This is a genomic window from Flavobacterium frigoris PS1 (genome assembly GCF_000252125.1).
GTDB classification, from domain to species: Bacteria; Bacteroidota; Bacteroidia; order Flavobacteriales; family Flavobacteriaceae; genus Flavobacterium; species Flavobacterium frigoris_A.
Genome location: NZ_AHKF01000018.1, coordinates 115344 through 173014, shown reverse-complemented (window position 1 = coordinate 173014; position 57671 = coordinate 115344). Strand labels below are relative to the sequence as shown.

The following is a 57671-nucleotide window of genomic DNA, read 5'->3' as shown; positions in this document are numbered from 1 at the left end:
TTCTTTCAGTTTTTGCATATGCAGCAGAATAGGAAAGTCATGCTGCCATTGCCAAATAATATTGGGAAGAAAAATTAAAAAAGAGAGGAGTCCTGCAACGTAAAACCACTTATTCTTGAATAACCTTCCATTCTCATAAAACAGTAAACCAATAAAAACTCCTAATCCCCAAACTAAAATCGTGTACTTATTCATTAAACCAATTCCGAAAGTAATCCCAACAAACAACAGGTATCGCACTTCTTTAGTATTAAAATATTTAACTAAAAAGTAAAAACCTAAAGTCCAGAAAAACTGATCAAATGCGACAGCTTGAAATAATAAATGGTTTCTGTAGAAAGGAATAAAAGCCAAAACTGCCACTCCTGCCAAGAAAACTGCATATCGCTTCCCTCCTAGTTCTTTAGTAATCAAAGAACAAGTTATAAGGATTCCAATTCCAGCTAAGGTTGAAAAAAGACGAATTCCTGATAATGAATATCCAAAAATAAAATGCACAATTTTGCCTACAAAGGCAATAAAAGGAGGGAATTCAAAATACCCCCAAGCCAAGTGCTCACTTGCGGAAAGATGCAACAGCTCATCTCTATGAAAACCATAGTTTTGGTTTCCAACAAGATGAATTGATAGTTTTACAAGTGAAAGCATTATTATGATAGGAAGGTACTTTTTCATTTAACCGTTTTGTAATTAAAGTAATATAGCATCAATCTATTCCCATTTATTGTCTTTATCTTTATCCATAAATTCTTGCATTTTCTTTTCTTCCCAATTAGATCCAAAAAATATGTTACTTCCAAAAACAGATAGACCGTGCGCCAATAATCCAATTCCCCAGAAAAAAACGGTATTCCAGGTTTGCCATTGCCAAAAAACTTCATCACCAATCATACTGCTATTAAAAATTGAGATCAATATAAAAGCATTTACCAGCACATAAACCAATAAGTGAACATAGAAGCCTTTAATCCTTTTTACTCTTTTGTACGCCATATCATATCGCGCATCAGAACTGTCAATTTCTGAAGCACCATTCTCGAAAATTCTTCTTCTTAATCGTCCCATTTTACTTGAATAAAATTATTTCCAATTCCCTTTTTGTTCCTTCTCTTTTTCTTTCTCCATAAACTCATTTATTTTTTGCTCTTCCCAGTCTTTTCCCAGAAATGGCATATAATTAAAGACTTTCATACCGTGAAAAAACACCCCGATTCCCCATCCTAACAAGGGCCAAAAAAACCATAAATAGCTAGGAGATGTAGCTAAATTAATTGCTAAGAGTCCGACATTAACAACTATATACGCGATCAAATTACCGTAAAATCCTTTGATTTGTTCGACTTGCTTTTTAGCTTTAAAGTAGCGGTCTTCGTTTTGATATTTATTCTCCATGACTATTTCCATATTTGTTTATTATCTTTTTTATTTAAAATCTTTTGAATTTTTCTTTCTTCCCAGTAATCGTTAAATACATAAATTTTAAATGCATGTATTAATAAAGGAATTCCTCCACCAACTACTGAATACCAAAACCATTGTAATTCAGGAGTGAATTTCAAGTTAATGAAAATTATAGTACCAGTTACGCTAAAATATATCAGCAAATGCAAATAAAATGCTTTGATTTTATTGAATCTTTTTTTTGCTTTAAAATAGCGATCTTCCTCTTGATATTTACTCTCCATGATTATTTCCATGTTTGTTTATTGTCTTCTTTATTTAAAATCTCCTGAATTTTTCTTTCTTCCCAGTTCGAGCTGTATCCAAAAACCTTAAGAGCATGCATTATTAGCCCAAAACCCCAACCACCAGCAGTGAACCAGAACCATTGATATTGTGGCGAATACCTGAGATTTATAAAAATCAAAAAAGAAATTACAAAACAATACGAAATCAGGTTTCCATAAAAGCCTTTCAGTTCTTCCACTCTCTTTTTTGCCCTATAATAGGCGTTATTTTCATTATAATCTGTCGTTGTTTCCATAACTGCTATTTGTTTAGTCAAAATCGGAATTTTGACCGTGAATGTTTTGTCATTTTGTCCAATCAATACTTTCCTATCAGTAATAATTCCGTATCGATTGATAATATTTTGCAATCCTACTCCTTTACGATCCTGCAATACTTCTTTCTTTTGAAAATCATTTTCTACGACCAAATAGCCCTTTTCAATAAAAATCCGAATATGCAATGGTCTTTTTTCACTTACCACATTGTGCTTTACCGTATTTTCAAGCAACAACTGTAAGGAAAGTGGAACCACCTTGGCTTCCAGATCAATAACTGATGTAGGCAACTCATAAAACAAACTGTTCTCAAAACGCATTTTAAGTAAATTCATGTAGGTTTTGGCGAAAGCCAATTCCTCATCGACCGAAACCAATTCTTTGTCTTTTTGTTCTAAGACATAGCGATAAATCTTAGACAATGAAGTGGTGAATCGTTGTGCGTTCTCCGGGTTTTCCTCAATCAAAGAACTCAATACATTCAAACTATTAAAGAGAAAATGAGGGTCAATTTGATTCTTTAAACTCTCAAATTTAGCCGATGCGGTTCCAGCAATGATTTTCTGCTCTTTTACCTTATTCTCGTTGTAAGCTTTGTAAAAGTATAGTGCATGAATTCCTAACAGAACTACGAAAGTTACTATTGAAGCCACAACGTAATTTGATGATTTTTCAGATTTTAAAAATGCGCTTAAAGTGTTCTCTTCAATTATCACATCTTCAAAAATCCTCAATAAGAATATTACAAATAATGAAAGAACAAACGAGGTCAAAAAACCAATAATCAACCTCTTAATAGCATATCTATTGTTTTTAAAAACGGAATCTAAAAACATAAACAGTATTGCATTCACATAATACAGTGACATTCCATAGAGCATAGTGTATAAAAAATTAACCTTTAAATGATTATCGAAGTTGACAACTCCTCCGTTTAAGACAGGGATTATTGTTAAAACAATGAATATCATCATCGAAATAAATAAAGCTCTTGGAAATTCTCTTATTAATTTATTCATTTAAGTTTATTATTAAAAATTTCAATACTGCCTCTCGACTTATTTACAATTTTTCTGCGCTATTAATGCTCGGTCCAATCCCCATTTTGGAGAGAAAGGAGTTTCAGGTTTAAAAGTAGCAAAAAGTTCGATGGCTTTGTCAATTTGAGCACACATCGGCTTGGTATCCTGCCCCCAAAACTTAGCTCCTCCAATTTCAAACTCCGCTTTAGAGAACACCGCTCTAGGGTTATTTGGATCAATGGTCAATGCTTTGTTATAAATTTCAATTGTAGGGCCAGATAATTTCTGTCCGTAAATCATAGGATCAAAAACGATCCAAGCAGTATTGATCATGGCCTGCAATACATACAACTCGGCATTGTTTTGATCTTTCATCATTTCTACATCCAAAACGTTTTGTGCTTTCGAAAGTAATGCATTTATTTTTTCTTTATCTTTTGTACCAAAAGCAGCGGTTGTATTTACCAAAGCTACATAATAATTGGGAAGCCAATTTGTTGTTTCTGCAGCAGCTATTCTTTCGAATAAATCTGAAGCTTCGGTATTTTTCCCTTCTCCCCAAAGTGCAAAGGCTTTTCCCATTCCTTGTTCAAACTTGCTTGCTTTTGTTTCACTAGTTGCTACTTGGCCTTGAGCCGACAATAATGTAATAACAAAAAAGGCAAATGCGGTGATTAATTTGGTCATGATTTCTAGTTTTTAAGATTGATTATTTTTGATGATTGAAACAAATTGTTAATTTATACTTCAAAAGTATCTCAGAAATACTGCTGTAAAAATTTATAATTACTGAACTGTTGAATTTCAAGGATGAATCGGGGAATTAGTCGAAGGTTTGGAAGTTAGTACTGTTTTAGCAAACTAACTATGTTACTTTATGACTTTCGACCTTAAGACTACTTTACAAATTCTTCAACTGATTGTCTTTTTTGTCTTTGCTAATAGTCCAAAAGAAGCCCACAAAGAAGAAACGATCTGCAGTAGGTGTAATTTCTTTTCTTTTATAAAAACCGCTTGAATCGGGAGAATTTGCATAGTCATATCCAAAGATATTTTGCGTTCCCAAAACATTCGAAACAGAGAAATACAGTATCTTTTGTTGTCTAATTAAATAGGCCCAATTGAAACTTAAACTATTGTAGGCTTTGGCTTTTCCGTTCATGAATTGCGTTTCATTTGGATTATTATACGGACGTCCTGAGCTAAAAGAGTTGGTAAAACCTATTTGTGATCTCCAATCTGTAATGAAATATTTAGTCACAACAGACAAAGAATGATCGGCTACAAAGCTTGGCGTGACTGTTGTTGGGTAGTTTTTATAATCTCTCTCAGTATCGATATAGGAATAGGAAATCCAATATTCTAGATTTTTGATGGATTTACCATCACGCCAAAACAAATCCATCCCTTTGACGTAAGCCGAACCTTGATTGTTGAATATCGAATTATAAGCAATCTCTTGCGTATCGTATTTAACTAGATTGCTGTAGTCTTTATAGTAGGCTTCTGCTCTAAAAGTCTGGTCGTCTTTTGCATATTGAAAATTCAAGATATAATGAGAAGCCTTCTCGCTTTCAAACTGATGGTATTTGGAATATTTGATGTAATCGGCATTTGGACTTTGCGTGAAATCACCATAAGCCAAGGAGAACTGACTGTTTTTAGCCACTTTGTACGCCATAGATATTCTTGGCGAAATAGTAGTTTCATCAAGTAAATCATTATTTGATGCTCTTAAACCAATTTTGGCAGCAAACTTTTTTGAAAATAAAATATCTCCTTCGGCATAGGCTGCTGCAATATTCGAATTATATCCATTTCTTTTTGCTGTCCCTAAATTTTCAGTAAAACTTTCATCGAATTTAGTACTGAAATAATCTCCTCCAAAAGACAATTTAAAGTAGTTTGAAATGTTTTTCTTCAATTTCAATTTTAGATGCGCCGCGTTTTCATCGTTAGCAATATTGTTTAAATCCAATCCAATTTTATTTTTGCTATAACCATAACTCATACCCGTTATGATTTGCCAATTGGTACCAAAGTTCCCTTTATACGAAGTATTAAAATAAAAGTTATCATTTTTCAAATTCACCCTCATCTTCTCAGCTGAATTTATATTTTCCTGGTTAATATCGAATTTAGAAGAATCAAAAGCAGCGTACAACTTTAGAATTCCGTTATTAAAGTTATAGCGATAAACGGTTTCTCCAGACAAAGACTGAAAAGGACTGTTCCAATCAACATTTTGTGGAACAGCTGCTTGGTATGGTACCAAATTGATATACGAAGCATTTACACTCAGCGAACTTTTTTTCCATTTTTGAGTGTTTCCAAGTCCTAAGCCAACAGTCATTAGTGAAATATCCGTTTTGTTTTGATCGGGATTGTCTTCGGTATTTAAAAGTAACACGCTAGACAAAGCTTCGCCGTATTCGGCGGAATACCCTCCTGTAGAAAAAGCGATTCCACTAAACAAAAATGGAGAAAACCGGCCACGTGTTGGTAAATTATTAGTAGTCGCACCATAAGGTTGCGCCACGCGAATACCGTCAACAAAAGTTTGTGTTTCATTTGCCTCTCCTCCGCGAACAAACAAACGACCGTCTTCGCCGACACTTTGTGTTCCTGGCAAGGTTTGTAAAGCGGCTATAATATTCCCTGCAGAACCTGCGGTGGTAACGATATCTAAAGGTTTTAAAACAGAAACTCGTGCTTTTTCTCCAGATTCCATTGTTCCTGCGGATATAACAACAGCATCCAATGCATTCATACTATCTTTTAGTTTGACTGTTTGTGCTTGAAAGTTAGCTACATCAATTTGAGTTTTTGAAGTTTCATAAATCAAAAAACTGACCACTAAAATCTGATTTCCTATTGCATCCGTTGTGAATGAAAAACTTCCCGATTCATTAGTTGTTGCTCCGTCATAACTTCCTTCGATAAAAACATTAGCACCAGAAATGGGCTTGCCTTTTTGATCAACTACTTTGCCCGAAATTGTTGATTGTGAAAATAGAAAAGTGGTGCAAAATAAAATGATAATTGTTGTGATTGCTTTCATGTGGTTTGATTTTGATATACCAAATGTATTTTGATTGTCACTTTTTAAAAACTTAAACTAACTGAACTGTCATATTAGAGGGATGAGTTGTAATGTTTTTAATTTTCTGTTACATTTACATCAAATCATAGTGGTTTACGAATGGGTTTACATGAGCGATGGCGGTGAAAATCCTACCATTTTTCATGGGAGATTGTAATGAACAGCGCAACCGGTACCCATCGATATTGGGGTTGCGGTGGGCATGCCCAAAAAAGAATTAGAAACGAAATGATCAATAGAGTATGAAAACGGAAAAAGAAAAAATGATCGCGGGAGAACACTACTTGGGTGGCGACCCCGATATAGTAAAGGATAGAAGGAGAGCAAAAAACTTAATGCATCGCTTAAATGTTACGGAATATAGAGTTACCAAAAAAGCACGTGAAATAATTAAGGAATTGATTCCAAATGCAGGAGCGAATTTATATATAGAACCGCCATTTTATTGTGATTATGGTTACAATATTAGTTGTGGTGATAATGTTTACTTCAATGTGAACTGTGTTGTTTTAGACTGTACCACAGTGACTATTGGATCCAATGTGTTTTTTGCGCCAAACGTTCAATTGTACACCGCTACTCACCCGCTGGAAGCCGAATTAAGAAAAACAGTTGAGAGTGCTTTACCTATAACTATTGGTGATGATTGCTGGATAGGTGGAAACTCAGTCATTTGTCCCGGAGTAACAATTGGTAAAGGCTGCGTAATTGGCGCTGGTTCTGTTGTAACAAAAAACATTCCTGACAATTCACTCGCAGTAGGAAACCCTGCAAAAGTGATTCGGAAATTAAATCAATAATAAAATGCTCCAACTTAACAAAGTACACCACATTGCCATTATTTGCTCTGATTACGAAAAGTCAAAACATTTTTACACTGAAATTTTAGGGCTCAAAGCAATACAAGAAATTTACCGAGAAGAACGGGATTCCTATAAACTCGATTTAGCCTTGAATGGCGAATATATTGTGGAGCTTTTTTCGTTCCCCAATCCGTCTGAAAGACCTTCCCGTCCTGAAGCTTGTGGATTACGTCATTTGGCTTTTGAAGTGAATGATATCGAGCAAACACGTAATTTTTTAATTAAAAACAACATCTCCTCAGAAACAATCAGAATAGATGAATTTACAGCCAAGCGTTTTTTCTTTATTGCAGATCCCGATGATTTACCAATAGAATTTTACGAAATATAAATGCGGTGAATCAGGTAAAATCAAAATTATCATAAAGCTATCTTAAAAAAAATAGTAGTACAGTATCCTTCATAGCCCTTAATCAGTTTTATTTTTCTAAATTTGCAGCCTTAAAAACCTTATAAAAATAAGGTTTGCAATATAAATTTAGATGAATAATACAGCTCGTATTAAAAAAAATATTAGGTTAATCAAATTACAAAAATTAGTTATTGTTTCCGTTTTGATTGGTTTTCTTTCTGCTTTTTTGGGATTAACATTAAAAAAATTAACTGAGTATTACGAAGAAATATTCTTCAGCCAAGCGTCCTTGCATCCTTTATATATATTTATTTTCCCTGTTTTCGGACTATCAGTCATCTATTTTCTTAGGCAATATGTATTTAATAAAAAAGAGAACAAGGGAATTAGCGAAGTTCTAGAGAGTACTGGTTCTCGATCAAAAAACTTACCTAAATCTAAGATTGCGTCTCATTTTATTAATGGTTTATTGACTGTTGTTTTTGGAGGATCCACAGGAATTGAGGTTTCAACTGTTGTGGCTACAGCTACAATAGGATCAGTAGCCCAAAGAAAGCAAAATATTTTTAAACAGTATAAAACCGAATTGATCTGTGCCGGAGTGGCAGCAGGAATCACAGCACTATTTAATAGCCCTTTTGCGGGAATGTTTTTTGCTATGGAAGTTATTTCTAGAAAAGTAACACGTACTTTTTTAATCACTAATATTATTGCTGTTTCCATTGCTTTTGGACTTATTTTCTTAATCGACGAGAAGCCATTATTTGCAGTAAATATTACTACCTGGCATTTAAGAGCAATTCCTTATTTCATTTTATTAGGCATTATTGCTGGCATTAATTCTGTTTATCTAACACGTTGCGTATTATTTTTTAAAAATAATCTAAGCCAAATAAAAAGTCACTACTACAAGATTCTAATAGGATCTGTAATATTAAGCTGTTCTTTATTTTTCTTTCCGCAACTATTTGGAGAAGGATATCATGCCCTAAAAATGATTTTCATGAATCCGAATGAAGTAAAATTATCTTCTAGCTTATTATATACCTTTATAGGAATCATTCTTTTAAAACCGATTGTCACCTCAGCCACACTATTTTCGGGAGGTGACGGAGGTGTTTTTGCGCCAAGCGTTTTTATCGGGGCTTTTTTGGGCTTATTTGTAGCGTTACTTTTAAACACCTATCTGAAAGCAAATATAATCCCTGTTAACTTTATGGTATTAGGAATGGCTGCACTTTTGAGTGCCAGTATTCACGCCCCATTTACAGCAATATTCTTGATTTGTGGTTTAACCAATGATTATACTTTATTCCTGCCTATTGTACTTGTTTGCATTATTTCAAAATATACCGCAAAACTGATTTATCCACATTCTGTATATTCCTACGCTGCTAGTGTAGCAAAATAATATTTTATGCCTACCGAAAAAATTAAAAGAAGTTATCGTAAGACCAAATACATACTTTATAAAGAAACGTTAGTTAATTTTAGAGAAAAATTTTGGTCGTTTGTTGGTTCCTTTATAGGGATTGGGACTCTTGCATACTTACAATCACAAATGCTTCCAGATTCTGATGTACTATTTCTTATAGGATCTTTTGGCGCGTCCTCTGTTTTGATTTATGGCATTATACAAAGTCCGCTAGCACAACCTCGAAATTTGATTGGTGGTCACGTTATATCAGCAATTGTAGGAGTAACTGTCGCTAAATTTGTTCCTGACATCTTATGGTTAGCAGCAGCCTTATCCGTTTCATTTTCTATTATTCTAATGCAACTGACAAAAACATTGCATCCTCCTGGAGGAGCTACCGCTTTGATAGCAGTAACCGGATCCGCACAAATAAAAAATTTAGGATATTGGTATGTTATTTCACCTGTACTTAGCGGAGTATTAATTCTTCTGGTTGTTGCCTTAATTTTTAATAACATGACGGTAAACAGGTATTACCCTATCCATGGAAAATACCACAAGTTCAGAAAAATAATACATAAATCCCTTAACAACAAATAATTATAATTCGATATAATCACTGATGTTTTATTTTTATTCGAATAATTAAAACGTAGCAATCCCCATTATTGCTGTTTTAAATTGGCATATCTATAAATAGTTGATTCCGTTCTTTATAAATGCATACGCAAAAATCTTATCAACAAATCTAGAATCTGTGCTGAAAGTTCGGGATGAAATATAAAATTAAATTTTACCTTTGACCTTTCATTAAAAACAAAGATTATGGTTTACAAATTCAGAGTAATTCTAGATGCAGAAGAAGATATATTCAGAGATATTGCAATACTTGCAGATGACACTTTAGAAGATTTACATAACGCAATATTCAATTCCTTTGGTTTTGACGGTATGGAAGTAGCCTCGTTTTACACTTGTGATGAAACATGGAACCAGGAAGATGAAATTTCGCTTTTTGATACCGGCGATGTTATTGGGGAGCAAAAAACGATGAGCTCTTACCAATTATCAGATCTATTAGATGCTGAAAACACAAAAATTATCTATGTATATGATTTCATTAATATGTGGACATTCCTAGTTGAATTGGCCGCGGTTGAAGAACAAGAAGTAGGGAACTTATATCCCGAAACTTTATTTTCTCATGGAGAAATGCCAGATGAGGCAATGGAAAAAAACTTTGAAGCTGACAATGCTGATGATTATGCAAATGACTATGAAGACGGTTTAGATGAAGATGATTTAGATATGTTTGAAGGTGACGATAGTTTTGAAGACTTTGGATTTGAGGAGAATTGGAATTAAAATAGAAAAAAATAAGAATAAAGAGCCAAGATTAAAGACTTCTCTATTGTCTATGATCTTGGCTTTTTCATCTAAAAAAATAAAATACAAAAATGATCAACTTATTTAATACACACATCGAGACGCTTTCTATCCATAGAGTAGGAAATAAAAGTCGCAATGAAGCTATTTTTTTGTCAGAGCAGCCATTTAGCCTTCAGGATGAAATTGTGCCACTTATCAAAGAATTTTTCTTAAAACCTTTCAGAGAAAAAGAGGAAAACTACTATCAGTTTGCTCATGAAGTAGATTTGGATTATAACGACATGTATAAATTTGCTACTGAAATTTTTGAGAACCCAGCTAGTTTACATGAAGGCTCAAAAAAAATTACGCAACATTTATATGAACAGTCAAATCATCCTCACATCAAGAATGGTGAAGTTTACGTTAGTTATTTGACCAATGTGAATATTGACAACAACGTTGTAGATGCCATTGGAATTTTTAAAAGCGAATTGCAAGCAGACTTTTTACAATTTGAAGAAAAAGGAACACATCTAGAAATGATATTGCAACAAGGGATTAACCTTAGCAAATTAGATAAAGGATGTATTATTTTCAATCATAAAATAGAGGAAGGTTACAAAATACTAACTGTTGACAGTAACAGATACGATGCACGTTATTGGCTAGAACATTTTCTTTCGGTTGATGCCTTTGAAGATGAAAATTTCATCACAAAGAAATACTTAAAATTCTGTCAGAATTTTGCTAAAGATGTTGTTTTTCCAGCGGAAGATAAGAAAGAGGAAGTGATGTTCATGAACCGCTCAGTGAATTATTTTGCTAAAAATGACCAATTCGAAGAAACCAATTTCCTGAATGAAGTTTTAGACAATCCAGATTTAATTCCAGAATTCAAAAATTATAAAGTTGATAAAGGCGAAAAATACAGTATTGAGGACGTGACCTCTTTTCCAATTGCCAATGCTGCTGTTACTGATGCACGAAAATCGATCAAAAACATCATTAATCTAGATACACACATTCAGATTAAAATGGATTTTATCAATCCTGAAAGTGCTGAAAAGTTTGTAGAAAAAGGATGGGATGAGGAAAAGCAAATGTATTATTACTTGGTTTATTTCAATAAAGAAGAGAAATCTTAAAATCAGAATTTACGATATCAAAGACCCTCAATTAGTAAAACAGTTGAGGGTCTTTTATGTTTTAATCAAAATTAAAGATTAAAAAATATTTGCTTAATTATAAGATATTTATTATAATTTAATACTTTTAGTGCTTTTAATCGATTTTATTAGTCGTTTTAACGAAATTATTCTATGTTTGTGATCCCAAATCTACCTAAACAACTATTATATGTTAAACATTAATTAGTTGATTTTTTATTAAGAAATATAAAATTGATCTGATAGTTCGAGTTACTCTCAAAGTTCAATTTTTTAAAAATTTTGCCCCAAATTTTTAAACTCTAATTAGTAATACTAGTTAGAGTTTTTTTATTTCAAAATTATCCCTCATCTACCTATATATAAATTGAGTTTATCATTAAATTTGTATCTTAAGCAACCGCTATGATAAACATTAATCTTTTCAAAGAAAGTCCATTTAGAACCCAAATCTCATTTCACAAATTGATTGAGTCTTTGGAAGAAATTGCTTTGTCTGATATAGATTATAGATCCAATTATGCAAAAGCATTATTAAAAGAAATTGAGCATTTACCAGAGTTTAGAACTGGTATAGAAGACTTATCGATTATTGAAAATAATAAGACACTAATTAAGTACTTGTTGGCTGACTTGTTTCCAACAGCATTGACAAAAAATGAAATAAAGGCAGTTACCATTCCATTTCAAAATTTGACATTTAATTATTCAGAAAGATTTACCAAAATACTAAAAGAAGCTGGCGGAAATTTTGACATGACAATTAGGGATTTTGATGAGGACCAATTTTATATTGTTAGTTGTATCCTCATTTTGAATACGTATTACAAACAGCGATTTGAAATTAACAAGCCCTTATTTTATGATATTCCTGATGTAAACGGAATATTAAAGCATTACCGCATTCTTTACAATGCTGATTTCTTAGAAATAACTCCTACTGAAAAAGCAATATCGCTAACTACTGAAGACTTTGATCTTTTAATTGATAACTATGATGATATTAATTTGTGGAAACAAAAATTCCCTAAGGAGAGTTGGTCCTTAAAAGGGTTTGGTATTGTAAGTCTATTTGACGCTACTACAGAAAGCGCTATCTCTAATTTGAAAAGCAACTTATTAAAGGCCGATAATGATCCAAATAGTAATCAAAGTACTGAGATTATTTTTAGATCCATATTTAAAATCTCTGATTTAAAAGTAGGACTTATCATTTACAATGAAGAGGAAAACAAATTCATAAAACCTCCTTTTAATAAAAATGAAATAACAAGTTACATCCTTTTTGACCGAGATGAAACTGTTACTTGCGAAAAAGCCTTTTTTGGATGTTCTTTAAATATACTATTAGACGAAAAAAAACCATTCACAATTTCAAACGTAGAAAAATTCTCTACTATAGCAGGAAATGAGGAGCTGGGCAAACATTTACTAAAGCAAAATATTAAAAGCTGCATTCTTGCACCTGTACTAAAAAACAATAAGCTACTTGGAGTTATAGAATTAGTTTCTTCAAAAGAAAGAGCACTAAATAGTGTTAATGCAAACAATCTAGACCTTTTATTGCCTTACGTGGTAGATACATTAGAACGTTACAATATTGATTTACAAAACCAAATAGAAGCTGTAATTCAGAGAGAATATACCGCAATACATTCAAGTGTGTATTGGAAATTTAAGAACGAAGCCGAAAAATACTATAGAACTAACGACCCTAGCAAAGACTATATTTTTAAAGAAATAGTTTTTAAAGAAGTGTATCCTTTATATGGCCAAATAGACATTAAAGGTTCTTCACAACATAGAAACGGCACTGTAAAAGAGGATCTTAAAAATCAATTAAAATCTTTACTTGCCATTTTTGAAAGTTTGAAATCCACTAGTCCGCTCTCTTTATTGGAACAACGAAAATTTGAAATGAAAACGTATCTTAAAGAGCTCGAACTAGAATTAAAAGCAGATACAGAACAACAAATTCAGAATTATATTCAAAAAGAAATACATCCTATTTTGAAAAATTCAAAAGTTGATAGCGATTGTCAATCTTTAATTGAAGATTATTTTGAACAGCTAGATCCAAAAACAGCCCTATTTTATCATTCAAGAAAGAAGTTTGATGACGCGATGTCTATTATCAATAAGAAAATGGCCTTCATTTTAGACAAGGAACAAATTGAAGCCCAAACTATTTTTCCTCATTATTTTGAACGCTTTAAAACAGATGGTGTAGAACATAATTTATATATTGGTGCATCAATCACACCTTCACAACCTTTTGATGTGATGTATCTTAATAACCTAAGATTATGGCAATTACAAACTTTATGCAAAATGGAACTAGAGCATCATAGGCTAAAATCAATTTTGCCATATGAGCTCGATGTAACCTCTTTAATCTTAGTTTTTAGTTCTCCACTTTCTATCCGATTTAGAATGGATGAAAAACGTTTTGATGTAGACGGAACATATAATGCACGTTATGAAGTTGTAAAAAAACGAATCGATAAAGCACATATTAAGGGTACCACCGAAAGAATTGCTCAAAAAGAAAAAATAACTATCGTCTATTCTCATAGCTATGAGGAAACCGAATATTTAAAGTATATTAAATTTTTACAATTCAAAAAAATACTGGAACCTACAATAGAACAATTTGATATCGAAGAATTACAAGGCGTTTCTGGTTTAAAAGCTTTACGAATAAAAGTAGTTAATACCGAATCCTCAAATGACAAATATACTTATCAGGAATTACTAAACGAATTAAATTAAACTGTTGCAGAGTAAAAAGCTAGTACAAATGCGATAACAGAAATAATAATTCCTACCATAAAAATGTTATACGTAATTCTTAATAATCTGTATTTTTTTTCGAGTACTAAGCCCAGAAAGTACAAATCTTTAATCAACGAGTTATATAAATATTCATTGTCTTTCATCATTTCATTTACAGCCCATTCATACTCTTCGAGAGGCATTTTATAGAAATTGCCAAAAAACAACAAATTTACTTTTCTATCTTCAATGTCTTGTCGCGAAAAAACACCACTTGTAACTTTGGGACGTGTTGAAAGTATAGCGAAAATTATTGAAATCACACTAAACATCAACATAATAAATGTGGGAACAACTAAATGTGCATTGTTTACATTATCTAATTTTGGGATTAATGACGACAATGCAATTGAAATTATAATTGCATTTACAGAAAGAAGAATATTAGCCTTACTGTCAGCAATACCGCTTAACCGTGTATGATTACTTAATGTGATGCGGAACAAAGTATCAATACCACGATCTGGTTTTTTACTTTTTGATTTCTTCTTTTTATCTTTTATTATTGGTGTTTCATCCATCTCTGCTTCCATAGTTTTAATTTGATTTCGGACCAAATCTATATTTTTTTCTTTTAATAGAGTCCAATTAGCAATTGCAAAATCAGTATAATATTTATGGCAATTCATAAGTATCTTATAATTCTCATTTGCCCATTCTAAGTTACTATAAGTTCTTTTTTGAGTATTTGCCCATTCCGTTCTTAACAGTTCACATACAGTTAAATAATGAGGGCTGGCAAAGTGAGAGTAATCAGCATCTCTTATTATTTTTTCTAAAATGTTCCTTGGCACATAATCAAATGTAGTAGCTTTTATCAAACTAGAAACTTTATCAATATATTCAATAGACTTACCTTCTTCTTTAAGAAAACCGGTGACAATAGCTACACTAGAAAGCTCATGATCCTCACATCCATTGATGTAGCCTGTATCATGAAACCAAGCTGCAGTTAAAACTATTTCCCTATCAAACTGATCTAAAATCTCGTTATCACAAAGGACTTTAACAGCATTGACCACATTCACCGTGTGATTAACATTATGATAGGTAAATAAAATAGAAAGTTTATCTTTGAGTAATTTTAATACAAAACCTTCGGCTTGTTCTATAAGATCCATAAAAATTTTTATACTACTAAATTATGAAATTGTTTTCGGATAATCATTTTATTACAATTAAAACACCCGTCTTTTTTCTACTATATCTGTTCCTGTTACAATCGTGTGCCACTCACCATGCACAATACGGAAATAAGACTAAAGATAGACTGATTGCAAACGGTATTGACACCTCAAAAATTGTCCACACTTTCTTTTTAATTGGTGATGCTGGTAATAGCGACGAAGATAAAGCAAAAAAAACGCTAAATCAACTGCATGAAGAACTACTAAAATCCGATAAAAACGCTACTCTTCTTTTTTTAGGTGATAATATTTATCCTAAAGGAATGCCTAACAAAGAAGACAAGTCTAGCTACGATTTGGCTAAAACCAAACTATTAAATCAGTTAAAACTATCGAAAGGGTTTAAAGGTAAAACTATTTTTATCCCCGGAAATCATGATTGGTATAACGGAATAAAGGGTTTGAATCGACAAGAAGAGTTCGTGACTGATTATTTAAATGACAAAAAATCATTTTCACCTAGAAAAGCTTGTGCTATCGATGACGAAAAAATAAATGATTTCACAACACTTATTACAATTGATAGTCAATGGTTTTTGGAAGATTGGGATAAGACTCCTACAATGAATGATGATTGCGACATCAAATCTCGAGAAGCCTTTTTAGAAGAATTCGAAAGTCTTTTAACTAAAAATAAAGATAAAACTGTAATTGTAGCGTTACATCATCCACTAATGAGTAACGGAAGTCATGGAGGTCAGTTTTCACTAAAGAAACAGATTTTCCCGTTAGAACAAAAAATTCCGCTTCCGGTGATTGGTTCTTTACTTAATTTTATTCGTAAAACCTCGGGAATAAGCCCACAAGACATTCAAAATAAACAATACACTTTTTTTTCAAAAAGAATGAAAACGCTTTTACAAGGTCATGACAATGTTGTCGTCGTCTCAGGGCACGATCATAACTTACAATATATCGACCATGATAATATCAAACAAATTATAAGCGGTGCAGGTTCTAAGTCTGAAGCAGCCAAAGCTGTATATCCAAATGACTTTTCTTATGGAAAAAATGGTTTTGCCTCTTTGAAGGTGTATCGCAATGGTAAAACTACTGTTTCTTTCTTTGGCCAAGAAAACAATCAAAACAAACTCCTTTTTGAGAAAACTGTTTTACTGGCAAAAAAAGAAGTAGTCATAGAATATCCAAATGAATTTCCTTTAACAACGAAATCTTCTGTATATACCTCTGACATGATTACTAAAAGCAAAGCACATAATTTATTTTTAGGAACACATTATAGAAGATATTACGGCATGAAAATCGAATCCAAAACGGCAACTCTCGACACCTTATTTGGGGGATTAAAACCGGATATTGCAGGAGGAGGTCATCAATCAAAATCATTACGCCTTGTTGATAAAGACGGTAAAGAATATGTGATGCGTGCGGTAAAAAAAAGTGTGTCACGATTTTTACAAAGTGTTGCATTTAAAGACCAATATGTAGAGAAGGATTTTGAAAATACTTTTGCTGAAGATTTTTTATATGATTTTTATACCACTTCCCATCCTTTTGCGCCGCTCGCTGTTGGTGTTTTAGCAGATGCAATTGGCGTATCTCATACCAATCCAAAATTGTATTATATCCCGAAGCAAAGTAGCTTAGAAGAATTCAACTCTAATTTTGGTAATGAATTATACTTAGTTGAAGAAAGACCTTCAGAAAGTCAGATAAAGTTAAAAAGCTTTGGAACCCCTACAGACATAATAGGCACTGACGATGTGCTAGAAAAACTGATTAAAGATGAGAAATATAGTATTGATGAAAATGAATACATAAAAGCTCGCTTATTTGACATGCTTATTGGCGATTGGGACAGGCATTATGATCAATGGCGTTGGGGAGAATATAAAGAGAACGACAATATAATTTATAAACCTATTCCTAGAGATCGAGACCAAGCATTCTCAAAATACGATGGAGCGCTAATTTCTCTTTTAATGAATATTCCTGCTTTGAGACATATGCAAAGTTATAAAAAGGATATAAAAAATGTTAAGTGGTTTAATAGAGAAGCCTATCCTTTGGACTTGGCATTTTTAAAAACGGCTTCAAAAAAAGACTGGATTAACGAAGCAAAATACATTCAAGAAAACCTTTCGGATGATGCTATTGATAATGCATTCAAAAATTTACCAAAAGAAGTTCAAGATAAAACTATTTCAGAAATTAAAGAAAACTTAAAAGCAAGGAAGGCTAAACTAACTAACTATGCTTCTGATTACTACAGCGTTTTACAAAAAACGGTTTTGATTGTTGGTACCAACAAAAAAGATAAATTTATTGTCACTCATATTTCAAAAAATAAAATTGAAGTTGCCGTTTATCGATTAAAAAAAGACGGTGACGAGTTAATTTCTAAGGTTACTTATAATGATTTGGATACTAAAAAAATATGGATTTACGGTTTAGATGACGATGATGAATTTGAAGTAAAAGGACACTATAAGTCCAAAATAAATATTAGATTGATCGGTGGTCAAAACAATGATATTTACACAGTTGAAAACGGAAAAAAAATTAAAATATTAGATTTTGAGTCTAAGAACAATACATTCAATATAGATTCAAAAACTCAAAAAAAATTAAATGATAATTATGAAACGAATCTTTATAATTACAAAAAACCAAAATACAATGCCTTTTCTGGATTTCCTATGTTAGGCTATAATCCAGATGATGGCATAAAAATGGGCATAAATGCTAATTATACTATTAATCATTTCAAACAAAATCCATATACTAGAAAACATAACTTTAACGCAAATTACTATTTTGCCACAGAAGGTTTTGAATTGCTCTATAATTTATCCATCCCAAAACTCGTTGGTGCATGGGATTTTGATTTAGAAACACAATTTACAAGCCCTAATTTTGCCATTAATTATTTCGGATATGGAAATGAAACTTTGAGTAATGATGATGTTGACGGAATGGATTTTAACCGTGTTCGCATCCGAATCATTAAGGCGGCTCCACAAATAAAGAAAGTAGGTACAAATGGAAGCGCATTAACTATTCTATCTGTTTTTGAAAACATTGAAATAGATAGAACACAAGATCGATTTGTAACAACATCAAATACCGTAAATACCAACGTTTTTGAGAGTCAACAATTTGCCGGAGTTGGCTTAAAATATAGTTATGAAAATTATGACAATCCTTCATTACCAACCATTGGAATGGGGTTCTCGATAGCTGGAAGTTGGAAAATGAATCTAAGTGACACCAATCGTAATTTCCCAACGATAGAATCAAAACTTAATTTCAACCATAAAATTGACACCGAAGGAAAACTTGTTTTGGCAACACTACTAAAAGGAAAAGCCGTTTTAAACAATAATTTTGAATTCTATCAAGGCGCTACATTAGGCGGAGATTATGATTTAAGAGGTTTTAGAAACGAACGTTTTTTAGGCAAACAATCCTTTTTTCAAAGTACCGATTTAAGATGGAATATAGGACAAATCCGCGAAAGCATTGTTCCAATGAGCTATGGTCTTTTAGGAGGTTTCGACTATGGGAGAGTTTGGTTGGATGGTGAGAAATCAAACAAATGGCACCAATCCTTTGGTGGGGGATTATGGCTTAATGGTCTCAATGTAATCACAGCTAGAATTACTTATTTTAAGAGTCTAAATGATGATGGCCGAATCGCATTTGGTCTAGGGTTTGGATTTTAATTTAAGCTTATTTATACTAATTTCATAAAGCTTACCTCCTGTTTTTTTAACCCTTTCATCGGCAATTAATAAAGTCGCATTATCCTTAAAACAGATTGCCTCTTTCTGAGAATTATGCTGTAATTCAATTTCGGTTTTAATTCCAGAGAGGAAATCATCGGACGAGAAATTTTCAAAAACCCAAATCTTACTGTGGCTTAAAAGCACAACCTTGGTTTCATCAGGACTTATTGCAGCACTTGTGATTGCACAATTATCATAATCATCACAGGTCTTAAACTCCCCTATTAATTCCGCCTTGTGCGTTCCTGCTCTATTAGGAACTCTATAAATAAAAACGGTGCCATCAAATCCCTTGCTACGATTTTTTGTAAAAAGATAAAAATTACCATTCAGTTCAAAAAAACTTTCTACATCGTATAACAATTCTTTCTTTTTGGGAGGAAACTTTTTTTGTTCTGGATATGAAAATGAGATCTTGTATGCTGGACTATTATTGTCACTCTCTAGGGATTTTTTATCCATTTTGTAAATACACAAATCCTGACGCTCATTTTCATTGTTTCCAAAATCACCTATATATAAATTTCCTTCTTTATCTTTCGTGAGATCTTCCCAGTCAATGTTTTTTATATTTTTAACAGTTACTGTTTTTGCAATCATACCTCCAGAGTTTAAGGCATAAAGGATATTTGCATTTCCACTGTCTTCCAATGTCCATACCAAACTATCGTTAGTCGAGTAAACGATCCCTGAAACCTCTTTCAAGTCTTTAGGTAAAGAATAAATAGTTGTCAATAACCCCGAGGATTGTTGACACGATAACAAAACGACTGAGGTCAACAATAAAATGTAGTTTTTCATAATCAGTGTTGAGAAATTAGAACCCAGGTTTGAATAAATTGGCATTCTTGAAGTTCCTGGTAACGAATCTAAAAGCAGCCGTCAAAACATTACCCATACGTTTTGCATTTTTAAAATTCAAATCGTTTGTATACTTATACAGATCGTTTTTCAGCTGCTGGACATGTTCATCAGGAGCAATAAGATCCTGTCCCATAATCTTCAACAGTCTTTTAATTCGGGTTTCGGCAGAAAGAATTCTTTTTGCTAGCACGGCACGTTCCTCATTTTTATATTGTTCTATGGAACTTTCCTGCAATTTATCCTTGACCAATTTTACCATAGGATAATTCTCCTTGAAAAACTGCGGGCGATAAATTTTGAAGTTTCCTTCATAACATTGCTGATCGAAATCGATAGGACGAATTCGATAAACTACCTGATCAAAATCGTGAATAGGAACAATCACATAGTTATAAGCTCTCATATCGCCTAACAGTCGAATCATACAGCGCTCATTAAACTTTACAAACTCTTTTGCTATTTGTGATTTTTCAGTATCGCTACAATCTTCGAGTAGTGTTTTTATAAAAACGTCTCCAGGAATACCCATTATATGCTCTTCAACCAAAGTCTCTTCATACACTAAAAAATTTATCTTATCTGGTGACAAAATATGTTCTAGTTCAAGTCCATATACCCTGGAAGCATCGGCTTTCTTTACATAAAAATGAGTGTAATTGTCATTCAGGATGTTTCTGACTTTTATACGAAAAGGTTTCGAATTTCCAAAAGTGCAATAATCGATTGAATCTACATTTAAAAATTTAATAATATCTAAATTTCCATCTGAGTGCAAAAGAGAGTAGATCTTCTTTAAAGTCAAATCTATCTCATTGCGTTCAAATTCATTATAATACACCCGAATCCATAATGTATCTACTTCCTGCTTATCATATACATTGATAAATCCTGAAAAACGCAGCAGATCATCATAATATATAGGTACTTTGGAAATACGGTCAAATCGCTTTAAATATTCAGCAAGCGAATTATTTATAGGGTAAGTAGGTTTTTTAAATAGAATTTCACCGTCGTTCATTAGGAATATGTATTTATTACAAATTTACATCAATTTAAACGTAATGACAATAAAACACTAACAACTCCAGTTTTAATAAAGACTCAACCTATCATTTGTGGTTTCTACAATAAAAATCAATCATTTGATGCTGTAAGAAAAATTTTATTCAAAAACAAAGCTATCCTTTTAAAATAAAATCAGAAACAGCTGTTTAACAATTGTTTAACGTGTTTAAATTTTAAAAAACCAAAAAACGAGCCTTATTTACCGCTAAAAACCCAATAAAACCGATATTTATTTTAAATTTGACTGCCCCAAAATAATACAGACATTATAACCTACTATGATAAACAAGCAACAGATTTACATTGAGGCGGCTCAAACCGCTAAAATTGGAATATGGGAATTAAATCTAGAAACCGATACTTATTATTGGGATTCCATAACAAAATCTATTCTTGAACTACCTGAAGATTTTGTTCCAATAAAAGGAAGTGAAATTAATTTCTTTACTGAAGGTGAAAACCGAGAAAAAATTATAAACCTAGTGCAAAAAGCAACTGATGACGGAATTTCTTTTATCGATAAATTTCAAATCACAACTGCTAAAAACAATACCAAATATATTGAATGTATTTGCCGCGTTGAAGTTATTGATACTATAGTAACCCGATTACTAGGCACTTTTCAAGACATCACAAAAGAGCAAAACCTCATTAAAAAACTTGAACTTAGCGTTGAGAAATTCTCTTCTGTTTTTTCTAGTGCTAATGACGCTATCATTATAATTAACTCCGCTACTGGGATCATTTCTGACTGTAATACTAGATCTTATGAACTTACTGGATATAGTCCTTCGGAATTATTAGGTTTACACAATTCTGAACTATTCCCCATTGACAAAAGAAAAGAAATTCGGATATTTCTAGCTAATCAATTAAGAAAAGACAACCATTTTGTCAATGAAACCGACTTAAAATTAAATAACGGTACGATAATACCAGTAGAGGTCGCCTCCGGTAAAAAATTTATAGTTGATAATCAAACGTTCCTTGTTTGCTTCTTTAGGGACATCAGTGAACGTAGGGACTCCGAATATAACCTAAATATGTTGTCGCTTGTTGCCTCTGAGACGACAGATGCCATCGTAATTGCAGATCCAGAAGGAAAAGCAGTTTGGGCAAACAAAGCTTATATAAAACTAACAGGTTTCAGTTTAGAAGAGACAGTAGGCAAAACACCTCGTTTTTTATTGAGTGGTCCAGAAACCGACTCGCAAACAGTACACAACATAAAATTTGCGCTAGAGAAGAAAGAAAATTTAAAATTTACCATTCTTAATTATAATAAATCGAAAGGAAAATTCTGGTATGAATCAAATATCACCCCAGTATTTGACGATGGGGGCAATTGTATTAAATTTGTTTGTGTTGGGAGAGATGTGACTACTAGGGTCGAAAAAGAGATTGAACTAAAAAGAATATTAGAAGTTACCAGCGAACAAAATAGTAAGCTATTTAATTTCGCACATATCGTTTCCCACAATATCCGATCTCACACCAGTAATTTACTAATGGTATTAGACGTAATCGAAACGGCTGAAAATACAGATGAAAAACTGTCGTATATTGAAATGTTTAAAGAAGGAACTGAAAAATTGTCTGAAACAATTGAATATCTGAACGAAATCATTACTATTCAAAAAAATACAAACATCGAAAAAAAGAATGTTTTTTTATACGATGAAATAGAAAAAACCAAAACCGCATTACTTCTAGCCATTAAAAATAGCCAAATAGAAATTACACACGCTATACCTGAAGACTTGGTTATAAGCGTAATACCCGCATATCTAGACAGCATTTTACTTAACCTTTTTACAAACGCAATAAAATACAGATCCCTTCAACGAAAAGCAATTTTAAAAATTGGCTATGAAATCAACCGAAACTATACTGTTATAACTTTTAAAGACAATGGATTAGGCATCGATTTAAAAAAGAATGGACATAAAATTTTCGGAATGTACAAAACCTTTCATGGAAATGAAGACGCCAGAGGAATTGGTTTATGCATTACCAAAAATCAGCTTGAAGCCATGAAAGGAAAAATTGAGGTCGAAAGTGAAGAAGGAATTGGATCTGTCTTTAAAATTTATATAAATGAAAAATAAAATCACCTATATTATTGACGATGATAAACTATCGATAAAATTAATGAGCATGTTAATTTCTAAAAATAATTTTTGTGAGGAAATAATTTCGTTTTTTAATCCTCAATTTGCCTTAGACGAACTAAAAAAAAATTGCAATACTCCTACAAATCTCCCTGACGTTATTTTATTAGATTTAAATATGCCGATTCTGGATGGCTGGCAGTTTCTCGACGAGTTTATTCTTTTGCCTATAAAAAAAGAGATTTCCATTTTCATTGTTAGTTCTTCAATTGACCCTCACGATATAGAGATGGTGAAAAAATACGATATGGTGAAAAGCTATATCATGAAACCTATTAACGCAACGAAACTAGAAATTGCTACCGAATTAATAGCAATACCAAACTAAGTCCAAATTAACTGTAACAATTTTATATCTTGTTCGTCTTATAAAAAACATAAAAAAACGAACATTTTGCAAACCATACTTTCAATTAAAAACCTCAACAAGCGTTATGGCAGTTTACAGGCCTTACGAAATGTTTCTTTCGAAATAAAAAGAGGTAACGTATACGGTATTCTAGGCCCTAACGGCAGCGGTAAGTCCACAACATTGGGAATTGTTTTGAATGTGGTGAACAAAACATCAGGAGAATACAGTTGGTTCGATGGTAAAATGCAAACTCACGAAGCTTTGCAGAAAGTGGGAGCCATTATCGAAAGACCCAATTTTTACCCTTACATGACTGCAGAGCAAAACTTGAAGCTAGTCTGTAAAATTAAGAATATCAAATACACTAAAATTCAGGAAAAACTGGAATTAGTGGGTTTAGACGAAAGAAAAAACAGCAAGTTCAGTACTTTTTCTTTAGGGATGAAACAACGTCTGGCCATAGCCTCTGCCCTACTTAATGACCCTGAAATACTAATTCTGGACGAGCCTACAAATGGCCTCGATCCACAGGGAATCCATCAAATCAGAGATATAATCAAACAAATCGCCGCTCAGGGTACAACGATTTTATTGGCTTCGCACCTACTAGATGAAGTTGAAAAAGTATGTACGCACGCATTGGTTTTAAGAAAAGGTACCGTTTTATATTCTGGTACAGTCGATGGAATGTCTGCTAATGAAGGCTTCTTTGAACTGCAAGCCGATGACAATGAGAAGTTGACCCAACTTTTAAAGATACACCCTGCCGTTGAAAGTGTCAAACAGGAAGAAGGAAAAGTTTTTGTCTATCTAAAAACTGCCTTGGAAGCTGCGTCCTTAAATAAATATCTTTTTGAAAACAATATCAATTTAAGTCATTTAGTAAAACGCAAACACAGTCTAGAGGAACAATTTTTAGAATTGACAAAAAACAGTGAGTCGTGATTAGGTTATTCAGTCGCAGTACAATCCTAATTCACAAATCCTAATTCCAAAACAAAATGAAACGATTACTTTCTATAGAATTGCAAAAAATCTGGATGAATAAAGCCAGCCGCGTTTTAACATTTACCTATTTTATTTTACTTTCTTTTATCGCCTTAATTGCCTCTATAAAATTTGACATTGGCTTTTTTAAGTTACACCTGGCCGAAATGGGAATTTTCAACTTTCCGTTCATCTGGCATTTTAATACGTATGTAGCCGCTTTGTTAAAATTCTTTTTGGCTATCGTAATTGTATCGATGATGGCAAATGAATATAGCTATGGTACCCTAAAACAAAACCTCATCGACGGAATGAGTAAAAAGGAATTCATTTTTTCTAAATTCCTGACCGTACTCGTCTTCGCTTTTGCCTCCACTGTTTTTGTTTTTGTCATGAGTTTGCTATTGGGTTATAGCTTTTCTTCTTATACTGAATTGAGTATCGTATTCTCTAATATGGAGTACCTTTTGGCATTCTTCGTCAAATTAGTTGGCTTTTTCTCTTTTTGCTTATTTCTAGGAATATTGGTCAAACGATCTGCTTTTGCTTTAGGCTTTCTACTAGTTTGGGGAATAATTGAAAGTATTGTTAAAGGAATTTTAGTTTTTCAAATTTTTCCAGATAATAAAATAGCCTATTCTATTACACAGTTTTTTCCACTAGAATCCATGTCAAATTTAATCATAGAACCTTTCTCCAGATTGTCTGTAATCAAGACCATCGGAACCCAAATCGGAGTGGATGGTATTAAAGATTACGGCGTTCATTTTTCTTCAGTCCTTATTGTATTAGCTTGGTCTCTCCTATTCATGTTATTCTCGTACAAATTACTAAAAAACAGAGATTTATAGTATATTTAAAGCACTATGAAATGGATAAAAATAATGTTTTGTATCCTACTTTGTTGCATTTCAGCAAGTGCAATGGCTCAATCTATTACAGTAAATGACACCTATACGGCGCAAAACCTAGTCGACTTACTTACCAAAAATAGTTCTTGTGCATCTACGTCATCAGCAAGCGTGTCTGGTGATACTTTTACGGGAACTCAAAATAGTTATGGATATTTCAACTCCGGAACAAGTACTTTTCCATTTACCGAAGGTGTATTATTAAGCACATGGAGCAGCAGCAATTCAGTTGGGCCGTTCTTAAGAAATCAAGGCGGAGGAAATTCTTCTTGGAAAGGAGATCTAGATTTAGATCAGGCCCTAGGAATTAAATCAATTAATGCTTCTGTCCTAGAATTCGATTTCGTCCCATTGACTAATTTCATTAGTTTTAATTATATTTTTGCTTCCAATGAATACCAAGATGATTTCCCATGTCGTTTTTCAGACGGATTTGCTTTTTTAATCAAAGAAAATAGTAGCGCTGCCATTTACAAAAATATAGCTGTACTACCCAATACGATTACCCCTGTTTCATCTGAAAATGTACACCCGATCATCAGTTTCACAAACTCATCAGGAAGCACAAGCGGATGTTCGGCACTAAACGAACAATATTTTGGGCAATCAAACACATCGACTACAAGCTCTAGTCCCATAAATTACAGCGGACAAACAATAGCTCTGAATGCACAAACAGAAGTTATTGCAGGAAATTCATATCATATTAAGTTAGTAATCGCTGATGATGAGTTTGTTTATTACGACTCTGCTGTTTTTCTTCAGGCGGGTAGTTTTGTTTCGAAAGTAGACTTAGGCGCTGATCGATTACTAGCTACTAACAATGGAATTTGTTTTGGCCAAACTTATTTGATTGATACTAAACTCCCTCCCAGTTACAGCTACAAATGGTTTAAAAATAATATTTTATTAACAACCGAAACAGATCCATCTTATACAGTGACAGATGCAGGAACTTATAAAGTAGAAATTACCTTAAATCCGTCTACATGCATAGCAACAAATCAAATTACAATTGAATATACTCCCGAAATTCTTTTGAATAACCAGACAATGATCCAATGCGATGCTGATGGTGATGGAATTTCAGTATTTGATTTGACAAAAATGGATACTGCCATTAAAGGAAACGATCCTAGTTTGAGTGCTGTAGTGTATTATAAGACATTATCTGATGCAAAAGCAGCAATTAACCCTATAACCAATCCTAAGAATTACAATAATACATCTGCAAATCAAATTGTTTATGCAAGAGTATCAAATAACTATGGTTGTTCTAATTATGCGCAACTCAATCTGCAAATCTCAAACAATACAATACCAACACAAAATCCAATAACAACTTGTGATGGAGACACTACCCAAGACGGTTTATATCGTTTCGATTTAAATTCTCAAGTTAGTATGCAAGTATTACAAGGCTTGCCCCAGGGTTTAACAGTAGAATACTACTTGAATCTAACCGATGCTGTGATGCAAAACAACAGCTTGCCTAATATTTTCAATAATACAGTTCCCAATCAACAAATTATTTATGCCCGAATCATAAACGGAGCGGATTGTTATGACATTACACCCATCACCTTGGTAGTAAACACTTTTAATCCTAGAGATTTTCAAGAAGAGAATACTTTTCTATGCAATGGAACTGCTATAAGCCTCACTGTCGCAACTGGCTATTCCAGTTATCTATGGAATACTGGGGCAACAACCAACATCATTACAGTAAGCTCAGCAGGGGATTATTCAGTAAAAGTCAGTAATGGAAATGGATGTGAAGCAACAAAAACGTTTCATATAAACCCATCCGGAATAGCAACTATTACTGGAGCAGAAATAATTGATTTTTCAGGCAATCAAAATTCAATTTTAATAGAATATACAGGAGTTGGAAATTATGAGTTCTCACTTGACACCTCCTACTTTCAAAATGACCCCAAATTTGAAGGTATAGCCCCAGGTACATATTTGGCTTATGTAAGAGATAAAAACGGCTGTGGTTTGTCAGTCCCCTATCCAGTTTATGTGCTAGATTACCCTCGTTTTTTCACCCCAAATGGAGATGGATTTAATGATACATGGCGTATAAAAAATCTTGATTTGTTACCTAAATCTACTGTTACTATTTACAATCGATATGGCAAATTATTAAAACAATTGAACTCCTCTGCTATATACTGGAACGGTTTTTTTAATGGCCACATCTTACCCGCAGACGACTACTGGTTTTCTTTAAATTTCGAAGATGGAAAAATCATAAAAGGCCACTTTTCTTTAAAAAGATAATAGATATTTAACTATTTTTAGCGAATGAAACAAACTTTACTTATTTTCTTTACTTTTTTATCAATAAGCTGCTTTGCACAGTTTAGTAAAACACATTATATTCCGCCATTAACTGCACAAACTAATTTGGCTGAAGATCAATACATATACATTTCGACACCTAACAGCAGTGATGTTAATTTCAAAATAATAGAAAATGGAGGAGCCATTATTCCAGGAGTTGTGAATAAGAACACTCCTTACATCCACTATATCGGTTCTGGAAATTCCTCGCAACTATTTACCCCGAAAACAAGCATTCTAAAAACAAGTAATAAAGGTTATTTAATTGAAGCTGAGGATTTAATTTATGTCAGTGTACGAGTAAACTCTAGCAGAAACCCTAATGGGACATACAATCATGCAGGAGGATTAGTTTCAAAAGGCAATAGCGCCTTAGGTAAAGAATTTAGACTTGGCGCTATGCTTAATCCACAATTTGACACAACCGTGCTAAATTTCGCTTCTATTTTGTCAACTGAAAACGGTACAAAAGTAACCATTTCTAATATTCCTACTGGAGCAATTCTGTCTGACGGAACAATCATTACTGGGCCAATAAGCGTTGTATTAAACAAAAATGAAAGTTATATACTAGCTTTAGAAAACACAAATAATGCTTTTCCTTCAAACAGTTCTAAGATTATTGGAGCTTTGGTCGTATCGGATAAAGCTGTGGTGGTGAATGCGGGTTCTTTTTGCGGAAGCAATAGTACACTTCTAGGCTTACAAAATGGTAATTTAGTTCCAATTGGTCGAGACGTGGGTTTTGATCAAATTGTTCCATTCGAAAAAACGGGTAAGGAATACATCTTTGTAAAAGGAAATATCACATCAGTTAGCCCTGAATTAGAACGCGTTTTACTAATTGCACACGAGCCCAATACTGCCATTTATCTAAATGGTAATACTTCTCCATATACAACTCTGATTAATGCCGGCGATTATATCGATATTGATGGAAATAATTTTATTGACGGAAACTTATATGTTTTGACATCCGAAAAAGTTTTTGCCTACCAAAGTACTTCAGGTTCGAATTCTCCTGCAAATCAAAACTTATTTTTTGTCCCCCCTTTAAATTGTTCTACACCAAATATTGTAGATAATATCCCATTCATTGAATCAATCGGAAACGTAACCTACAGTGGCGGGTTAAATATTGTTACTGAAAAAGGAGCTACAGTAAATGCTTACCAAAACGGCATACTTGTTTCTGTAGGATCAGCAACAGGAATTACTGGAAATCCAGGATTTGAGCGCTATTCTGTAACTGGATTAACAGGCAACATTTCAGTAAAATCAACGAGCCAAGTGTACGTTTCTTACTATGGAACAAATGGGGCTGCTACTTATGGTGGGTACTACTCTGGTTTTGATACTAAGCCTGAAATCGTAACTGATAAAATCTCCGTTTCTAATTCAACTTGCATTCCAAATGTAATTTTAAAAATCAACACATTATCCTCTTACGACTCTTTTCAATGGTATGTAGATGATGCTATAATACCAGGTGAAACTAGTAATTCCTACCGTCCAATTACTCCCGGGTTTTATCAGGTAAAAGGAAGTATTAGCAATTGTCCAAGTACGATTCCCATCTTTTCTGATAAAATACCTGTGAGCAATTGTCCAACCAACATTGATAACGACTCCGCAAATGACAATATCGATATAGACAATGATAATGACGGAATTACAAATTGCACGGAATCTTTCGGGAACCAAAATATTAGCCTAGCAAATCTAAATTTTGGAACAGTTTCAATTGGCGACTATTCAAATACATTTAATGGAGTACTTTCTAATTCTACTGCAATCAGTACCATTCCTTTTACAGGAAGTGCTGATGGAAGTTTCGTTTCAGATGTTACCGCTGGAAAACTGAATTACGTATCTTATCTAATGTCATTCGCTAAGCCTATAAGTTTAGGAATAGAATACATTTCATCCGCTAATGTCTCGAATCTTTTGAATGCTGATGCCGAATATATTATAAGTTCTGATGTAGATAAAACTATTACAGTTTTAAATCCAACTGACCAATTATTGATCGACACCAATTATGATGGAATTTATGAAAGTGGAATTACTGAATTCTCTTCATTTGAAATACGTTTCAGATTAAAAAGTACAACATCATTACCAGCAGGATCCGGCACTTTCAAATTTTTAACCTATCTGACAAATACAGTACGTTTTACCCATAAAAACCTATCAGACGACAGTTCAAATAAATCTTCTTTAAAGTTTTTTGCCGTTTGTGTACCTAAAGACTCCGATAAAGACGGAATTTCTGATCAACTCGATATTGACAGTGATAATGATGGTATCCCAGATGCAATAGAGGCTCAAGGAAATACCTTTATTCCGTATACATCTGCTGATGTGAATAAGGATGGATTAAGTGATGCCTTCGGAACCGGTATTGTCCCGATAGATACTGATCTTGATCTGTCAATTGGTGGCGTTCCCGATTATTTAGACCTAGACAGTGACAATGATGGAATCTACGATTTAGTTGAATCAGGAAGTGCAGCTATTGACCTTAATAAAGATGGCGTTATAGACGGTGCAAAAAGTACTTTTGCTGCTAACGGACTATCGTTATCAGTAGAAACTTCAAACGATTCTGGAGCTTTAAACTATATCGTACGTGACACGGATGCTGATGGAATTAAAAACTACAGGGAAATTGACAGCGACAACGACCTTTGTTATGACGTTATTGAGGCAGGCTTCTTAGACGCTAATAATGACGGGCTGCTTGGTAATAATCCAATAGTGATAAATACAAATGGTGTTGTTACCAGCGGGACGGCGTACAGTACTCCTAATCTAAATTATATTACCGCAGCACCCATTGTAATTACAACTCAACCTAATGTTGCACCAACTTGCGAGCTTGAAAATGCTAAAATTGAAATAGTCGATAATGGCGGAAACACCTATCAATGGCAAGTTGCTACTAATGGTACATCATGGTCAAATGTAATTAATAACGCTATTTATTCTGGAGCACAATTAAACACTTTAACTATTACGCGTGTTACTAGTGCAATGAATGGATATAGATACCAAGTTGTTCTACATAAAATTGGAAATTCCTGTGGTTTAACATCGAGTGCAACAACACTTAGTATTTTAGCTTTACCAACTATTGCTTCCCCGGTCACATTAGTACAATGCGACGATGACACTGACGGTATTTCAAACTTTAATTTAACAACAAAAAACAGTTTTATTTCTGCAAATCATTTGGTTGAAAACTTTACTTATTTCACCACATTCGACGGTGCAACTACAAATGACAATACATTACTGATAAAAACCCCGCTTTCATACAGAAGTTCAAACGGAACAATATGGTCTCGCGTAGAAAATGAAAATGGCTGTTTTAGTATATCTCAACTAAACCTGATTGTTTCGACTACTCAAATCAAAAAAACCTATCGTCGAACTATTGAAATTTGCGATGACTATATTGACCCAACACACGATGATACCGACGGCATTTCATCATTTGATTTTAATGGTGCTACAACAGAGATCAAAGCATTGCTGCCCTCTCCAAGCACATTATATGAAATAAAATATTACTCAAATGAATCTGATGCTTTATCGCAACTAAACGAGATCATCAATACTTCAAACTATAGAAATACCACTTCACCATATCAGCAAGATATATGGGTAAGAGTATCAAGTACCTTAGATAATTCCTGTTATGGACTTGGCCCTCATGTTAAACTTATTGTAAATTCCAAACCAAACATAAGCTCTAATGAGAACAATAGTGATGACACCTTAGTTTGTTCTAACCTTCCAACCTTTTTTGTAAAACTAGATGCTGGAATCCAGGATGGCTCACCAATCAGCAACTACACCTATATTTGGACAAAAGACAATAAAATATTGACTGGCAGCACTAATTATTCACTTGATGTAAACGAAATGGGCACCTATTCAGTAGAGGTGAAAACTATCGCTGGTTGCAGTCGTACCAGAACTATAAAAGTTACCGCATCAGATATTGCACATATCAGTTCCATATCCATAATAGATCTTTCAGAAACAAATACAATTACCGTCAATACAACTGGACAAGGTAAATATCAATATAGCTTGGATGCACCCACCGGTCCTTTTCAAGTTTCTAATTTTTTTGATAATGTATCTGCTGGTACACACGACGTTTATATAATTGATAAAAATGGTTGTGGTACAATCAGTCAGACTATTGCTGTAATTGGACTTCCAAAGTATTTTACTCCAAACAGTGACGGATATAATGATTACTGGAATGTGAAAGGAGTGAATGCTAATTTCAACACAAATTCTATTATATTCATATATGATCGTTACGGCAAGTTAATAACGAAAATAAAAACTGATAGTGTCGGCTGGGATGGAACTTTCAACGGCCAACCTTTACCTTCTGATGATTATTGGTATACGGTAAAATTAGAAGATGGCAGAGAAGCAAAAGGACATTTTACGTTGAAAAGGTAACAAAAGCACTATCTTAATCTAAAGTCAAAGTTTCGAATCAATATCTATATATAGACATTATCTCCATAAAATTGTCAATATTTGTAGCAAAGTAAACTAAACCGTTTTAATATAAAACGGAGACGCCTGATAGTGAACGCTATTCGATTTTAATCCAAAGTGTAATCCGAATCAGTTATTTTAAGCTATTAAAACTGTACATCACTAATTATCACATCTATTTCCAAAATAAATTTGGAAACAACGCATAAAAAAAGCCATTCTTTCGAATGGCTTTTTTACTATATAAATAAAATTAGATTTTAAATCTTTTTCTATCAGTTTCTGTCAAATAAATTTTTCTCAATCGAATAGATTTTGGAGTTACCTCAACATATTCATCTTTTTGAATGTATTCTAAAGCTTCCTCTAAAGAGAAAATAATTGGAGGAATAATTCTTGCTTTTTCATCATTTCCAGAAGAACGTACGTTAGACTGTTTCTTAGCCTTAGTTACGTTTACGCTCATATCATCGCTACGAGAGTTTTCTCCAATTACTTGACCTTCATAAATTTCATCATTAGGATTAACGAAGAATTTACCACGATCTTGCAATTTATCGATAGAATAAGGAATTGCTTTACCATTTTCCATAGAGATCAATGAACCATTGTTACGACCAGGAATTGCTCCTTTGAAAGGCTCATACCCGATGTAACGGTGTGACATGATAGCTTCACCAGCAGTAGCAGTCAACAATTGATTACGCAATCCGATAATTCCACGAGATGGAATATTGAATTTTACAATCATACGTTCTCCTTTACCTTCCATGCTCAACATTTCTCCTTTACGGATAGAAACAAACTCTACAGCTCTACCAGAAAGATTTTCAGGTAAATCAATAGTTAACTCCTCAATTGGCTCACATTTTTTACCATCAATTTCTTTGATAATAACTTGTGGTTGACCTATTTGTAACTCATAACCTTCTCTTCTCATTGTTTCAATAAGAACAGATAAGTGAAGTACACCACGACCAAAAACCATAAACTTATCAGCTGAATCAGTCTCACCCAATTTCATTGCTAAGTTTTTCTCTAATTCTTTTGTCAAACGGTCTCTAATATGTCTAGAAGTTACAAATTTACCCTCTTTACCAAAGAAAGGAGAGTCATTAATTGTAAACAACATACTCATAGTAGGCTCATCGATAGTAATTGTTTGTAACGCTTCTGGGTTTTCAAAATCAGCAATTGTATCTCCAATTTCAAAACCTTCAACTCCTACAATCGCACAGATATCTCCAGCGATTACTTCTTGAACTTTTTTACGACCTAATCCTTCAAAAGTATGTAATTCTTTAATACGTGATTTAACAATTACACCATCTCTTTTACATAAAGAAATTTGCATTCCTTCTTTCAAAACACCTCTTTCAAGACGACCAATAGCGATACGACCTGTAAAAGCCGAAAAGTCTAATGACGTAATCAACATTTGAGGAGTTCCTTCAGATACTTTAGGAGCAGGTACATTAGCGATAACCATATCCAATAATGCTTCAACATTATCAGTTACGTTTTCCCAATGGTCAGACATCCAGTTATTTTTAGCTGAACCGTAAACAGTTGGGAAATCCAATTGTTCTTCAGTAGCTCCTAATTCAAACATAAGGTCAAAAACCTTTTCATGAACTTCTTCAGGAGTACAGTTTTCTTTATCAACTTTATTTATAACAACGCATGGTTTCAAACCAAGGTCTAATGCTTTTTGTAATACAAAACGCGTTTGTGGCATAGGCCCTTCAAATGCATCCACAAGTAAACAAACTCCATCAGCCATATTTAATACACGCTCTACCTCTCCACCGAAATCGGCGTGACCAGGAGTGTCAATAATGTTGATTTTTGTTCCTTTATACTGGACAGAAACATTCTTAGAAGTAATGGTAATACCTCTTTCGCGCTCTAAGTCGTTGTTATCAAGGATTAGATCACCTGTGTTTTCGTTGTCACGAAATAATTGACAGTGATACATAATTTTATCAACCAAAGTTGTTTTACCGTGATCGACGTGGGCAATAATTGCAATGTTTCTAATAGATTCCATCTGTGATTTTTAATGGCTGCAAAGGTACACTTTATTTTGATATAAAAAATATTTCTGTAATAGTTTACATATTGTTAATCTATTAGATAGCAAAAACACTTAATATATACCTACAAAATAAGTTTCAAAGACTACTATTTAATTAACAATATTTAATTACATTTGAGTAATGAAAAACAAACCAAATCAAATAACCATCATATATATGCTTATAGCATTGTTTGCGGCTATTATTTTTCATAAAATATCCTTACAACACTCTTCAATAACGAATTACCCTCTTTACAGTTTTTTAAAAGATATCATCTTAATTCTTTTTACTGCAATAATATATCGTTTTATTTTATCCAAAAATGAAAACCAAAACAAGACTGTTATAGAGAAACAGCTAAAAACAAATAATGAAATAAAAGAATCCAATGATAAATATGATATTGTTGCCAAAGCTACCAGTGACACTATATGGGATTGGAAAATACAAGAAGACAAACTCTACTGGAATAAAGGAATAAAAGCTATTTTTGGCTATAATGAAGACGAAGTTGGAGACAGCTCAAAATGGTGGTTTGACAACATCCACCCAGAAGACAGCATTAAAATGTCTATCAAATTATACTCCTTCATCGAGCAAAAAACTGAAAACTGGCAAGATGAATACCGATTTAAATGTGCCGACAACTCTTACAAGTACGTGTTAGACAGAGGCTTTCTTTTGAAAGACGAGAATGGAAAAGCCATTAGAATGATAGGAGCAATTCAGGATATAACCAAGCAAAAAGAGGAAGAATTACGTCTTAAATTACTAGAAACCGTAATTATTCAAACCAAAGATTCTATCATCATTACCGAAGCAGACTTCAACGAAAACAAACTTCCGAAAATAGTTTATGTAAACCCTGCTTTTTCAGTAATGACTGGTTATGAATCCGATGAGATTATAGGAAAATCTCCCGATATTCTAAAAGGCCCAAATTCAGACATCAATGGAATCAAAAAAATAGTTGACGCCATAAAAGATAGAGAAGAGAGCCTGATAGAAATGATCAGTTATAAAAAAAATAAAGAAGAGTTCTGGCTGCGATTCTCCATGATTCCTATTTATAATTCAGAGAATGAGCTATCTCATTGGGTTTCCATACAACGTGATGTATCTGACGAGAAAAAACAAGAAAAAGAAAAAGAACAACTGATTAGGGAACTAACCAAAAACAATAAAGACCTAAAAGAATTTTCTTACATCACTTCACACAACCTCAGAGCCCCAATATCTAATTTAACAGGTCTTTTAAACCTGATTGAAGATATCGATATAGAAGATCCTGAGTTAAAAGAAATTATGTTTGGCTTCAATAAATCAACTCATTTATTAAACGACACTGTCAACGACCTAACAAAAGTGATGATAATCAAAGACAACCCTTCCATCCAAAAGGAAGCGCTGTCACTTAAAGAGGTTTTCGAAAATGTTTTCAGCCAACTTTCGTTTCAAATAGAAGCTTGCAAACCAATCTTAAAAATTGATTTTGAAAAAGTTTCTGTCCTAAACATAAACAAGACCTACATTGAAAGCATACTTTTAAACCTTATGACAAACTCTATAAAATACAGAGAAGAAAGTCGAACTCTAAAAATAACAATTGCCGCCAGCCAACTTAACGATTCCATAACACTCGTTTTTAAAGACAACGGTATCGGAATTGACTTAGAAAGAAATCGGGATAAAGTTTTCGGGCTTTACCAAAGGTTTCACGATTACCCGGACAGCAAAGGACTAGGCCTATATCTAGTGAAATCGCAAGTAGAAGCTATGGGCGGAAGCATCAACATTGAAAGCGCAGTCAACAAAGGGACCACATTCACTTTAATATTCAAAAACAAATAAAAAAATGTTAGACCTAATTTTATGCGTCGATGACGATCCCATAACGCTCATGCTGTGCAAAAAAGTAATTAGCAAGACTTTGTTTTCAAATGAGATAATAACGGCGCAAAACGGAGAAAAAGCACTTGACTACTTTGACGCAATCAAAAATTCAGATATAGATAACAGTGGTCATAAACTGCCTCAGTTAATTTTTCTAGACTTAAACATGCCAGTAATGGGTGGCTGGGAATTCTTGGATTGCTTTAACAGTTCCGAATATTCTGATTTTAGTACCATAAAAGTAGTTATCCTTTCCTCAACAATAGACCCAGAAGATTTAGAAAAAGCTAAAAAATACCCAATGGTCATTGATTTTTTATCAAAACCTATCACGCTATCAATGCTTGATTATCTAACTGCTAAAATACAGCCCTAAGAGGCTTAATCTAAAAGAGGGACGACCAGATTCTTTTTCAAAAATACAACACTACCTAAAACACATTCTATCTACCGATATAAGAGTCAGAGCAGACTAGCGCTTTAAGACATTTAGAAAATACTACAAAACATAAAAAAAGCCCCTTAAAAGGAGCTTTTTTTTATAGAATCAATAAAATGTAAATATTACAATTTAGAAACAAATTTCGTTAATTTAGATTTTAAATTAGATGCTTTGTTATCATGAATGATATTCTTTTTAGCTAACTTATCAATCATAGATATTACATTTGACAATTTAGATGTAGCATCTACTTTATCAGTTGCTATTCTCAATGCTTTTATAGCATTACGAGTAGTTTTATGTTGATATCTATTTAATACTCTTCTCTTTTCGTTACTTCTAATTCTTTTTAGAGCTGATTTATGATTTGCCATTTTATTATGTTTTTATCTTTTACTATTCTTTTTTTGTAGTCCGTAAGGGAATCGAACCCCTGTTACCAAGACGAAATCTTGGCGTCCTAACCCCTAGACGAACGGACCATTATCCTTCTAAGTTAGTTATTAATCTAAATCTTAGATTAATTTGTAGCCCGTAGCGGAATCGAACCGCTCTTACATGGATGAAAACCATGCGTCCTAACCGATAGACGAACGGGCCATTTTTCCCTCTGAGTTCAGGATAACTTTAACATGCAAAAAAAATAGTAGCCCGTAGCGGAATCGAACCGCTCTTACATGGATGAAAACCATGCGTCCTAACCGATAGACGAACGGGCCCTGCTTCTCTAATGCGGATGCAAAAATACAACTATTTTTGAAACGCACAATAGTAGATGCGAAAAAATTTATTTTTTTTTAATATGCCTTAGCAAACAACACCCTTCCTTTAGACTCAGCCCCAGTAAACACACAGCTTCCAGCCTCTTCTAGCCTATCTAATGGAATACATCTAATAGTAGCCTTCGTTAGGTCCTTTATCTTCTCCTCAGTGGCTGCAGTTCCGTCCCAATGTGCTGATACAAAACCTCCTTTGTCATTTAAAACAGCTTTAAATTCCTCAAAATTATTAACTTCAGTAATATGGCTGTCTCTATAATTTAAAGCCCTGTTGAACAAATCTTCTTGAATCTGAACTAATAAATCGCTAATATAAGTTGCCATTCCTTCTTTGGGTTTCACTTCCTTTGTCAAAGTATCCCTTCTAGCGACTTCAAAAGTTCCATTTTCTAAATCTTTAGGTCCAACAGCAATTCGCACAGGAACTCCTTTTAATTCCCATTCAGCAAATTTAAATCCTGGCTTTTGAGTTGTTCTGCTATCGTACTTAACAGAAACATTCAATTTTTTTAATGCCTCTATTAATACATTTACTTCAGCTGTAATTTCACCTAACTGCTCATCTGTTTTGTAAATTGGAACTATAACGACTTGTATAGGAGCTAAATTAGGTGGTAAAACCAACCCTTTATCATCTGAATGCGTCATTACCAGCGCTCCCATTAATCGCGTAGAGACACCCCATGAGGTTCCCCAAACATATTCTTGCTTTCCTTCGGCATTAGCAAATTTAACGTCGAATGCCTTTGCGAAATTCTGACCTAAAAAATGGGACGTTCCCGCCTGAAGCGCTTTACCGTCTTGCATTAATGCTTCAATACAATACGTCTCTTCAGCACCCGCAAATCGTTCCGTCTCTGTTTTTATGCCTTTAACCACTGGAATAGCCATGAAGTTTTCTGCAAAATCAGCATATACGTTCATCATTTTTTCAGATTCCTCTATAGCCTCATCCTTAGTTGCATGTGCAGTATGACCTTCTTGCCATAAAAACTCTGCAGTTCTCAAGAACAAACGCGTTCTCATTTCCCAACGAACTACATTCGCCCATTGGTTGATTAACAAAGGTAAATCCCTGTAAGATTGAACCCATCCTTTATATGTAGACCAAATAATCGCTTCACTAGTAGGACGCACAATAAGCTCCTCCTCTAGTTTTGCATTTGGGTCCACCATTAATTTTCCGGGTTTATCCGGATCATTTTTCAGTCTGTAATGTGTCACGATGGCACATTCTTTAGCGAATCCTTCCGCATTCTTTTCTTCGGCCTCAAACATGCTTTTAGGAACGAATAAAGGAAAATAGGCGTTTTCATGCCCTGTTTCTTTAAACTTTCGATCTAACTCCGCTTGCATTTTTTCCCAAATGGCGTAACCGTAAGGCTTGATAACCATACAGCCTCTAACTCCTGAATTTTCAGCTAAATCAGCTTTAACAACCAGTTCATTATACCATTTTGAATAATCTTCTGATCTTGTAGTAAGGTTCTTACTCATATTGAATAGTTTGGCACAAATTTTGCATTATTTTATTTAACTAAATAGTTCGACAAAACTAACTATTTTTGTAGTGTGCAACAATAAAAAACCTTACAGATATGAAAACTTATATTTTTTCATCAAAAAAAACTTCATTTATCCCTATAATTGGATTCTTGAGCTTTTTGATGGCGTCCTGCGGATCCTATCAAAACAGATCCTATTATGATAATGACGGAATCTATGGAAACTCAGACATTAGCAATGTAGAAAATGTACCACAGGCCGACAAAAACAATCACTACAAAGATTATTTCGGCTCGTTGCAAGACGACAACCAATCAACCGAAATCTTCACAAATATTGACGATTATAACGACTACGACGCTATAAACGACAGTTTACAACAAACAAATTCGAATTATGCCGACTGGGGAAATAACTATTCTAAAACAGACATTACAATATACCCTAACAATTGGGGATTCAATTTTGGATATGGATTAGGATACTCGCCTTTTGGATTAGGCTACTCTTCTTTCGGATGGGGTTATTCTAACTATGGCTGGGGATATCCCAATTATGGATATGGATATTCAAACTTCGGCTGGGGATATCCATATTATGGATACGGTTTTTCTAATTATGGCTGGAATAACCCGTACTATGGGTATTCTAATTACGGCTATAATTATAACAATCGTAATTATTCATCCAACCCAAGTAGAAGAGGTTCCTCTTCCTCTTATTCGAATTCTGTAAACACAAACAGAAACTACAGTTCAAGAAACTCCTCTCAAAACAGAACGAGCACCAATAGGAATACGAACAGTTTTGACAATAGAAGAAACTCTACCAACAGCAGTAGCACATCAAGAACTAGCCCAACTTTTACCAGAAGAAGCCAATCACAAAATCAATCTTACAGCACCCCTACACGAAGAGCGAATACAAACACTAGTAGACAAACAAATTCAAATAGTAGCCGAAACGACAACTATTCCCCTTCTAGATCAAGCAATGACAGCTATTCTCCTTCAAGATCAAGCAATTCTTCCGAGAGCGGAAGATCTTCATCAGGAGGTGGCGGCGGTAGATCATCATCAGGAGGAGGCAGAAGATAACCTCACTCTCGTTTATCAAAAACATAAATTGTATCAAAATGAAAAAATACCTATTTTTATTACTTACGGGGCTTACCTTTGGTATTGCTCAATCACAAGAGATTAAGGATGCATTGCGCTACTCACAAGACAACCTTAACGGAACGGCACGTTTCAAGGCTATGAGTGGTGCTTTTGGAGCGCTTGGTGGTGACTTTTCCTCAATTGGGATAAATCCAGCGGGATCATCTGTTTTTTCTAATAATCAATTTGGAATAACAATAACCAATAGCGACATAAAAAACAATTCCAATTATTTTGGTACAACTACAACCGAGAAAGACAATTCCTTTGATATAAATCAAGCTGGAGGCGTTTTTGTATTTCACAACAAAAGTTTAAATAGTGGCTGGAAAAAGTTTTCATTAGCAATAAACTATGAAAACAATAACAACTTCAATAACTCCACATTTTCAGCCGGAACCAATCCAAATAATTCCGTTGGTAATTATTTTATAAGCTACGCAAATGGCGTTCCTCTAAACATCCTGGAAGATTCCTTTTATGAAAATTTAGATCATGGTACACAACAAGCTTTTTTAGGCTATCAAGGTTACGTTATTAATCCGACGACCTCAGACTCCAACAATACTCAATACACCTCAAATGTTGCTGAAGGAGGAAACTATTACCAAGAAAACACAAGCTATTCACAAGGCTATAACGGAAAATTATCCTTTAATGCAGCAACCTCCTACAAAGACAGATTATACTTTGGAATAAACCTGAACTCTCATTTTACCGATTTCAGACAATCAACTGTATTTTATGAAGACAACAACAATGCATTAGATTCCAATTATAGAGTAACCAAGTTGCAATTTAAAAATGAACTCTATACTTACGGAACAGGGTTCTCATTTCAATTGGGAGCCATCGCAAAAGTAACTAATGAACTTAGACTCGGCTTAGCTTACGAATCTTCGACCTGGTATAATCTAAACGATGAATCTTCTCAAAAACTTATTGCCGTGAGTAGTAACGTTGATGGTGACTTGCCGAACGATGTTGTTGACCCAAGAATTACAAATGTTTATGCACCATATAAATTACAAACGCCAAGCAAAGTGACAACAAGTTTCGCCTATGTTTTTGGCAAAAGTGGTTTAATAAGTATCGATTACTCAATAAAAAATTACAGTAACACTAAATTTAAGCCTGAAAACGACAGCTATTTCAGCGGTCTCAATACTAACATGAGCAATACCTTAGACAATTCAGGCGAATTAAGAATTGGCGGCGAGTATAAAATCAACAAACTAAGTTTAAGAGCAGGATATCGTTACGAGCAAAGTCCTTATAAAAATGGAATTACAATAGGAGACTTAACCGGATATTCAGCTGGTTTAGGATACAACTTTGGATCCACAAAAGTAGACTTAGCTTATGCTTATGCAGAAAGAGATTCACAACAAGGTTTTTTCAGCCAAGGATTAATTGATGGCGCTCAAATAAATTCCATCAATAATACTGTTTCGTTGACTATGTTGTTTGAATTGTAAATATCTTTTATATAACAAAAAAGGAAAAATAAAAAAAATAGCTTATTAACCGTCTTGCTTTTTTATAACAAGACGGTTTTTTTAGCCCTGATGGAAGTCTAAATCCTCCCGATTTCTTTTCGGGAGATTGCAACGTACAGCAGGAATAGCTCCATAAAAAACAGGGAAAAAACTTCTGTTTGAATAAAAAAACGTAATTTTGCACTCCAATTTACAAATCTATGAGAACCAAGTCTTTAAAAAAGAATAAAATCAACGTAATCACTCTTGGATGTTCAAAAAACATCTACGACAGCGAAGTATTAATGGGGCAACTACGTGCAAGCGGAAAAGATGTGGCGCATGAAGCTCCAGCTGCTGAAGAGGGAAACATTATTGTCATCAACACCTGCGGATTTATTGATAATGCAAAAGCAGAATCAGTAAATATGATTTTAGAATATGCCGATAAGAAAGAAAAAGGATTGGTTGACAAGGTTTTTGTTACAGGATGTTTATCAGAACGTTACAGACCCGATTTAGAAAAAGAAATCCCTAATGTTGACCAATTCTTTGGAACCACAGAGTTACCACAATTATTGAAAGCATTGGGTGCCGATTATAAACACGAGTTGCTGGGAGAGCGATTGACTACTACCCCAAAAAATTATGCTTACTTAAAAATTGCTGAAGGTTGCGACAGACCTTGCAGTTTTTGTGCTATTCCTTTAATGAGAGGAAAACACGTTTCTCAACCTATCGAGAAATTAGTAAAAGAAGCGGAAGGACTAGCTAGAGACGGTGTGAAAGAATTGATTTTGATTGCACAGGATTTAACTTATTACGGACTTGATATCTACAAAAAACGTAATCTTGCAGAATTATTAGAAGGATTAGCAAAAGTAGAAGGAATTGAATGGATTCGTTTGCATTATGCCTTCCCTACTGGTTTTCCTATGGATGTCTTAGATCTAATGAAACGCGAGCCTAAGATTTGCAACTATATTGATATTCCGCTACAACATATTTCAGACTCAGTACTAAAATCAATGCGTCGCGGAACTACTCAGGAAAAAACAACTAAATTATTGAAGGATTTCCGTGAAAGAGTTCCCGGAATGGCGATAAGAACAACCTTAATTGTAGGATATCCTGGAGAAACTCAGGAAGATTTCAATATTCTAAAAGACTGGGTTCAAGAAATGAAATTTGACAGAATGGGTTGTTTTGCTTATTCTCACGAGGAAAATACACATGCTTATTTATTAGAAGATGATGTTCCGGATGATGTAAAACAGGACCGTGCTAACGAAATCATGGAATTGCAATCACAAATTTCTTGGGATTTAAACCAAGAAAAAGTAGGGAAAACTTTCAAATGTATTATCGACAGAAAAGAAGGTGGTCATTTTGTAGGAAGAACTGAATTTGACAGTCCAGATGTAGATAACGAAGTGCTTATTGATGCCTCAAAGCATTATGTAAAAACGGGAGACTTTGCTTTGATAAAAATCATCGAAGCCACTGAATTTGACTTGTATGGAGAACCAGCTTAACTTTAAGCCATTCGTCAATTGACAAACCATTTATAATAGCAAACATGAAAACAATTCAAATATTTTTAGTTTTTACAGTTACATTATTATTCAGTATAACCGTTTCCGCTCAATACGGTAACAATGGTTACGGTAACAACGGTTACGGCAATAACAATGGCTATGGTAGGAATCAAATGAGCCAAATGGGACAAAACCGAGAACCAGATAAGCCGAAAGAGATTCCAGTTGAAGTAACCGTTGCTAAAATAATGGAAAAACTAAAAACGGAACTTGTTTTAGATCAGTTGCAAGAAATTGCCATATCAAATGTTTTAAAAGAAAGCATCAGGTCACAAGGTATTTTGATAAAAGCAGAAACCAGTCAAGAACAAAAAATAGAAGAGGTGAAGGCACTATCTGAAGTCACAGACAGAAAGGTGAATGAATTTTTGAATGAAGATCAAAAAGCGAAATACAAAGCACTTAACGAGCAAAGCAATAACTCAAAAAAGTCAAGAAGAAAAAGATAACTATTTTGCACTATAAGAATCCATCCTAATATATGAAAAAATATTTTTATTACTTGATTTTTGCTGTCGCCATAACTTCGTGCGCAACTAATCCTTATAAAGCTAGCGAAAAAGAATATGATACAAAACTCAAAACTTTTAAGGAAGTAATTTCAAATAAAGAGCCTGAACCATTGCCTGTTGTTACTAAAACCATAATAAGTATTGACAACGCGTATACTAAGCAGTTATATACTTTTAAGGACACTATTTCAAAAATGGGCTCAACGGCTTTGGACAATGGAATTCAAACAAAATGGATCAGTACCGTAAATTTTAATTTACGAAAACCAAATTTCATTATTATTCACCATACCGCACAAGATTCACTGCAACAAACCATAAAAACATTTACGCTGACAAGAACACAAGTAAGTTCACATTATGTGATTGCTGATGACGGTAGTGTGGTGCAAATGCTTAATGATTACATGCGCGCTTGGCATGCCGGTAAAGGTTCTTGGGGAAAAGACACCGATCTTAACTCGTCATCTATAGGGATAGAGTTAGATAATAACGGAATAGAACCGTTCTCAGAAGCACAGATTACTAGCCTGATGGCCCTATTGAGCAAATTGAAAAAGGAGTACAATATACCAACACAAAATATTATTGGTCATTCAGATATTGCCCCAAGTCGCAAGACTGACCCAAGCGTATTATTTCCTTGGAAAACGTTGGCCGAAAATGGATTTGGTTTATGGGCAGATGAAACACTAGAACCTGCTCCTATCGCTTTTAATATCGAACAGGGGTTGAGAATCATTGGTTATGACACTAAAAACCTATCGTCTGCGATAATGGCTTTCAAACTACATTTTATCCAAACTGAGATAAATGACATCTTAGATGAAAAAACAATCAATACCATTTATTCTATTTACAAGAAGCAATAAAAAAATTAATTTATATAGAAAACCGTTCTTTGGTAAAATCAAAGAACGGTTTTTTTATGCAAATATTTTAAAACAAAAGTAGCTACTGTTCAATACTTCACACTTTTTTCTATCCTAAAATACGCTCTATATTTTCTAATTCAGCTGTTGAAAAATGAAGATTCTGCAAACTGCCAATATTATTATTCAATTGTCCCACAGAACTCGCACCAATTAAAACTGAAGTGATACGCTTGTCCTTTAATAACCAAGCCAAAGCCATTTGAGCCAATGATTGACTTCGTTGTTGTGCTATTTCATTCAAGGCTATAATCTTTTGCACTTTAGCATCAGATATTTCCTCCGCTTGTAAATGACCATTAGGATTAGAAGCTCTGGAATTTTCCGGAATCCCTTTCAAGTATTTATCGGTGAGAAGTCCTTGTGCCAAAGGAGAAAAAGCAATACAACCTACCCCTTTTTCTTCAAGAACATCTAGTAATCCAGCTTCTGGTTCCCTAACTAACATTGAATATTTCGCTTGGTGAATCAGACAAGGGGTTCCCAATCGTTTCAGAATTTCTGCAGCCTTTTTCGTTTGTTCTGCATTGTAATTAGAGATTCCTGCATAGAGTGCTTTACCACTTCGGACAGCATAATCTAGTGCCATCATAGTTTCTTCCAAAGGAGTCTCAGGATCAAAACGATGCGAATAAAAAACATCCACATAATCAATATTCATACGCTTCAAACTCTGATTTAAGCTCGACAATAAATATTTACGAGAACCCCAATCTCCATAAGGACCCTTCCACATTGTATAACCTGCTTTAGTCGTAATCAAAATTTCATCACGTAAGTTTCCCTGAAAATTATTTTTTAAAATTTTACCAAAATTAGTCTCTGCAGAACCTGGAACTGGTCCGTAATTATTAGCCAAATCAAAATGAGTAATTCCTTTATCAAAAGCCTCTTTTACAATATTCTCTCCATTCTCAAAACTATCGACTGAGCCGAAGTTGTGCCATAATCCTAAGGAAATTTGGGGTAATAACAAACCACTATTTCCGCATCTATTGTATTCCATGTGTTTATTTATTTTTTCGAATTCTAATTTAAGTATCTTAACAATACCGAAAGATACTAAAATGTAAAATAGTAATGCATAAATAGCAACAAGTGTTCTTGATGCAAAGCCTCCTTTTTGTAGACATAGTAGTTTAATGAGTTTTGATTTTTTATAGAAAACCTTTAGTTGAATCGCGCCGATAAGTCAGTTTCTAAAAAAAATAAGATTACTTATTCTTAAACTCATTTGTCCCTTAAAGTCACCATTGTTCTAAAAAGCTAGTAGTAATTAAAAATCAATCCCTTACAATGTTTCTATTTTTTGCAATAATTATATTTCAATTTAAAAATATAAATCATGAAACTACTTGTTATTTACGGCACTACAGAAGGATAGACCTGCAAAATTGATCACTATACGGAAGCTATTTTTCACAACGCAAGATAGCAAGTAACAATTGCTGACACCACCCCCGAACCGAGAGCAATAAAGACTTATGATGTAACGATAATTGGTTCATCAATACATATTAACAAATACCACTCTGTTGTAAAGCATTACATCAAACAATATGTTCCCGACTTGAATCGAATGCCTGGAGCTTTTTTCTCAATCTCACTTGCTGTGGCATCGGATATCGAGGATGAACATACTGAAGTTAAAAAACTAACTACTGATTTTCTGGATTATACTAGATCGAAGCCATTGATGACTTCCCAAATTGCAGGAGCATTGAAATATACCGAATACGAATACTTTAAACGATTAATCATGAAAATGATTTCTAAAAAACAAGGAAGTGCAACAATTACATCACAAGATTATGAAGATACAAATTGGGATGAAGTAATAAAATTCATGAATGATTCCATAAATCGAGTATCTCAAAAGCCTTAATTTGTGTATTTTTGATTTCAGTTAACGATTAATTCCATACTAATAAATCATATTATGAGAAACAGTAGACCTTGCTATTTTTTTATTTTACTTTTCGCCATTCTAACCACCGTTTGTACCGCTCAAAAAAAAAAGAAGAAAGAACTTACATACAAATACACCGCAGATAACCTAGAATTATACAACACCATTGTCGGTATGGACAGTATTTTTTTTCAAGCCTACAATACTTGCGACCTTGCTAAACAAGCCGCAATCTATTCGGATAATATCGAATTTTACCACGATCAAGGCGGTTTAATGACGGTGAAGCAAGAAATTTTAGACGGCACTGAAAAGTACATCTGTGGTAAAGTAACTCGGGAATTAGTAAAAGAAAGTATCGAAGTCTATCCTATCAAAGATTTTGGAGCTATAGAAATAGGACTGCATAAGTTTCATAACAACACTGAAAAAGAAGGAACCCCATCTCATGCCAGCAAGTTTATCATTTTCTGGAAAAATGAGAATAATAAATGGAGCATTACCAAAGTGGTTAGTTTACATTAGTTTCCTTAGAAAACAAAAAAAAACCATTCACCGCAGCGAATGGTTTTTTTTTGTTTTCATTTAAAATACTTACAAAGGAATATTTCCGTGCTTCCTATTTGGCGTAACACTTACTTTATTTTCGAGCATACTGAATGCTTTTATTAATTTCCGTCTGGTGTTTTGCGGTAAGATAACCTCATCTATAAAACCACGTTGTGCTGCAGTATAAGGATTGGCAAATAAATCAGCATATTCAGCTTCTTTTTCTAAAAGTTTAGCTTCATGATCAACTGCGTCATGAATTTCTTTCTTGAAGATAATTTCCGAAGCGCCTTTAGCTCCCATCACAGCAATTTCAGCACTAGGCCATGCAAAATTCATGTCGGCACCAATGTGTTTCGAGTTCATCACGTCATAGGCACCTCCATAAGCTTTACGTGTTATAACCGTAATTCTTGGCACAGTCGCTTCGCTAAGCGCATAAAGTAGTTTGGCGCCGTGTACAATAATTCCATGCCATTCTTGGTCCGTTCCCGGTAAAAATCCAGGTACATCAACAAGTACCAATAACGGAATATTAAAACAGTCGCAAAAACGAGTAAAACGGGCCGCTTTTTTCGAACTGTTCACATCCAAAACTCCCGCCAGATATAGTGGCTGGTTAGCAACAATTCCTATGCTTCGACCTCCCAATCTTGCAAAACCAACAATGATATTTTCTGCATAATTTTTATGGACCTCATAAAATGAATCTTTATCAATAATTCCAGCAATCACACCATGCATATCATAAGGCTTATTCGGATTATCAGGAATAATACTCGCTAACTGTTCGCGCACCTCATCTTGAAGTTCGTAAGGCAACTTTTTTGCAGTTTCTTTATTACTTTGAGGCAAATAGCTCAGTAATCGTTTCAGGTCTTCCAAACATTCCACATCATTTGCAGAAGTAATGTGAGCCACTCCTGATTTAGTAGAGTGCGTACTAGCTCCTCCTAATTCCTCCGAAGTCACGGTTTCATTCGTTACGGTTTTCACTACATTGGGTCCAGTAACAAACATATAACTGGTATCTTCTACCATCATAGTAAAATCAGTCATTGCTGGCGAATATACTGCTCCACCGGCGCAGGGTCCCATGATCGCAGAGATTTGCGGAATTACCCCACTTGCTTGTACATTTCTATAAAAAATATCGGCATAACCACCCAAAGAGCGAACACCTTCCTGAATACGTGCACCACCAGAATCATTTAGACCAATCATAGGCGCACCCATTTTTACAGCCATATCCATCACCTTACAAATTTTCTCTGCATGTGTTTCAGATAATGCCCCTCCAAATACGGTAAAATCCTGAGCAAAAACATAAGTTAATCTTCCGTTTATGGTACCATAACCCGTTATAACTCCATCACCATAATACAGTTCATTTTGCATTCCAAAATCACTTGTCCGATGTGTCACCAACATTCCAATTTCTTCAAAAGAACCTTCATCCATCAAATAATTCACGCGCTCTCTGGCAGTCAATTTCTTCTTTTGGTGTTGTTTTGCAATTCTGTTTTTACCTCCACCCAAATGGGCAAGGGCAATCTTATCGTTTAATTCTTGTATTTTAGACTCCATAATTTATTGATTTGGTAATCGTACTATCTTTTGATCTTCAAAATACTGCTTCAAGGCTATTAACCCGGCAATTTTAGCTTCTTCAGCCAATTGATCTTTCAATTCGGCCGCATTATAATACTTTTTCACAAAATGCGTGTCGAAATTTCCTGATCTGAAAGCCTCGTGTTCAAACACAAACTTTCCGAAAGGCAAAGTCGTTTCTACCCCTTTCACTAAATATCCGTCAATAGCTTTGACCATAATCTGAATGGCTTCCTCACGGGTCTCACCATAAGTAATCAACTTGGCTAACATCGGGTCATAATAAATAGGAATATCCATCCCCTGCTCAAATCCATTATCGACGCGAACTCCTTCGCCCACCGGCAATTGATATACATCTAGATGACCAACGCTCGGTAGAAAATCATTCATTGGGTCTTCGGCATAAACCCTCAATTCCAGAGCATGTCCTTTAATTTTCAAGTCTTCCTGTTTGATCTCCAACTCTTCCCCTCTAGCGACTTTGATTTGCAGTTCAACCAAATCTAATCCGGTGATTAATTCTGTAACAGGATGCTCGACTTGCAAACGCGTATTCATTTCGAGGAAAAAGAAATTATTGTTTTCATCTAATAAAAACTCTACTGTTCCTGCTCCTAGATAATCACAAGATTTAGCTACTAAAACGGCAGCTTCCCCCATTTTTTTGCGCAGTTCTGGTGTTAATACCGACGAAGGTGCTTCCTCTATCACTTTTTGATGACGACGTTGAATACTACACTCTCTTTCGAATAAATACAAAATATTTCCATGACTGTCCGCCATGATTTGAATTTCGATATGTCTTGGCGATCCCACATATTTTTCAATAAAAACAGCGCCGTCACCAAAAGCATTTAATGCTTCGCTGATTGCTCTGTTCATTTGGGACTCAAATTCGGCTGCATTTTCAACAACTCGCATTCCTTTTCCACCACCACCTGCAGACGCTTTAATCAAAATAGGAAAACCTATTTCGCTAGCCACTACTTTGGCTTTTTCTATATCTGTAATGGCTTCATCCACTCCAGGCACCATGGGTATATTATAGGCTTTTACAGCTTCTTTTGCGGCCAATTTACTTCCCATAATATGTATGGCTTTCGATTTAGGTCCAATAAAAATGATGTTGTTCTTTTCTGCTTTTTCGGCAAAATCAGCATTTTCACTTAAAAATCCGTAACCGGGATGTATGGCATCCACACCAAGAGATTTAGCTACTTCAATGATTTTATCACCTAATAAATAAGATTGATTGGACGGCGATTCACCAATCCAGAAGGCTTCGTCAGCAAATTTCACATGAGGTGCATTTCTATCGACGGTAGAATAAACCGCGACCGTTTTTATGCCCATTTTTTGAGCCGTTTTCATGACCCTAATTGCGATTTCACCCCTATTGGCAACTAATATTTTTTTCATATTTAATAAGACTAAAAGAATAATGACCGTTTCACTGTTAGAACAAAGAGGTAAAAAATTCTTATTTATTTATCTATACTCTATTATCCTCTCTATTCAAATTCAATTAACAGCTGTCCTTTATCTACCGCATCTCCTAATAATACAGAAATAGACTTGATGGTACCATCACGTGGTGATAGGAAACTATTTTCCATTTTCATGGCTTCCAAAATTAATAGACTGTCATTCTCTTTTACAACCTGTCCAACAATCACACTAATCTCCAGAATTAATCCTGGCATTGGTGCTTTAATGGCATTAACTTGTTTTGTAAGCCCAACTTCAAATCCCAATTCTTTGATCAATAAGTCCAAATCATTAGCAATAGCAACCGTATAACTGTTGTTATTTACCTTGACGACATATTCTTTTTGATGAAAATTTGCAGATAGGATCTCTGCTTTAAAAGGTTTGCTTTCATGTAAGATATGGAAAGATTTGGAATCCAAATTTACAGCATCTAGTTGCGAAACTTGTTCCTTATCAAAGTCAAATTGAAAGGAATCATTTATATTTACTTTATAGCTATCACTCATTAGTGTAATTTTATGGTCGTAAAAATAGGTAAAAGAAAACGTTTTCGTAAATGAAAAATGCAAGTTTTATGCTAATTTAGTATAGTTCATTAAAAAAAAGCTTTTACAACACTAGCAATCCATATTCACGTAGACTATTCACCGGTTTTGAATACCAAAACAACTCAAAATCTTCCTGTTGTTTTTCAAAATCAGTCTTGATTTCCTGCAACGTATAAATTTTAGCATTGGAAACAGACACTTTTTGAAGAATTTCTGTCAACCATTCGCCTTCCGCCTTATTGGTTTGGATACTAAAACTTTCTTTTTTGTCATGAAAAGTCAAACTCATCATTTTCCAAGAATTCCCTTTTTTTGATTTAGTAAACTCCTCAACAAAAGGTTTGCCTCCTAACCAAACGATTTTGGCTGTGGATTTTATTTTAAAATCTTCCGGTTCTTGTAGCGCATTGAAAATGAAATCCTCCGGAATTTTTGTTTTTGGTATTTTAAAATCAAACCATTCCTGCAGGCTGTAATCAAAACAGATTCCGTGCATAAAGTTGAATAGGGATTTCTTTAATCCAAAGCTGAATTTGCCATGGTCAATTCCTGTCGAATCGATATAATTAATATCATTATTGGCAAAAGTACCAATAACTTCGGTTTCTTTAACAACGCCAAATTTTTCCGGATACATACCTACAGGACTGTGTGCTGTCATGGCAAATTGGTGCCAAAATCCCGACTGCAGCACTCCCACTTCAAATAACTGGCGCACCATTTCAAGACTATCCACCGTTTCCTGAACTGTTTGAGTTGGATAACCATACATAAGATACGAATGTACCATAATACCTGCTTCGGTAAAGTTTCTAGTTACTTTGGCTACTTGCTCTACCGTAACCCCTTTGTCAATTAATTTTAATAATCGATCTGAAGCTACTTCTAGTCCCCCAGAAACGGCGATGCAACCCGATGCTTTCAGTAAAAGACACAAATCTCTGGAAAAGCTTTTTTCGAATCGAATGTTGGTCCACCATGTCACAGACAATTTTCTTCGAAGTATTTCCAGTGCCAAAGCACGCATTAAAGCTGGTGGTGCGGCTTCGTCAACATAATGAAACCCATTTTCACCGGTTTGCTCCATCATTTGCTCCATCCGATCGCACAGCAAACTAGCTGCAACAGGCTCGTATATCTTTATATAGTCTAAAGAAATATCGCAAAACGTACATTTTCCCCAATAACATCCGTGTGCCATAGTGAGTTTATTCCAGCGACCATCAGACCACATTCGATGCATAGGATTCACTATTTCGATAACTGAAATGTATTTATCTAAAAGCAAATCAGAATAATCTGGCGTGCCCACTTGGGACTGCTTATAATCATGTTTTAAGGAATTATTCTTATATACCACTTTACCATCTTCCAACAGGAAGGTACGTTTGTATTCTTTGTCAATTGTTAATTGTTCATTTTCAATTATCAATTCAATTGGCGCTTCACCATCATCCAAAGTGATGTAATCGAAAAACTCAAAAACACGTTCGTCTGAAAGAGAACGCAATTCCGTATTAGGGAAACCGCCTCCAGCAGAAATTTTAATTTCGGGATAGTGTTTTTTCACCCATTGCGCCGATCGAAAAGCGCTATACAAATTCCCCGGAAAGGGTATAGAAATTAAGAACAATGTAGGCTGAATGGTTTCTATTCTTTCTTTTAAAATCGAAAGTAGAACATTATCTATATAAGTTGTCTCTTGTTGCAAGGCTTCGTACAATTCGTCAAAAGAATTGGCTGATCTCCCCAAACGTTCCGCATAACGGCTGAAACCAAAGTTGGCATCCACACATTCTACAATAAAATCAGAAATGTCTTCGAGGTACAAAGTAGCCAAATGCTTCGCTTTATCCTGTGTTCCCATCGTCCCAAAAGCCCAATCTAGCTCTTCCAATTGCGCAAAACGAGAGGCTTCAGGCAAATAATCTTCCTGACATATTTGAAGTGCCAGAGTTGGATTTTTCCCTTGCAAGAAAGCGATAACGGAATCAATAGTTTTGATATATTCTTCCTGTAACGCATAAATACGTTTCGAATTATCCGAAATTTCTCCAACTTCACCCGAGACTGAAAATCGAACTGGCGGAGCAAACTTTAAACCTGCAACTTCAAACAAATCTTTCAAACCTTTTTTCGAAAACAATTTCAAAATCACTTCAATCCCTAGATCTGCCTGAACGGCAGCAATGTCTTTGGTGTTCAGAAACCCTTTTATATAAGCCGTTGCTGGATAAGGTGTATTCAGTTGGGTAAAAGGAGGCGTGATGAGAAATAATTTAGTTTTCAAAGAGAATAAGTTTTCTGCAAAAATAAGGGTTAATTTTAGTAATTCCAGTAAAACATCAACCAGAAGTCACTATCCAATTAATTTATTTTATTATAAAAAAACTAAAACTTATGCTCCTTTTTACTAACCATCAACAGTGAAAATAAAGAGATACAAGATGCGGCAGTCAAATAAAACCCTACATAAGTCAAACTGTAATGTGTCGCCAACCAAATCGCAATCATAGGTGCAAATGCCGCTCCTAGGATTCCCGCCATATTAAACGCTAAAGAGGTACCCGAATAACGAATATTTGTAGGAAACAATTCCGACAAGAAAGTCCCTAATGGACCATAAGTAAATCCCATCAGAGCCATTCCTACACATAAAAACAGAGTCACTAAAACAGGACTTCCTGAGTTTAAGAAGAACGAAAAAACAAAACCAAATAAAGCAATGGCCGTTGTGGCATAAATAAGCATTTTTCTACGTCCAATACGATCTGCTATAAGAGCTGATACCGGAATAAAAAGTGCAAAAAACAATACTGAAAACAACTGCATTAATAAAAAATCTCTTTTGGAATAGCCCAAATCTGAAGTAGCCCAACTAAGCGTAAATACAGTCATCAGATAAAACACTAAAAAGGTAGTAACGGCAGCAAATGTGCCAAAAATCAACTGATTTTTATAAAATTTAAGTAAAGTTAAAAATGGAATTTTGACCTCTTCTTCTTTCTTAGAATTTTCGAACGCAGGAGTTTCGGTTATTTTTAATCGGATATAGAAACCCACTACTACCAATAACGAACTTGCTATAAAAGGAATTCTCCACCCATAATCAAGAAAAGCTTCTGCACTCATCGTATCTGTTAAAATCAAGAAAGTTCCACCCGATAGTAACAACCCTATTGGCGCTCCCAATTGGGGGAACATTCCGTACCATGCACGCTTATTAGGCGGAGCATTTTCGATGGCTAATAATACAGCTCCACCCCATTCGCCTCCTAAACCAACACCTTGACCAAAGCGGCACAACATTAATAATAAAGGTGCTGCAATTCCAATGCTAGCGTAGCTTGGTAAAAATCCAATACTAACGGTTGAAATACCCATTGTCAACAAAGCTATTACTAAGGTTGTCTTACGCCCAACTTTATCTCCATAATGACCAAATACTGCTGAACCAAGAGGACGAGAAAGAAATGCTATCGAAAAAGTAGCAAGGGATAGTAAAACCGAATTAGTACTGTCTGCTGAAGGGAAAAATAATTGAGGAAAAACTAAAACTGCGGCATTGGCATATATATAGAAATCAAAAAACTCAATCGTTGTACCAATTAAACTGCCAAAAAGAACATGTTTTAATGAATTTTCTTTTTTTGGATTTGCATTGTTTTTCATAGGGAAGCTAAAATATTTCTGTAAAAATGCCATTAATTTTCGGAAGTAACAAATGTATTTAGTTCGAATTATTACAGCATTTTTAGACACTAAATTCTTTTATTTTTAGCTACATTATAGATATCAAAAGTCTCCATACCTTTCTCATTTGACAAATACTTAGTCAATCGTAAAACTACATGGTGGATAGTACTTCCTCCCAAAAACTTAAGAGCATCCAGTTACAAATGATTTAGCACAACTGTTTATTATTACACAGAAAATAAAACGTTGTAAAAGCTTTTGTGTGTTGCAATACAACTCTATTTTTTAAAAGCTAAGTTAAATGAGTTTTTAAAAAAAATTGCGAAAATATAATTTAAACCGTCTAAATTACGAATCGACTATTTTTTATCCAGTTAAAACATTAAGTTATTAAATTTAATATAATTTTAAGATATTAACTTGTACTTTTCTATTAAAATGCGTACAATTACAAAAAATTAACATAACCTTAATATACCAAAAAGCTATACCTACCTTGAAAATAAAATCATTAAATACTAATTGCGCTGATGACTCCCTACTTTGGAGTAGACTAAGAACAGGAGATGAAAAGGCTTTTTCGGTACTTTTTACAAAGTATTATGAGCATCTAGTACGTTATGGAAATTCTTTTTCAAATCATGCTGAAAAAGTTCAGGATTGTATTCAGGACGTATTTGCAGATCTTTGGTTATACAAACATTCTTTAAGTGATAATGCCAATGTAAAAGCTTATCTTTTATCAAGTGTTCGCAAAAGGATTGCTAGATTACAAGAACGCGACCATATTTTTAGTAAAATCACTTCAACAGACTCTATTGAATTTTTATTTGATTTCTCAATTGAACACAAATTAATTATTGACGAAAGTACTGCTGATAAAGTTAATCAACTCAACATACTCATCAATTTTTTACCTTCTAGACAGAAAGAGGCATTATACCTAAGATACCACCAAGGCCTTAGTGTAGAGCAAATTGCAGATATGCTCGATGTAAATTACCAATCAGCTAACAATTTATTACACCGCGCATTACTAAACTTGCGCAAGGAATGGAATGCTAATATTCCCTTGCTTTTACTACTATCTTCTAGTATATTATAAATTTTTCTTAAATAAATTAAAAAAAAATCATAATTTAATGAGTATATAATAAGGAAACTGTCCTTTATGTCTATGTAACCTTATTTTTAAATGCAAAAACGTAACAAATATACCGAAATAGAAGATTTTTTAGCTGATGAATCATTCCAGTCTTGGGTACGTACAAAGGCGGACCTAGAAAACTGGGAAGAATGGACTTTAGAAAATTCTATGCGCGCTAAATTAGTTGAAGAGGCCAGACTATGGATTTTAGCTATGAAGATTCCTGAAAATAATTTACACTCCTCAATAATCCAAACTGCATTAGTAGCTACTTGGACTAAAATTGAAGAGAATGAAGCATCTACAAAGAAAGAAATTAAACTTTGGAATAATAATTGGCTAAAGTCTGTCGCTGCGGTTTTGGTTTTTGGTTTACTCGGCTCTTGGACTTATAGCCATTTATTTATTCCTAATAATTCGACACAAATCTACAATGAACTTATTCATGAGAATAATAATGAAGGACTCGTTGAGCAAACTAATAATTCAAATAAGCCTCAAATAATAACTTTATCTGACGGAAGCTCTGTTTTATTACAACCAAAAAGTAAATTGAGTTACCCTAAAATTTTTGTAGGAAACGAAAGAAGAGTCTATTTATCTGGTGAAGGTTTTTTTGAAATAAGTAAAAACCCTAAAAAACCATTTCTAGTCTTTGCCAATGAAATCGTTACCAAAGTAGTTGGAACTAGTTTTAGAATAAGTGCTTTTTCTAATGAACCTAATGTAGAAATACTTGTACGAACAGGTAAAGTAAAAGTACAGTCTAACGAAATGGTATTAAGTTTCAATAAAAAAGAGGAAATTACCTTACTTCCTAATGAAGCCTTACGTTTTACTCGTAAAAGTTCCACCTTCGATAAAATTACAGATATTACAAAAGATCAAACATTAATACACTCTGTTAGGACTATTGAGCAATTAAGTTTTGACTTCACTGATATTCCAGTTAGTCAGATATTTAAAACAATTGAACAAGCTTATTTAGTAAACATTGAATTCCCAAAAGACAAATTAAAAGACTGTCACCTTACTACTTCACTAAGCGACCAACCTTTGCCAGAAAAACTTAAAATTATCTGCAAAGCGCTGGGAAATAATACGAGTTATGAAATGAATGGAAACCAAATCATCATCAATTCTGATGGTTGTAATTATTGATAGAGTGCCTATGTAACAATACCCCACAAAAAAAGCGTCGAAGATGCTGTAACATTTTCGACGCTTAAGTAAAATCAAATTGCCTTCTCTAAAAAGGAATTTGCGTTGTCCTGATAATACCCGATAATAAGTACTAATTAAAACAAACCAAAATTATGAAAAAACCTGTTGTTAAACAACGATTACTCCTCCGAATCATGAAAATAACATTATTTCAATTTCTGTTGGCCTTTGTGTTTTCCACTGTAACCATGGCAAATAGTGTAAAAGGGCAAAAGAAATTAGACACTAAAGTTACTCTTAGTATTGAGAACTTAAGCTTGTATAATGCTTTGGCTAAACTTGAGAAAACTGCGAATGTAAAATTTTCGTACAATTCAAGAATTAGTCAACTGAATCAAATAGTCAGTTACAAAGCAAATGATGAGTTACTATCATCTATACTTAGTAATATTTTAAAACCGCTAAACATTACTTATTCTGAAGTAAGTAATCAAATTGTACTACAAAATAAAACTTCGTTTACTAATGATTTAATGGGTATAACTACACCACAATCATTAGCAACTAATACTATTTTAGCAACTATCGTCAAAGGTAGAGTTCTTGATGAACGCGGACTTCCTTTACCTGGAGCTACAGTTATGGTAAAAGGAACGAAAGTAGCTGTACTGACAGATATTGATGGTAATTTTACTATTGATGCTCCTGCAAATAGCACTAGACTTGTAGTTTCATATATAGGGATGGAAACCCAAGAAATAGCTATAAAATCAACTCCACTTACCATTATCTTAAGCGAGTTCGGACAAAAACTAAATGAAGTAGTTATTACTACAGGATATGAGAAAACATCCAAAAGGACTTTTACAGGA

45 protein-coding genes and 3 tRNA genes (2 of these 48 cut by a window edge) are annotated in these 57671 nt (G+C 34.0%); 26 read left to right on the top strand and 22 right to left on the bottom strand.

What is annotated here, in order from left to right:
- The 7 genes from HJ01_RS09485 to HJ01_RS09455 all read right to left on the bottom strand — a co-directional run.
- Positions 1-675, bottom strand: partial view of an ArnT family glycosyltransferase gene (locus tag HJ01_RS09485; protein WP_007138167.1) — the 5' portion only. The gene continues 816 nt to the left of window position 1, outside the view; 675 of the gene's 1491 nt are visible here — the first part of the coding sequence; its start codon is at positions 673-675; the stop codon falls past the left edge of the window.
- A 36-nt stretch (positions 676-711) separates the two neighbouring features.
- Positions 712-1065: a 2TM domain-containing protein gene (locus HJ01_RS09480; protein ID WP_007138166.1), complete on the bottom strand. Its 354-nt coding sequence runs from the start codon at positions 1063-1065 to the stop codon at positions 712-714.
- Between the two features lie 15 nt (positions 1066-1080).
- Complete coding sequence (locus tag HJ01_RS09475; protein ID WP_007138165.1) at positions 1081-1404, bottom strand: 2TM domain-containing protein; 324 nt, start codon at positions 1402-1404, stop codon at positions 1081-1083.
- Positions 1395-1697: a 2TM domain-containing protein gene (locus HJ01_RS09470; protein WP_007138164.1), complete on the bottom strand. Its 303-nt coding sequence runs from the start codon at positions 1695-1697 to the stop codon at positions 1395-1397. Before HJ01_RS09470 ends, HJ01_RS09475 begins: the two co-directional genes overlap by 10 nt.
- The gene (locus HJ01_RS09465; RefSeq protein WP_040473831.1) at positions 1688-3025 is read right to left on the bottom strand and encodes a histidine kinase; all 1338 of its coding nucleotides are present in this window, start codon (positions 3023-3025) and stop codon (positions 1688-1690) included. The genes HJ01_RS09470 and HJ01_RS09465 overlap by 10 nt, the downstream gene beginning before the upstream one ends.
- 39 nt (positions 3026-3064) lie before the next feature.
- Positions 3065-3715 (bottom strand): hypothetical protein, encoded by a 651-nt coding sequence (locus tag HJ01_RS09460; protein ID WP_007138162.1) that lies wholly within the window; start codon positions 3713-3715, stop codon positions 3065-3067.
- Positions 3716-3929: 214 nt separating this feature from the next.
- A complete protein-coding gene (locus HJ01_RS09455; RefSeq protein ID WP_007138161.1) occupies positions 3930-6089 on the bottom strand; it encodes a TonB-dependent receptor in 2160 nt (719 codons plus the stop codon).
- A gap of 284 nt (positions 6090-6373) precedes the next feature.
- Here HJ01_RS09455 and HJ01_RS09450 point away from each other — a divergent pair, with 284 nt between their 5' ends.
- The 7 genes from HJ01_RS09450 to HJ01_RS09420 all read left to right on the top strand — a co-directional run bounded on the left by HJ01_RS09450 (position 6374) and on the right by HJ01_RS09420 (position 14072).
- On the top strand, positions 6374-6931 hold the full coding sequence (locus HJ01_RS09450; protein ID WP_007138159.1) for a sugar O-acetyltransferase: 558 nt from the start codon (positions 6374-6376) through the stop codon (positions 6929-6931).
- Between the two features lie 4 nt (positions 6932-6935).
- On the top strand, positions 6936-7325 hold the full coding sequence (locus tag HJ01_RS09445) for a VOC family protein (protein WP_007138158.1): 390 nt from the start codon (positions 6936-6938) through the stop codon (positions 7323-7325).
- Positions 7326-7476: 151 nt separating this feature from the next.
- On the top strand, positions 7477-8757 hold the full coding sequence (locus HJ01_RS09440; RefSeq protein ID WP_007138157.1) for a chloride channel protein: 1281 nt from the start codon (positions 7477-7479) through the stop codon (positions 8755-8757).
- 6 nt (positions 8758-8763) lie between these two features.
- The gene (locus HJ01_RS09435) at positions 8764-9363 is read left to right on the top strand and encodes an HPP family protein (protein WP_007138156.1); all 600 of its coding nucleotides are present in this window, start codon (positions 8764-8766) and stop codon (positions 9361-9363) included.
- Between the two features lie 225 nt (positions 9364-9588).
- On the top strand, positions 9589-10128 hold the full coding sequence (locus tag HJ01_RS09430) for an IS1096 element passenger TnpR family protein (protein ID WP_007138155.1): 540 nt from the start codon (positions 9589-9591) through the stop codon (positions 10126-10128).
- 92 nt (positions 10129-10220) lie between these two features.
- Positions 10221-11279 (top strand): nucleoid-associated protein, encoded by a 1059-nt coding sequence (locus tag HJ01_RS09425; RefSeq protein ID WP_007138153.1) that lies wholly within the window; start codon positions 10221-10223, stop codon positions 11277-11279.
- 426 nt (positions 11280-11705) lie between these two features.
- The gene (locus tag HJ01_RS09420; protein WP_007138152.1) at positions 11706-14072 is read left to right on the top strand and encodes a GAF domain-containing protein; all 2367 of its coding nucleotides are present in this window, start codon (positions 11706-11708) and stop codon (positions 14070-14072) included.
- On the opposite strand, the gene HJ01_RS09415 is transcribed toward HJ01_RS09420, so the two are convergent.
- On the bottom strand, positions 14069-15256 hold the full coding sequence (locus HJ01_RS09415) for a Pycsar system effector family protein (protein WP_007138151.1): 1188 nt from the start codon (positions 15254-15256) through the stop codon (positions 14069-14071). The two genes, HJ01_RS09420 and HJ01_RS09415, sit on opposite strands and share 4 nt — an antisense overlap.
- 23 nt (positions 15257-15279) lie before the next feature.
- Between HJ01_RS09415 and HJ01_RS09410 the strand changes: the two genes are divergently transcribed.
- Positions 15280-19008 (top strand): metallophosphoesterase, encoded by a 3729-nt coding sequence (locus HJ01_RS09410; RefSeq protein WP_007138150.1) that lies wholly within the window; start codon positions 15280-15282, stop codon positions 19006-19008.
- Here the strand turns inward: HJ01_RS09410 and HJ01_RS09405 are convergent.
- Both HJ01_RS09405 and HJ01_RS09400 read right to left on the bottom strand, forming a co-directional pair.
- Positions 18991-19872, bottom strand: coding sequence for a hypothetical protein (locus HJ01_RS09405; RefSeq protein ID WP_040473896.1), 882 nt, complete (start codon positions 19870-19872; stop codon positions 18991-18993). The genes HJ01_RS09410 and HJ01_RS09405 overlap by 18 nt on opposite strands.
- 16 nt (positions 19873-19888) lie before the next feature.
- On the bottom strand, positions 19889-20953 hold the full coding sequence (locus tag HJ01_RS09400) for a hypothetical protein (RefSeq protein WP_007138148.1): 1065 nt from the start codon (positions 20951-20953) through the stop codon (positions 19889-19891).
- Positions 20954-21278: 325 nt separating this feature from the next.
- Here HJ01_RS09400 and HJ01_RS09395 point away from each other — a divergent pair, with 325 nt between their 5' ends.
- From HJ01_RS09395 to HJ01_RS09370, 6 genes are all read left to right on the top strand, one after another.
- Positions 21279-23108: a PAS domain S-box protein gene (locus tag HJ01_RS09395; protein ID WP_007138147.1), complete on the top strand. Its 1830-nt coding sequence runs from the start codon at positions 21279-21281 to the stop codon at positions 23106-23108.
- On the top strand, positions 23098-23499 hold the full coding sequence (locus tag HJ01_RS09390) for a response regulator (RefSeq protein WP_007138146.1): 402 nt from the start codon (positions 23098-23100) through the stop codon (positions 23497-23499). The genes HJ01_RS09395 and HJ01_RS09390 overlap by 11 nt, the downstream gene beginning before the upstream one ends.
- A gap of 66 nt (positions 23500-23565) precedes the next feature.
- On the top strand, positions 23566-24468 hold the full coding sequence (locus HJ01_RS09385; RefSeq protein WP_007138145.1) for an ABC transporter ATP-binding protein: 903 nt from the start codon (positions 23566-23568) through the stop codon (positions 24466-24468).
- 56 nt (positions 24469-24524) lie between these two features.
- Positions 24525-25361 carry an ABC transporter permease gene (locus HJ01_RS09380; RefSeq protein WP_040473830.1) on the top strand — a complete coding sequence of 279 codons (837 nt, stop codon included), beginning with the start codon at positions 24525-24527 and terminating at the stop codon, positions 25359-25361.
- 15 nt (positions 25362-25376) lie between these two features.
- Positions 25377-27707: a T9SS type B sorting domain-containing protein gene (locus tag HJ01_RS09375; RefSeq protein ID WP_007138143.1), complete on the top strand. Its 2331-nt coding sequence runs from the start codon at positions 25377-25379 to the stop codon at positions 27705-27707.
- Between the two features lie 24 nt (positions 27708-27731).
- A complete protein-coding gene (locus HJ01_RS09370; protein WP_007138142.1) occupies positions 27732-32258 on the top strand; it encodes a T9SS type B sorting domain-containing protein in 4527 nt (1508 codons plus the stop codon).
- A gap of 295 nt (positions 32259-32553) precedes the next feature.
- Here the strand turns inward: HJ01_RS09370 and typA are convergent, their stop codons facing one another.
- Entirely contained in the window at positions 32554-34350 is a 1797-nt protein-coding gene (gene typA / locus HJ01_RS09365; RefSeq protein ID WP_007138141.1) for a translational GTPase TypA, read from the bottom strand.
- A 169-nt stretch (positions 34351-34519) separates the two neighbouring features.
- Between typA and HJ01_RS09360 the strand changes: the two genes are divergently transcribed.
- Positions 34520-36232, top strand: a complete 1713-nt coding sequence (locus tag HJ01_RS09360) for a PAS domain-containing sensor histidine kinase (protein WP_007138140.1) — start codon at positions 34520-34522, stop codon at positions 36230-36232.
- A 4-nt stretch (positions 36233-36236) separates the two neighbouring features.
- Entirely contained in the window at positions 36237-36650 is a 414-nt protein-coding gene (locus HJ01_RS09355) for a response regulator (RefSeq protein WP_040473829.1), read from the top strand.
- 188 nt (positions 36651-36838) lie between these two features.
- Here the strand turns inward: HJ01_RS09355 and rpsT are convergent, their stop codons facing one another.
- The 5 genes from rpsT to proS form a co-directional block, all read right to left on the bottom strand.
- Complete coding sequence (gene rpsT, locus HJ01_RS09350; RefSeq protein ID WP_040473828.1) at positions 36839-37090, bottom strand: 30S ribosomal protein S20; 252 nt, start codon at positions 37088-37090, stop codon at positions 36839-36841.
- Positions 37091-37126: 36 nt separating this feature from the next.
- Positions 37127-37198, bottom strand: a tRNA-Glu gene (locus HJ01_RS09345).
- Positions 37199-37244: 46 nt separating this feature from the next.
- Positions 37245-37316: transfer RNA gene (locus HJ01_RS09340), tRNA-Glu, on the bottom strand.
- Positions 37317-37363: 47 nt separating this feature from the next.
- Positions 37364-37435: transfer RNA gene (locus HJ01_RS09335), tRNA-Glu, on the bottom strand.
- A gap of 78 nt (positions 37436-37513) precedes the next feature.
- Entirely contained in the window at positions 37514-38992 is a 1479-nt protein-coding gene (gene proS, locus HJ01_RS09330) for a proline--tRNA ligase (protein WP_007138137.1), read from the bottom strand.
- Between the two features lie 101 nt (positions 38993-39093).
- Between proS and HJ01_RS09325 the strand changes: the two genes are divergently transcribed.
- The 5 genes from HJ01_RS09325 (at position 39094) to HJ01_RS09305 (ending at position 44621) form a co-directional block, all read left to right on the top strand.
- Entirely contained in the window at positions 39094-40098 is a 1005-nt protein-coding gene (locus HJ01_RS09325) for a hypothetical protein (protein ID WP_007138136.1), read from the top strand.
- Positions 40099-40136: 38 nt separating this feature from the next.
- Positions 40137-41639, top strand: a complete 1503-nt coding sequence (locus tag HJ01_RS09320; RefSeq protein ID WP_007138135.1) for an OmpP1/FadL family transporter — start codon at positions 40137-40139, stop codon at positions 41637-41639.
- Positions 41640-41860: 221 nt separating this feature from the next.
- A complete protein-coding gene (rimO, locus tag HJ01_RS09315) occupies positions 41861-43174 on the top strand; it encodes a 30S ribosomal protein S12 methylthiotransferase RimO (RefSeq protein ID WP_007138134.1) in 1314 nt (437 codons plus the stop codon).
- 44 nt (positions 43175-43218) lie between these two features.
- Positions 43219-43686, top strand: a complete 468-nt coding sequence (locus HJ01_RS09310) for a hypothetical protein (protein ID WP_007138133.1) — start codon at positions 43219-43221, stop codon at positions 43684-43686.
- 32 nt (positions 43687-43718) lie between these two features.
- Positions 43719-44621, top strand: a complete 903-nt coding sequence (locus HJ01_RS09305; RefSeq protein ID WP_007138132.1) for an N-acetylmuramoyl-L-alanine amidase — start codon at positions 43719-43721, stop codon at positions 44619-44621.
- A 109-nt stretch (positions 44622-44730) separates the two neighbouring features.
- Here HJ01_RS09305 and HJ01_RS09300 read toward each other — a convergent pair whose 3' ends face one another.
- Positions 44731-45687, bottom strand: coding sequence for an aldo/keto reductase (locus HJ01_RS09300; protein WP_007138130.1), 957 nt, complete (start codon positions 45685-45687; stop codon positions 44731-44733).
- Between the two features lie 438 nt (positions 45688-46125).
- Here HJ01_RS09300 and HJ01_RS09295 point away from each other — a divergent pair, with 438 nt between their 5' ends.
- Both HJ01_RS09295 and HJ01_RS09290 read left to right on the top strand, forming a co-directional pair.
- On the top strand, positions 46126-46566 hold the full coding sequence (locus HJ01_RS09295; protein WP_081478706.1) for a flavodoxin domain-containing protein: 441 nt from the start codon (positions 46126-46128) through the stop codon (positions 46564-46566).
- A 54-nt stretch (positions 46567-46620) separates the two neighbouring features.
- The gene (locus tag HJ01_RS09290) at positions 46621-47115 is read left to right on the top strand and encodes a nuclear transport factor 2 family protein (RefSeq protein WP_007138128.1); all 495 of its coding nucleotides are present in this window, start codon (positions 46621-46623) and stop codon (positions 47113-47115) included.
- 69 nt (positions 47116-47184) lie between these two features.
- Here HJ01_RS09290 and HJ01_RS09285 read toward each other — a convergent pair whose 3' ends face one another.
- The 5 genes from HJ01_RS09285 to HJ01_RS09265 form a co-directional block, all read right to left on the bottom strand.
- Positions 47185-48726, bottom strand: a complete 1542-nt coding sequence (locus HJ01_RS09285) for an acyl-CoA carboxylase subunit beta (protein WP_007138127.1) — start codon at positions 48724-48726, stop codon at positions 47185-47187.
- Positions 48727-48729: 3 nt separating this feature from the next.
- Positions 48730-50172: an acetyl-CoA carboxylase biotin carboxylase subunit gene (accC, locus tag HJ01_RS09280; RefSeq protein WP_007138126.1), complete on the bottom strand. Its 1443-nt coding sequence runs from the start codon at positions 50170-50172 to the stop codon at positions 48730-48732.
- A gap of 92 nt (positions 50173-50264) precedes the next feature.
- Positions 50265-50750: an acetyl-CoA carboxylase biotin carboxyl carrier protein subunit gene (locus tag HJ01_RS09275; protein ID WP_007138125.1), complete on the bottom strand. Its 486-nt coding sequence runs from the start codon at positions 50748-50750 to the stop codon at positions 50265-50267.
- A gap of 103 nt (positions 50751-50853) precedes the next feature.
- Complete coding sequence (locus HJ01_RS09270; protein ID WP_007138124.1) at positions 50854-53082, bottom strand: B12-binding domain-containing radical SAM protein; 2229 nt, start codon at positions 53080-53082, stop codon at positions 50854-50856.
- 101 nt (positions 53083-53183) lie between these two features.
- Entirely contained in the window at positions 53184-54464 is a 1281-nt protein-coding gene (locus tag HJ01_RS09265) for an MFS transporter (RefSeq protein WP_040473894.1), read from the bottom strand.
- Positions 54465-54984: 520 nt separating this feature from the next.
- On the opposite strand from HJ01_RS09265, the gene HJ01_RS09260 reads away from it, so the two are divergent.
- From HJ01_RS09260 to HJ01_RS09250, 3 genes are all read left to right on the top strand, one after another.
- Positions 54985-55593, top strand: coding sequence for an RNA polymerase sigma factor (locus HJ01_RS09260; protein ID WP_007138121.1), 609 nt, complete (start codon positions 54985-54987; stop codon positions 55591-55593).
- 90 nt (positions 55594-55683) lie between these two features.
- A complete protein-coding gene (locus tag HJ01_RS09255; protein ID WP_007138120.1) occupies positions 55684-56796 on the top strand; it encodes a FecR family protein in 1113 nt (370 codons plus the stop codon).
- 155 nt (positions 56797-56951) lie between these two features.
- Positions 56952-57671, top strand: the 5' end (the start) of a protein-coding gene (locus tag HJ01_RS09250; protein WP_007138119.1) for a SusC/RagA family TonB-linked outer membrane protein. Its footprint extends 2994 nt past the window's final position; the window shows 720 of its 3714 coding nt (coding positions 1-720); its start codon is at positions 56952-56954; its stop codon lies off the right edge, out of view.

Excerpts from the sequence above, each read along its gene's own strand:
- HJ01_RS09455 (WP_007138161.1), bottom strand. The coding sequence starts at position 6,089 with ATGAAAGCAATCACAACAATTATCATTTTATTTTGCACCACTTTTCTA.
- HJ01_RS09415 (WP_007138151.1), bottom strand. The coding sequence starts at position 15,256 with ATGGATCTTATAGAACAAGCCGAAGGTTTTGTATTAAAATTACTCAAA.
- HJ01_RS09420 (WP_007138152.1), top strand. The coding sequence starts at position 11,706 with ATGATAAACATTAATCTTTTCAAAGAAAGTCCATTTAGAACCCAAATC.
- HJ01_RS09395 (WP_007138147.1), top strand. The coding sequence starts at position 21,279 with ATGATAAACAAGCAACAGATTTACATTGAGGCGGCTCAAACCGCTAAA.
- HJ01_RS09370 (WP_007138142.1), top strand. The coding sequence starts at position 27,732 with ATGAAACAAACTTTACTTATTTTCTTTACTTTTTTATCAATAAGCTGC.
- HJ01_RS09320 (WP_007138135.1), top strand. The coding sequence starts at position 40,137 with ATGAAAAAATACCTATTTTTATTACTTACGGGGCTTACCTTTGGTATT.
- HJ01_RS09325 (WP_007138136.1), top strand. The coding sequence starts at position 39,094 with ATGAAAACTTATATTTTTTCATCAAAAAAAACTTCATTTATCCCTATA.
- HJ01_RS09300 (WP_007138130.1), bottom strand. The coding sequence starts at position 45,687 with ATGGAATACAATAGATGCGGAAATAGTGGTTTGTTATTACCCCAAATT.
- HJ01_RS09405 (WP_040473896.1), bottom strand. The coding sequence starts at position 19,872 with ATGAAAAACTACATTTTATTGTTGACCTCAGTCGTTTTGTTATCGTGT.
- HJ01_RS09475 (WP_007138165.1), bottom strand. The coding sequence starts at position 1,404 with ATGGAAATAGTCATGGAGAATAAATATCAAAACGAAGACCGCTACTTT.
- HJ01_RS09290 (WP_007138128.1), top strand. The coding sequence starts at position 46,621 with ATGAGAAACAGTAGACCTTGCTATTTTTTTATTTTACTTTTCGCCATT.
- HJ01_RS09470 (WP_007138164.1), bottom strand. The coding sequence starts at position 1,697 with ATGGAAATAATCATGGAGAGTAAATATCAAGAGGAAGATCGCTATTTT.
- HJ01_RS09400 (WP_007138148.1), bottom strand. The coding sequence starts at position 20,953 with ATGAACGACGGTGAAATTCTATTTAAAAAACCTACTTACCCTATAAAT.
- HJ01_RS09265 (WP_040473894.1), bottom strand. The coding sequence starts at position 54,464 with ATGAAAAACAATGCAAATCCAAAAAAAGAAAATTCATTAAAACATGTT.
- HJ01_RS09285 (WP_007138127.1), bottom strand. The coding sequence starts at position 48,726 with ATGGAGTCTAAAATACAAGAATTAAACGATAAGATTGCCCTTGCCCAT.
- HJ01_RS09425 (WP_007138153.1), top strand. The coding sequence starts at position 10,221 with ATGATCAACTTATTTAATACACACATCGAGACGCTTTCTATCCATAGA.
- HJ01_RS09380 (WP_040473830.1), top strand. The coding sequence starts at position 24,525 with ATGAAACGATTACTTTCTATAGAATTGCAAAAAATCTGGATGAATAAA.
- HJ01_RS09460 (WP_007138162.1), bottom strand. The coding sequence starts at position 3,715 with ATGACCAAATTAATCACCGCATTTGCCTTTTTTGTTATTACATTATTG.
- HJ01_RS09410 (WP_007138150.1), top strand. The coding sequence starts at position 15,280 with ATGAAATTGTTTTCGGATAATCATTTTATTACAATTAAAACACCCGTC.
- HJ01_RS09360 (WP_007138140.1), top strand. The coding sequence starts at position 34,520 with ATGAAAAACAAACCAAATCAAATAACCATCATATATATGCTTATAGCA.
- HJ01_RS09355 (WP_040473829.1), top strand. The coding sequence starts at position 36,237 with ATGTTAGACCTAATTTTATGCGTCGATGACGATCCCATAACGCTCATG.
- HJ01_RS09445 (WP_007138158.1), top strand. The coding sequence starts at position 6,936 with ATGCTCCAACTTAACAAAGTACACCACATTGCCATTATTTGCTCTGAT.
- HJ01_RS09305 (WP_007138132.1), top strand. The coding sequence starts at position 43,719 with ATGAAAAAATATTTTTATTACTTGATTTTTGCTGTCGCCATAACTTCG.
- rpsT (WP_040473828.1), bottom strand. The coding sequence starts at position 37,090 with ATGGCAAATCATAAATCAGCTCTAAAAAGAATTAGAAGTAACGAAAAG.
- HJ01_RS09465 (WP_040473831.1), bottom strand. The coding sequence starts at position 3,025 with ATGAATAAATTAATAAGAGAATTTCCAAGAGCTTTATTTATTTCGATG.
- HJ01_RS09255 (WP_007138120.1), top strand. The coding sequence starts at position 55,684 with ATGCAAAAACGTAACAAATATACCGAAATAGAAGATTTTTTAGCTGAT.
- HJ01_RS09390 (WP_007138146.1), top strand. The coding sequence starts at position 23,098 with ATGAAAAATAAAATCACCTATATTATTGACGATGATAAACTATCGATA.
- accC (WP_007138126.1), bottom strand. The coding sequence starts at position 50,172 with ATGAAAAAAATATTAGTTGCCAATAGGGGTGAAATCGCAATTAGGGTC.
- HJ01_RS09375 (WP_007138143.1), top strand. The coding sequence starts at position 25,377 with ATGAAATGGATAAAAATAATGTTTTGTATCCTACTTTGTTGCATTTCA.
- HJ01_RS09480 (WP_007138166.1), bottom strand. The coding sequence starts at position 1,065 with ATGGGACGATTAAGAAGAAGAATTTTCGAGAATGGTGCTTCAGAAATT.
- HJ01_RS09435 (WP_007138156.1), top strand. The coding sequence starts at position 8,764 with ATGCCTACCGAAAAAATTAAAAGAAGTTATCGTAAGACCAAATACATA.
- proS (WP_007138137.1), bottom strand. The coding sequence starts at position 38,992 with ATGAGTAAGAACCTTACTACAAGATCAGAAGATTATTCAAAATGGTAT.
- HJ01_RS09310 (WP_007138133.1), top strand. The coding sequence starts at position 43,219 with ATGAAAACAATTCAAATATTTTTAGTTTTTACAGTTACATTATTATTC.
- typA (WP_007138141.1), bottom strand. The coding sequence starts at position 34,350 with ATGGAATCTATTAGAAACATTGCAATTATTGCCCACGTCGATCACGGT.
- rimO (WP_007138134.1), top strand. The coding sequence starts at position 41,861 with ATGAGAACCAAGTCTTTAAAAAAGAATAAAATCAACGTAATCACTCTT.
- HJ01_RS09440 (WP_007138157.1), top strand. The coding sequence starts at position 7,477 with ATGAATAATACAGCTCGTATTAAAAAAAATATTAGGTTAATCAAATTA.
- HJ01_RS09275 (WP_007138125.1), bottom strand. The coding sequence starts at position 50,750 with ATGAGTGATAGCTATAAAGTAAATATAAATGATTCCTTTCAATTTGAC.
- HJ01_RS09450 (WP_007138159.1), top strand. The coding sequence starts at position 6,374 with ATGAAAACGGAAAAAGAAAAAATGATCGCGGGAGAACACTACTTGGGT.
- HJ01_RS09430 (WP_007138155.1), top strand. The coding sequence starts at position 9,589 with ATGGTTTACAAATTCAGAGTAATTCTAGATGCAGAAGAAGATATATTC.